This window comes from Mesorhizobium sp. M0292, from assembly GCF_040321695.1.
Lineage (GTDB): Bacteria > Pseudomonadota > Alphaproteobacteria > Rhizobiales > Rhizobiaceae > Mesorhizobium.
Genome location: NZ_JAMYSB010000033.1, coordinates 1 through 54,545, shown reverse-complemented (window position 1 = coordinate 54,545; position 54,545 = coordinate 1). Strand labels below are relative to the sequence as shown.

The 54,545-nt window shown below is 62.9% G+C and carries 54 protein-coding genes and 1 pseudogene; 31 read left to right on the top strand and 24 right to left on the bottom strand.

Going from position 1 to position 54,545, the window contains the following annotated elements; all coding sequences use genetic code 11:
* The first annotated feature begins 225 nt into the window (after positions 1-225).
* The 3 genes from NKI96_RS30160 (at position 226) to NKI96_RS30150 (ending at position 4,155) form a co-directional block, all read left to right on the top strand.
* Positions 226-1,542 carry a sugar ABC transporter permease gene (locus NKI96_RS30160; RefSeq protein ID WP_023730793.1) on the top strand — a complete coding sequence of 439 codons (1,317 nt, stop codon included), beginning with the start codon at positions 226-228 and terminating at the stop codon, positions 1,540-1,542.
* A 12-nt stretch (positions 1,543-1,554) separates the two neighbouring features.
* On the top strand, positions 1,555-2,352 hold the full coding sequence (locus tag NKI96_RS30155) for an ATP-binding cassette domain-containing protein (RefSeq protein WP_023822585.1): 798 nt from the start codon (positions 1,555-1,557) through the stop codon (positions 2,350-2,352).
* Positions 2,353-2,508: 156 nt separating this feature from the next.
* Entirely contained in the window at positions 2,509-4,155 is a 1,647-nt protein-coding gene (locus tag NKI96_RS30150) for a CHASE domain-containing protein (RefSeq protein ID WP_023670103.1), read from the top strand.
* 39 nt (positions 4,156-4,194) lie between these two features.
* Here the strand turns inward: NKI96_RS30150 and NKI96_RS30145 are convergent, their stop codons facing one another.
* The 6 genes from NKI96_RS30145 to NKI96_RS30120 form a co-directional block, all read right to left on the bottom strand.
* Positions 4,195-4,437: a YMGG-like glycine zipper-containing protein gene (locus tag NKI96_RS30145; protein ID WP_023670102.1), complete on the bottom strand. Its 243-nt coding sequence runs from the start codon at positions 4,435-4,437 to the stop codon at positions 4,195-4,197.
* An 83-nt stretch (positions 4,438-4,520) separates the two neighbouring features.
* Positions 4,521-4,847 carry a hypothetical protein gene (locus NKI96_RS30140; RefSeq protein WP_023670101.1) on the bottom strand — a complete coding sequence of 109 codons (327 nt, stop codon included), beginning with the start codon at positions 4,845-4,847 and terminating at the stop codon, positions 4,521-4,523.
* A gap of 142 nt (positions 4,848-4,989) precedes the next feature.
* Complete coding sequence (locus NKI96_RS30135) at positions 4,990-5,166, bottom strand: hypothetical protein (protein WP_023693685.1); 177 nt, start codon at positions 5,164-5,166, stop codon at positions 4,990-4,992.
* A 128-nt stretch (positions 5,167-5,294) separates the two neighbouring features.
* Entirely contained in the window at positions 5,295-6,329 is a 1,035-nt protein-coding gene (locus NKI96_RS30130) for a sensor histidine kinase (protein ID WP_352807563.1), read from the bottom strand.
* 160 nt (positions 6,330-6,489) lie between these two features.
* Positions 6,490-6,657, bottom strand: a complete 168-nt coding sequence (locus NKI96_RS30125) for a DUF1328 domain-containing protein (RefSeq protein ID WP_023670098.1) — start codon at positions 6,655-6,657, stop codon at positions 6,490-6,492.
* Positions 6,658-6,877: 220 nt separating this feature from the next.
* Entirely contained in the window at positions 6,878-7,672 is a 795-nt protein-coding gene (locus NKI96_RS30120; RefSeq protein ID WP_023670097.1) for a response regulator, read from the bottom strand.
* Positions 7,673-7,884: 212 nt separating this feature from the next.
* On the opposite strand from NKI96_RS30120, the gene NKI96_RS30115 reads away from it, so the two are divergent.
* On the top strand, positions 7,885-8,088 hold the full coding sequence (locus NKI96_RS30115) for a NepR family anti-sigma factor (protein WP_023670096.1): 204 nt from the start codon (positions 7,885-7,887) through the stop codon (positions 8,086-8,088).
* Between the two features lie 3 nt (positions 8,089-8,091).
* Positions 8,092-8,643 (top strand): sigma-70 family RNA polymerase sigma factor, encoded by a 552-nt coding sequence (locus tag NKI96_RS30110; RefSeq protein ID WP_023670095.1) that lies wholly within the window; start codon positions 8,092-8,094, stop codon positions 8,641-8,643.
* Between the two features lie 56 nt (positions 8,644-8,699).
* On the opposite strand, the gene NKI96_RS30105 is transcribed toward NKI96_RS30110, so the two are convergent.
* On the bottom strand, positions 8,700-9,077 hold the full coding sequence (locus NKI96_RS30105; RefSeq protein WP_023693686.1) for a response regulator: 378 nt from the start codon (positions 9,075-9,077) through the stop codon (positions 8,700-8,702).
* A 280-nt stretch (positions 9,078-9,357) separates the two neighbouring features.
* Here NKI96_RS30105 and NKI96_RS30100 point away from each other — a divergent pair, with 280 nt between their 5' ends.
* The 3 genes from NKI96_RS30100 to NKI96_RS30090 all read left to right on the top strand — a co-directional run bounded on the left by NKI96_RS30100 (position 9,358) and on the right by NKI96_RS30090 (position 11,043).
* Positions 9,358-10,119: a Crp/Fnr family transcriptional regulator gene (locus tag NKI96_RS30100; protein WP_023670093.1), complete on the top strand. Its 762-nt coding sequence runs from the start codon at positions 9,358-9,360 to the stop codon at positions 10,117-10,119.
* A gap of 124 nt (positions 10,120-10,243) precedes the next feature.
* Positions 10,244-10,570, top strand: coding sequence for an ElaB/YgaM/YqjD family protein (locus NKI96_RS30095; RefSeq protein ID WP_023670092.1), 327 nt, complete (start codon positions 10,244-10,246; stop codon positions 10,568-10,570).
* Positions 10,571-10,581: 11 nt separating this feature from the next.
* Complete coding sequence (locus tag NKI96_RS30090; RefSeq protein WP_023683962.1) at positions 10,582-11,043, top strand: hypothetical protein; 462 nt, start codon at positions 10,582-10,584, stop codon at positions 11,041-11,043.
* A gap of 58 nt (positions 11,044-11,101) precedes the next feature.
* On the opposite strand, the gene NKI96_RS30085 is transcribed toward NKI96_RS30090, so the two are convergent.
* On the bottom strand, positions 11,102-12,676 hold the full coding sequence (locus NKI96_RS30085; RefSeq protein ID WP_081731358.1) for a sensor histidine kinase: 1,575 nt from the start codon (positions 12,674-12,676) through the stop codon (positions 11,102-11,104).
* A 112-nt stretch (positions 12,677-12,788) separates the two neighbouring features.
* On the opposite strand from NKI96_RS30085, the gene NKI96_RS30080 reads away from it, so the two are divergent.
* On the top strand, positions 12,789-13,016 hold the full coding sequence (locus tag NKI96_RS30080; RefSeq protein ID WP_023693688.1) for a hypothetical protein: 228 nt from the start codon (positions 12,789-12,791) through the stop codon (positions 13,014-13,016).
* 26 nt (positions 13,017-13,042) lie between these two features.
* On the opposite strand, the gene NKI96_RS30075 is transcribed toward NKI96_RS30080, so the two are convergent.
* Positions 13,043-13,963, bottom strand: coding sequence for a diacylglycerol/lipid kinase family protein (locus tag NKI96_RS30075; protein WP_023670088.1), 921 nt, complete (start codon positions 13,961-13,963; stop codon positions 13,043-13,045).
* A gap of 258 nt (positions 13,964-14,221) precedes the next feature.
* Between NKI96_RS30075 and NKI96_RS30070 the strand changes: the two genes are divergently transcribed.
* A complete protein-coding gene (locus NKI96_RS30070) occupies positions 14,222-15,526 on the top strand; it encodes a PRC-barrel domain-containing protein (protein WP_023822578.1) in 1,305 nt (434 codons plus the stop codon).
* A gap of 106 nt (positions 15,527-15,632) precedes the next feature.
* Here the strand turns inward: NKI96_RS30070 and NKI96_RS30065 are convergent, their stop codons facing one another.
* The gene (locus NKI96_RS30065) at positions 15,633-17,180 is read right to left on the bottom strand and encodes an alkaline phosphatase family protein (protein WP_031198771.1); all 1,548 of its coding nucleotides are present in this window, start codon (positions 17,178-17,180) and stop codon (positions 15,633-15,635) included.
* Positions 17,181-17,397: 217 nt separating this feature from the next.
* Here NKI96_RS30065 and NKI96_RS30060 point away from each other — a divergent pair, with 217 nt between their 5' ends.
* The 4 genes from NKI96_RS30060 to NKI96_RS30045 all read left to right on the top strand — a co-directional run bounded on the left by NKI96_RS30060 (position 17,398) and on the right by NKI96_RS30045 (position 20,567).
* A complete protein-coding gene (locus tag NKI96_RS30060; RefSeq protein ID WP_023724468.1) occupies positions 17,398-18,330 on the top strand; it encodes a VOC family protein in 933 nt (310 codons plus the stop codon).
* A gap of 4 nt (positions 18,331-18,334) precedes the next feature.
* On the top strand, positions 18,335-18,967 hold the full coding sequence (locus tag NKI96_RS30055) for an alpha/beta hydrolase (protein ID WP_352807560.1): 633 nt from the start codon (positions 18,335-18,337) through the stop codon (positions 18,965-18,967).
* Positions 18,960-19,259, top strand: coding sequence for a GNAT family N-acetyltransferase (locus NKI96_RS30050; RefSeq protein ID WP_023683956.1), 300 nt, complete (start codon positions 18,960-18,962; stop codon positions 19,257-19,259). The genes NKI96_RS30055 and NKI96_RS30050 overlap by 8 nt, the downstream gene beginning before the upstream one ends.
* A gap of 249 nt (positions 19,260-19,508) precedes the next feature.
* Positions 19,509-20,567: a dipeptidase gene (locus tag NKI96_RS30045; RefSeq protein WP_352498123.1), complete on the top strand. Its 1,059-nt coding sequence runs from the start codon at positions 19,509-19,511 to the stop codon at positions 20,565-20,567.
* A gap of 3 nt (positions 20,568-20,570) precedes the next feature.
* Here the strand turns inward: NKI96_RS30045 and NKI96_RS30040 are convergent, their stop codons facing one another.
* The 4 genes from NKI96_RS30040 to NKI96_RS30025 are packed head-to-tail and all read right to left on the bottom strand — an operon-like array spanning position 20,571 to position 25,268.
* Positions 20,571-20,816 (bottom strand): hypothetical protein, encoded by a 246-nt coding sequence (locus NKI96_RS30040; RefSeq protein WP_023670081.1) that lies wholly within the window; start codon positions 20,814-20,816, stop codon positions 20,571-20,573.
* Positions 20,817-20,818: 2 nt separating this feature from the next.
* On the bottom strand, positions 20,819-22,045 hold the full coding sequence (locus NKI96_RS30035; RefSeq protein WP_352807558.1) for an aminomethyl transferase family protein: 1,227 nt from the start codon (positions 22,043-22,045) through the stop codon (positions 20,819-20,821).
* 51 nt (positions 22,046-22,096) lie between these two features.
* Entirely contained in the window at positions 22,097-23,662 is a 1,566-nt protein-coding gene (locus NKI96_RS30030) for a phytoene desaturase family protein (protein ID WP_352807556.1), read from the bottom strand.
* A complete protein-coding gene (locus tag NKI96_RS30025; protein WP_023711679.1) occupies positions 23,649-25,268 on the bottom strand; it encodes a phytoene desaturase family protein in 1,620 nt (539 codons plus the stop codon). Before NKI96_RS30025 ends, NKI96_RS30030 begins: the two co-directional genes overlap by 14 nt.
* A 202-nt stretch (positions 25,269-25,470) precedes the next feature.
* Between NKI96_RS30025 and NKI96_RS30020 the strand changes: the two genes are divergently transcribed.
* The 5 genes from NKI96_RS30020 to NKI96_RS30000 all read left to right on the top strand — a co-directional run bounded on the left by NKI96_RS30020 (position 25,471) and on the right by NKI96_RS30000 (position 30,582).
* Complete coding sequence (locus NKI96_RS30020) at positions 25,471-26,271, top strand: class I SAM-dependent methyltransferase (RefSeq protein ID WP_352638698.1); 801 nt, start codon at positions 25,471-25,473, stop codon at positions 26,269-26,271.
* A 27-nt stretch (positions 26,272-26,298) separates the two neighbouring features.
* Positions 26,299-26,961 carry a transcriptional regulator BetI gene (gene betI / locus NKI96_RS30015; RefSeq protein WP_023711681.1) on the top strand — a complete coding sequence of 221 codons (663 nt, stop codon included), beginning with the start codon at positions 26,299-26,301 and terminating at the stop codon, positions 26,959-26,961.
* A gap of 53 nt (positions 26,962-27,014) precedes the next feature.
* A complete protein-coding gene (locus tag NKI96_RS30010; RefSeq protein WP_352807554.1) occupies positions 27,015-28,097 on the top strand; it encodes an ABC transporter substrate-binding protein in 1,083 nt (360 codons plus the stop codon).
* A 116-nt stretch (positions 28,098-28,213) separates the two neighbouring features.
* Complete coding sequence (locus NKI96_RS30005; RefSeq protein ID WP_352807553.1) at positions 28,214-29,290, top strand: extracellular solute-binding protein; 1,077 nt, start codon at positions 28,214-28,216, stop codon at positions 29,288-29,290.
* Positions 29,287-30,582 carry a flavin monoamine oxidase family protein gene (locus NKI96_RS30000; protein ID WP_352807551.1) on the top strand — a complete coding sequence of 432 codons (1,296 nt, stop codon included), beginning with the start codon at positions 29,287-29,289 and terminating at the stop codon, positions 30,580-30,582. Before NKI96_RS30005 ends, NKI96_RS30000 begins: the two co-directional genes overlap by 4 nt.
* 40 nt (positions 30,583-30,622) lie before the next feature.
* Here the strand turns inward: NKI96_RS30000 and NKI96_RS29995 are convergent, their stop codons facing one another.
* The 3 genes from NKI96_RS29995 to NKI96_RS29985 form a co-directional block, all read right to left on the bottom strand.
* Positions 30,623-31,696 (bottom strand): ABC transporter ATP-binding protein, encoded by a 1,074-nt coding sequence (locus NKI96_RS29995; RefSeq protein WP_023690124.1) that lies wholly within the window; start codon positions 31,694-31,696, stop codon positions 30,623-30,625.
* Between the two features lie 91 nt (positions 31,697-31,787).
* Positions 31,788-32,612: an ABC transporter permease gene (locus tag NKI96_RS29990; RefSeq protein WP_023670071.1), complete on the bottom strand. Its 825-nt coding sequence runs from the start codon at positions 32,610-32,612 to the stop codon at positions 31,788-31,790.
* Positions 32,609-33,526, bottom strand: coding sequence for an ABC transporter permease (locus tag NKI96_RS29985; RefSeq protein ID WP_023816431.1), 918 nt, complete (start codon positions 33,524-33,526; stop codon positions 32,609-32,611). Before NKI96_RS29985 ends, NKI96_RS29990 begins: the two co-directional genes overlap by 4 nt.
* A 292-nt stretch (positions 33,527-33,818) precedes the next feature.
* Here NKI96_RS29985 and NKI96_RS29980 point away from each other — a divergent pair, with 292 nt between their 5' ends.
* Complete coding sequence (locus tag NKI96_RS29980) at positions 33,819-35,231, top strand: aminotransferase (RefSeq protein WP_352807549.1); 1,413 nt, start codon at positions 33,819-33,821, stop codon at positions 35,229-35,231.
* A gap of 15 nt (positions 35,232-35,246) precedes the next feature.
* Here NKI96_RS29980 and NKI96_RS29975 read toward each other — a convergent pair whose 3' ends face one another.
* Positions 35,247-36,449 (bottom strand): aromatic ring-hydroxylating oxygenase subunit alpha, encoded by a 1,203-nt coding sequence (locus tag NKI96_RS29975; RefSeq protein WP_023696407.1) that lies wholly within the window; start codon positions 36,447-36,449, stop codon positions 35,247-35,249.
* Positions 36,450-36,952: 503 nt separating this feature from the next.
* Between NKI96_RS29975 and NKI96_RS29970 the strand changes: the two genes are divergently transcribed.
* A complete protein-coding gene (locus tag NKI96_RS29970; protein WP_023670066.1) occupies positions 36,953-37,333 on the top strand; it encodes a hypothetical protein in 381 nt (126 codons plus the stop codon).
* 235 nt (positions 37,334-37,568) lie between these two features.
* Here NKI96_RS29970 and NKI96_RS29965 read toward each other — a convergent pair whose 3' ends face one another.
* Positions 37,569-39,659: a hybrid sensor histidine kinase/response regulator gene (locus NKI96_RS29965; RefSeq protein WP_023670065.1), complete on the bottom strand. Its 2,091-nt coding sequence runs from the start codon at positions 39,657-39,659 to the stop codon at positions 37,569-37,571.
* Positions 39,660-39,881: 222 nt separating this feature from the next.
* The gene (locus NKI96_RS29960; RefSeq protein ID WP_023690130.1) at positions 39,882-40,610 is read right to left on the bottom strand and encodes a response regulator; all 729 of its coding nucleotides are present in this window, start codon (positions 40,608-40,610) and stop codon (positions 39,882-39,884) included.
* 94 nt (positions 40,611-40,704) lie between these two features.
* Between NKI96_RS29960 and NKI96_RS29955 the strand changes: the two genes are divergently transcribed.
* A complete protein-coding gene (locus NKI96_RS29955) occupies positions 40,705-41,409 on the top strand; it encodes a response regulator transcription factor (protein ID WP_023670063.1) in 705 nt (234 codons plus the stop codon).
* Between the two features lie 71 nt (positions 41,410-41,480).
* Here NKI96_RS29955 and NKI96_RS29950 read toward each other — a convergent pair whose 3' ends face one another.
* Both NKI96_RS29950 and NKI96_RS29945 read right to left on the bottom strand, forming a co-directional pair.
* Positions 41,481-41,651, bottom strand: a complete 171-nt coding sequence (locus NKI96_RS29950; RefSeq protein ID WP_023670062.1) for a hypothetical protein — start codon at positions 41,649-41,651, stop codon at positions 41,481-41,483.
* A gap of 33 nt (positions 41,652-41,684) precedes the next feature.
* Positions 41,685-42,017 (bottom strand): hypothetical protein, encoded by a 333-nt coding sequence (locus NKI96_RS29945; RefSeq protein WP_023713277.1) that lies wholly within the window; start codon positions 42,015-42,017, stop codon positions 41,685-41,687.
* A gap of 333 nt (positions 42,018-42,350) precedes the next feature.
* Here NKI96_RS29945 and NKI96_RS29940 point away from each other — a divergent pair, with 333 nt between their 5' ends.
* On the top strand, positions 42,351-42,812 hold the full coding sequence (locus NKI96_RS29940; protein ID WP_023711689.1) for a L,D-transpeptidase: 462 nt from the start codon (positions 42,351-42,353) through the stop codon (positions 42,810-42,812).
* 165 nt (positions 42,813-42,977) lie between these two features.
* On the opposite strand, the gene NKI96_RS29935 is transcribed toward NKI96_RS29940, so the two are convergent.
* Complete coding sequence (locus NKI96_RS29935; RefSeq protein WP_352666284.1) at positions 42,978-46,061, bottom strand: efflux RND transporter permease subunit; 3,084 nt, start codon at positions 46,059-46,061, stop codon at positions 42,978-42,980.
* Entirely contained in the window at positions 46,058-47,362 is a 1,305-nt protein-coding gene (locus NKI96_RS29930) for an efflux RND transporter periplasmic adaptor subunit (RefSeq protein ID WP_023670058.1), read from the bottom strand. Before NKI96_RS29930 ends, NKI96_RS29935 begins: the two co-directional genes overlap by 4 nt.
* A gap of 149 nt (positions 47,363-47,511) precedes the next feature.
* Between NKI96_RS29930 and NKI96_RS29925 the strand changes: the two genes are divergently transcribed.
* The 8 genes and pseudogenes from NKI96_RS29925 to NKI96_RS29890 form a co-directional block, all read left to right on the top strand.
* Positions 47,512-48,048: a TetR/AcrR family transcriptional regulator gene (locus tag NKI96_RS29925; protein ID WP_023693712.1), complete on the top strand. Its 537-nt coding sequence runs from the start codon at positions 47,512-47,514 to the stop codon at positions 48,046-48,048.
* 347 nt (positions 48,049-48,395) lie between these two features.
* Entirely contained in the window at positions 48,396-49,184 is a 789-nt protein-coding gene (locus tag NKI96_RS29920) for a 3-hydroxybutyrate dehydrogenase (RefSeq protein ID WP_023822562.1), read from the top strand.
* Between the two features lie 140 nt (positions 49,185-49,324).
* A complete protein-coding gene (locus NKI96_RS29915; protein ID WP_023670055.1) occupies positions 49,325-50,143 on the top strand; it encodes a chromate resistance protein ChrB domain-containing protein in 819 nt (272 codons plus the stop codon).
* The gene (gene chrA / locus NKI96_RS29910; RefSeq protein WP_352807547.1) at positions 50,140-51,531 is read left to right on the top strand and encodes a chromate efflux transporter; all 1,392 of its coding nucleotides are present in this window, start codon (positions 50,140-50,142) and stop codon (positions 51,529-51,531) included. Before NKI96_RS29915 ends, chrA begins: the two co-directional genes overlap by 4 nt.
* A 306-nt stretch (positions 51,532-51,837) precedes the next feature.
* Positions 51,838-51,957 (top strand): annotated as a pseudogene (locus NKI96_RS32625) (methyltransferase); the annotation flags it as partial.
* A 96-nt stretch (positions 51,958-52,053) separates the two neighbouring features.
* Entirely contained in the window at positions 52,054-52,755 is a 702-nt protein-coding gene (locus NKI96_RS29900) for a methyltransferase (RefSeq protein WP_352807544.1), read from the top strand.
* 373 nt (positions 52,756-53,128) lie between these two features.
* Positions 53,129-54,334: a pilus assembly protein TadG-related protein gene (locus tag NKI96_RS29895; protein ID WP_460221833.1), complete on the top strand. Its 1,206-nt coding sequence runs from the start codon at positions 53,129-53,131 to the stop codon at positions 54,332-54,334.
* A gap of 4 nt (positions 54,335-54,338) precedes the next feature.
* A partial coding sequence (locus tag NKI96_RS29890; RefSeq protein WP_352807541.1) for a TadE/TadG family type IV pilus assembly protein occupies positions 54,339-54,545 on the top strand: 207 nt, incomplete at its 3' end.

Here is a 54,545-nt window from a genome sequence, read left to right as displayed (position 1 = left end):
CCCCCCCCCCCCCCCCATTTTTTTTACACCCCCCCGCCCCAAACCCCTCTCGCCGGGGGGCTGGTGGGGCGGGTCTTTTTAAAAACCCCCCTCAATAAATCCGGCCCCCGGGGCGGCCCCCCCGGGGCGTTTTCTCTACGAGAATTGTGTGTTTCCGCCATCGGCGGCAAACTTCTAGGCTGTGGTCCGGCATCCGCGCCAGACGGCAAGCCGCTGGAGGACATCATGACCGACACGACCTCAAATCCGCAGGCCGATACGGCACGAGCGTCTGAACTCGGCGCGGCCGCCCGGTTCCTGAAAGCGACCGAGCTCGACACGCGCATGCTCGGCATGGTCGGCGCGCTGCTGGTCATCTGGGTCGGCATACATATCCTGTCGGGTGGGCTTTTCCTGACGCCGCGCAATCTTTGGAACCTGTCGGTGCAGACGTCCTCGGTCGCGATCATGGCGACCGGCATGGTACTGGTCATCGTCATGCGCAACATTGACCTTTCGGTGGGCTCCGTCGAAGGCGTGATCGGCATGATCATGGGCGTGGCACAGGCCGAATTCCTGATTCGCATCATCGGCCTCCAGCTTGGAAACCCCTGGCTCTGGGTCGTCGCGCTTGCCGCCGGCGTGGTGCTTGGTCTGCTGATCGGCGCGTTCCAGGGCTTCATCATCGCCTATATGCAGGTTCCGGCCTTCATCGTGACGCTTGGTGGCCTGCTGGTCTGGCGTGGCATGGCATGGCTCATCACCAGCGGGCGCACGGTCGCGCCACTCGACGCCACCTTCCAGCTGATGGGCGGCGGACCACGCGGCTCGATTGGCGCCGCTGCCAGCTGGATCGTCGGCATCGTCGCCTGCGCGGCGGTCGCCTTCGCGCTGCTCAACGGTCGCTCGCAGCGCAAGCGCTTCAGCTTTCCACTGCGCCCCGTCTGGGCCGAGACCCTGCTTGGCGTGGTCGCTTGCGCGGCCATCCTCGGCGCCGTGTGGATCGCCAATTCCTATCCATGGCCGATCGGCATCGTGCGCCAGTACGCACAGCAGAACGGCATCACCGTTCCCGAAGGCGGGCTGTTCATCGCGCATGGCATCGCCATACCGGTGCTGATGGCGGTGACTGTCGGCATCATCATGACGTTTATCACCAAGCGCACGCGTTTCGGCCGCTATGTCTTCGCCATCGGCGGCAATCCGGAGGCAGCGGAACTCGCCGGCATCAACACGCGCTGGGTGACCATGAAGGTGTTCATGATCATGGGTGTGCTGGCTACAATCAGCGCGGCGATCTCGTCGGCCCGTCTCAATGCGTCGACCAATGCGCTGGGCACGCTGGACGAGCTTTTGGTGATCGCGGCCGCTGTCATCGGCGGCACGTCGCTCGCGGGCGGCGCCGGAACGGTGATGGGCGCCATGCTCGGCGCGCTTCTGATGCAGTCGCTGCAATCCGGCATGGTGCTGCTCGGCATCGACTCGCCGCTGCAGAGCATTGTCGTTGGCGCTGTCCTGGTCATCGCCGTCTGGCTCGACACCGTCTACCGCAAGCGCGTCTAGGGAGGAACGATTATGGAAAAAACTGCTCCCACCGGTACGCCACTGATCGACATGCGCAACATCTCGATCGCGTTCGGTGGCATTCGCGCCGTCGACGATGCGTCCATCGATCTTTTCCCGGGCGAAGTGGTGGCGCTGCTTGGCCACAACGGCGCCGGTAAGTCGACGCTGATCAAGATCCTGTCGGGCGCCTACAAGCGCGATGCCGGCCAGATCTTGGTCAACGGCCAGGAGGCCTCGATCTCCAATCCGCGCGACGCCAAGAAATACGGCATCGAAACGATCTACCAGACGCTTGCGCTGGCCGACAATGTCGACGCTGCCGCCAACCTCTTCCTCGGCCGCGAACTGATGACCGCGTGGGGGACACTCGACGATGTCGCCATGGAGGCCGAGGCGCGCAAGGTGATGGGCCGGCTCAATCCGCGCTTCCAGCGCTTCAAGGAGCCGGTAATCAAGCTGTCGGGCGGCCAGCGCCAGTCGGTGGCGATCGCACGCGCCATCCTGTTCAACGCCCGCATCCTGATCATGGACGAACCGACGGCGGCGCTCGGGCCGCAGGAGACGGCGCAGGTCGGCGAACTGGTCAAGCAGCTCAAGGCCGACGGCATCGGCATTTTCCTGATCAGCCACGACATTCACGACGTGTTCGAGCTGGCCGACCGGGTCTGCGTGATGAAGAACGGCCAGGTCGTCGGCACCGCACTCACCGCCGATGTGACCCAGGACGAAGTGCTCGGCATGATCATCCTGGGAAAGTGCCCGCCCGGCGCCATTCCCGGTCCGGGTGCGCTGAAGATCGCGGCCTGAGACCACGCTATCGTCAGCTGTCATGTTCACTGATGCTCGAGATCGATAAGCCGGCTAAATATGCATGATATGCCAGCTGTCATTATGGCTTGGCCGCGCCATTGTCTTGCCGCGGCGACTTGCCCATAAAGGTCCCGAACCGTCCATGGGCCTGCGTTGAAGAAGTTTTTCCCGATCCTTGCCTTCATTGCCGTTGCACTGATCAGCCTGACGATGGCGGGCTTCGCCTATTTCGCGACCCAGGAAGCGGCGCGCATCAAGTTCGAGGCGACGGCCGACGACGCGCTCAACCGCATCGAAAGCCGTATCGATCTGCATCTGTCACTGCTGCGCTCGACGCAGGCGCTGTTCGACGCCCGCAATGGCGAGATTTCAGGTAGCGAATTCAAGGCCTTCTTCAGCGCCCTCGATGTCGACAACAATTTCGCCGGCCTGCGCGGCATCGGCTATCTCAGGCTGGCCAAGACCGGTGACGAAGCGGCGGTCGAGCGCGACATGTTGCGCGACCGCGGCGCCGCCCACACGGTCTATCCGGACACGACACAGCCATGGCGCACGCCCGTCGTGCTGTTCGAGCCGCTCGACCCTGCCAACGAATCCACCATCGGCTACGACATGTTCACCGAGCCGGTGCGGCGCGAGGCGATCGAAAAAGCGATGGCCGATGACGCACAGCACGCAAGCGGTCTGGTCCAGCTCGGCCAGGACACGGGCGCGGCGCAGACCTTTACCGGTTTCCTGGTCTTCGTCAGGCTCAATGTCGAAACCGCGCCGGATGGTATCAACGCGTCCAGATCATCGACATCAGGCCTTCTCTACGCGGCCTTCCGCGCCCGCGACCTGTTCCAGACCGCGCTCAGCCGCACGCCTTTGCTGCCGGTCAACACCGCGGTCTATGACGGCACGGCCGACGCCGACAATCTTCTGTTCCAGTCGGAGACGCCGCCGGTTGCGAGCTTTGGCGACAGGCTGTTGGTGACGCGCAAGATCATCGTCGCCGGTCGGCCGTGGACGGTGCTGTTTCGGCCGACAAGTGCATTTTCGCAACCGTCCTCGCGCGCCATTCCGGTCATGCTCGGGCTGTTCGGCCTGCTTCTGGCCGGGGCCATCGCGTTGGTGGCGCGCTACCAGGAGCGCGCCTACGACGCCAAGTCGCTGCTGCATGAAACGACGGAAAAAAGCCTGCTCGAAAAGGATTTGATGCTGCAGGAGATGAAGCATCGGATCAAGAATTCGATCACGCGGGTGCTGGCGATTGCGCGCCAGACGGCAGCGCAAGCAACCGACGTGAAGGAGTTCTCAACTTCCTTCTCAGCCCGCCTGCAGGCAATGGCGGCTTCCCAGGATATGCTGACGCGTTCGCGCTGGCAGAAGGCCGATCTTGGCGACCTGCTGCGCATCGAGCTCGGCCAGGTGTTCGGCAAGGAGCTTCCGGAAGGGATATTGTCAGGGCCTCAGGTGCTGCTCGACGAGAGGACGACGCAGGCGCTTGGCCTGACCTTTCACGAACTGGCGACGAATGCGCTGAAATATGGCGAGGCCGGCAATTCCGTGGGTGCGCTCAAGGTCGACTGGTCGTTCGAGGGGCGCGGGTCCGAGCGGATGCTGGTTCTGAACTGGCGCGAGGCCGGGCAGAAGGAACTCGAAGCGCCGGCGAAGACCGGCTTCGGCACCAAGCTGATCGACCTCAATGTCACGCGCGAATTGCGCGGCACGATTGCCCGAGATTTTCGCATCGATGGGCTTACGGTGGAAATCAGGATCCCGCAGCCTGATGCAGTCAAACAAACGGAGACCGGCTGACCGGTCTCCGTCGCGATTGTCTGACGCTTTTGAAGCGGATCAGCAGCGAGCGGTGTAGAGCCGGCCGCGATTGTCGCGATACTGGCAATAGCCGTTGCGCAGGTTGCGCACCAGCAGGCCGGAACCGGCGCCAACGGCTGCGCCGATCAGCGCACCCTTGCCGCCGCCAATCAGTCCGCCGGCCAAAGCACCGACACCGGCGCCGACACCGACATCCTGCTCGGTCGTGCTGCAGCCGCTGACGGCGACCACCGCAACCATGGCAATAATCAATTTCCGCATGGAATCTCTCCTCACTTTTGTCCTCACTTTAGTAAGCTCCAGCCGCTATTTAGCACGAAACAGCAGCCTTTGCCCGCTCGATCTTATTGTTGGCTAAGAGAGTCTTTTTCGCGGCGCGTGGCGTTCGACGCGACCACGACACTGGAAATCTGCAAAGACGCGTCGAGGGTGCCGTCCGGGCGCACGTTCCAGACGATCTGGTCGTAATCATCCTCCAGCGCGGGGTCGACCGTAAGACATTTGGCAACGACGTGCTCGGCCTGACCCTGCACGTCGCCGGCAGCGAATGGACGTTCTGCCGTGCATGCTTCGGCGGTTTCGAAAACACTGACCGGCACCGGCAGTTCACGGCATTCGGTCATGTTGTTCGAACAGCCAATTACCAGAAGCAAAGCGGCGATGTGTTCCACGGCGACACGTCCTCTCGCCATAAGAACGGTCCACAGCCGTCAAAGTTCCTGTGCCGAAAGGGGCGTTAATAATTGGTCGGCTACGAGCTGGACAGTTTCTGAGCCAGGCTGCTTGGGAGCAGCGTGAACCTGAGCATCTGGCTCAGACCAATTGCGACGCCACGATCAGCACAACAGCGGCGACGAGCGCGACAGCGGCGAAGCGAAGCAAGGGGTGCCAGGCGTGCTGCAAAGGCGAGGCTGAAGCATCAGGATCCTGAAAGCCGCTCATCGAGACCCGCGCGGCCTGCTCCAGCCTGTTCATATCGGCCACCGTCATGATCATTCCTCCCATACTTGCGTTGCAGGCCGCGGCCGAACATCGGTTGAATCGGTCAAGATCCAGCAATCTCTGGGAACCACAGCATCGGATTTTATGGTGAACAGCCGGTTAAGGAATCCCGCCGCTCATTCGGTTTCGAAATTGCCGTGCGGAACCACCAGGCGATATTCGAGGCGGTCACTGGTGATCTCCAGCGTCGCCGTGCCGTTCAGCGATGCCGGCACGACACGTTCGAGGGCAACGCTGCCGAAGCGTTTCTCGGTGCGTCTGTTATCATTGGCGACAATGGCCTCGACCCAAGTCAGCGACAAAGCCGGCTTGTCGGCGGCCTCTGCGACGTTCGACAGATCGGCGGTTACCTCGACAAAGCCGTCCGGCCGCGCCAGGGCGCCGTAGCTGAATGAATTGACGGCGAGTTCGTGCATTGCCAGTCCGATATGAATGGCGGCGTTGGGATTGAGGTAGGGGTTGACGCCATTGAAGCGCAGGCTCTGCGCGGGATCGGCGCCGTAGCGAACGACCTGGCCGCGGATAAGCTCGCGAAGTGCTGCACCCCGCCAGTTCGACGACGTTACCAGATCCTGGGAGGAAGCCAGTGACTGCAGGCGGCCGCGAAAGCGCTTCAGGAAATCGTCGGGTGTCTCGGAATAGCGGCCGGTCTGGGTGGCAATACTCTGGATGATGGCCAACAGGTTCTTGGAGCGGTGGCTGACTTCGCGCAACAGCGTCTTCAGCGTCTGTTCGCGGCGTTTCTGCTCGGTGGTTTCCACCATCGTGGTGACGACGCCCTGCACGTCGCCGCGATGGCCCCGATCGGCATCGACCCATACCTGGAACCAGCGCATGCCATCACCGGTGGGAACACTCAGTTCAAGGCGTTCCGGATTGCCGGAAGCGATCACATTGCTTTTGGCGGCGGCGATTTGCTCAGCTTGCGCCGGTGGCAACGCGCCGTTGCTGTCGGCTGTGTCGGAAACCCACGGCGCACGCATGTTGCGGGCCCATACAGTCTTCAATTCACGATCCTGATAGAGGACGGAAATGCCGGCATTGTGCAGAGCGTGAAGCAAGGCCCGGCCAAGCTTCATTCCGCTTTCAGCCGGGTGCAGTGCGATCACCTCGTCGCCCTGTCCGCTCTCGCCTCCGCCAATGGAACGCATCAATCACCTGTCCACCTGATCAGGACCGAACGATTCACTTGGACTCAGTTCCTGAGTAGGTCCCCAGAAAAGGTCCGCCGGACGATGTCCCGTTGGAGGACATCGCCCGGCGGTGGCTGGAAACCGTTTGAGGGGTGCGGCTTCCAGTGTTCGCCCGCTCCTACGATGCCCGTCTGAACAGGCCGGCCAGAAGCGAGATGACGAGGAAGGCGAGAAAGATGAAGAACAATATTTGCGCGATACCGGCCGAGGTACCGGCGATGCCGCCGAAACCAAGCGCGCCGGCGATGATCGCCACGACGAGAAATACGAGCGCCCAGTAGAGCATGATCTGTCTCCTTCCGATACTGAATCAAGAACGTGAGTGATTGCTGTTTGTTCCACCATTTGCCGAAAAAGAAGGTCTTTGGAAGTGGCCCGGATGCGAATTGATTCACGCGCGTGCGCCCCATACGGAGCGACGGGCAGCCGCCGATCGCCGGGCTAGGCGATCGCCAGTGCCGGCAACGCTGCGAGGCGGCGAAAAGTTGGAGATTGAAGGCCCTACTTCACGCGGCGGCCTTGGCCTGCCGGTCGAAGAACAGCGCTTGGCTGATCAGCGCCTTGACCATGTCGGGATTGAACGGCTTGGTGACGAGGAAGGCCGGTTCAGGCCGCTCGCCGGTCAGCAGACGTTCGGGGAAGGCGGTGATGAAGATTACCGGCACCGAAGTCGACGACAGGATTTCGTTGACCGCATCGATACCCGAGCTGCCATCGGCAAGCTGAATGTCGGCCAGCACCATCTTCGGCCTTGTCTTGCCGAACATCGCCACCGCCTCGGTATGGGTGCGCGCGGTTCCGACCACGTGGTGGCCGAGGCTCTCGACCATTTCCTCGATGTCCATGGCGATCAGCGGCTCGTCCTCGATGATCAGCACATCGGTCGCCACCTGGCGAGAGATCTCGTTGCTCGCCTGGGCAAGCAGTTCGGAGAATTCCTTGGCGTCGACATCGAGAATTTCAGCTGCCTCGTCTTCACCGAAGCCTTCGACCGCGACCAGCAGGAAAGCCTGGCGTGGCCGTGGCGCAATGGCGTTCAGATTGGCGGCGGCGCGCTGCTCCCATGCCGATTGTGCCTGCTCCTGCGGAACGCGGATGGCAATGGAGGTGAACAGTTTGGCGAATACCTTGTAGAGCGCGATGCGGTCGCTTGACGCTTGCGGGAAGATGTCGACGTCGGCGATGATGGCTTCGAGCATCGCGGCGACCAGCGCATCGCCACTCTCCTGCGATCCGGATACGGCGCGTGAAAAGCGGCGCAGGAACGGCAGGTGCGGAGCGATGGTTGCGGAAAGGCTCATGGTAGACGTCTCCCTCAGATGACGTGATTGCATAGATTGCAGGTCAAGCTGATTGCAAGCCCCAACACCCAAACGCGGGTTTTGCGAAAAAGTTCCGAGACTTGTGGAACGAAACCGTACGGGCGACGTTTGTGGTGCGATGGGCAACCAGACGAGGGGGCCGCTTTGCGTTGTGTAATGGGGCGGCTCGGGGCGCTGGATTTAAGGGCGAAATGAAGGACATGAATAAAGAAACGCTGGCTGGCGCCGCTGACAGGCGCCGGGCCAATTCCGGCGACCCGCTCGGGGCGAATTCGGAAATCGGCCGCAAACTCAAACAATATTATGACGAGCTGGTCTCGGACAATGTGCCGGATCGCTTTGCCCAGTTGCTCAGCCAATTGGAAAAGGCCGAACCTGCACAGAAGAAGGACTGAGGCATGGCAGCTGTCTCACAAGGGTTCAAGACCGACCTGCTCGGCTCGATCCCGAGCCTGCGGGCTTTTGCCGTGTCGCTGACGCAGAATGCCGACAAGGCCGACGATCTGGTGCAGGAGACGCTGGTCAAGGCTTGGGACAAGCATGAGAGCTTTCAGCCCGGCACCAATCTCAAGGCATGGCTGTTCACCATCCTGCGCAACGAGTTCTATTCCCAGATGCGCAAGCGCGGCCGCGAGGTGCAGGACAGCGACGGCATCATGACGGCCAGGCTTGCCGTTCATCCGGCTCAGCACGGCCAGCTTGACCTCAAGGATTTCCGCGGCGCGCTCGAGCAACTCCCCGAGGACCAGCGCGAAGCCATCATCCTCATCGGCGCTTCAGGCTTTTCCTATGAAGAGGCCGCCGAAATCTGCGGCTGTGCGGTCGGAACGATCAAGAGCCGGGTCAGCCGGGCCCGCACGCGGTTGCAGGAGATCCTCAAAATCTCCGGCGAAGACGAATACGGGCCGGACGCGATCTCGTCCCAGGTGACGGGTTCAAACGCTGCCTGACGGCGGAGGCCCCGTTTGCGGGCCTGGGCTCTCTACACATACGCATCGAAGATATCTCAGACTGGCGCGCGGCCGCAGGCCGCCGCCAGAGCCTCGACGAGATCGGTCCCCGAATAAGGCTTGGTGACCAGGCGGATGCCGGGAAAGGACCCTTTGATCTCATCGGGGTCCGAATAGCCGGAGGCAAAGACAAACGGCAGGCCCGATTGGCGCAGCCGCGCGGCGAAATCGAGTGTGGACGTTCCGCCCAGCATGAGGTCCACGATAGCGGCGTCGAACTCGCCAACGACCTTCTGCTCATCGATCTCGGCCAGAGCGCGGGCAATCACTACGTCGCTCGCGCCATGGTCGCGGCAAAGCTGCTCGACATCCATGGCGATCAGGAATTCATCCTCCAAGACAAGAATTCGCAATCCCTCAAGCAATGGCGGCACTTGGCAATCTCTCCTCAATTCTTGCAGCATCGGGTACAGTGACTCCAGTCAACCGCATCGCGGACCTTGGGGGGATCGGTCAGGCCTTAATCCGAAAAGTTCGCCCACCGGCTCTACTCCACAAGCGAGCTTCGAATTCGCCTCAATGGAGTGTAGCGAGTCATGATCGCTATTTGCCATCCTGTCATTTAAAAAAGACATGCCATCGGCAGCGGAACCGCAGCCTTGCAAAGGCGTAGCACTCAGTCTCTGGCAAGAGACTTTCGAAAGAGGGATCGAAATGTCGGGCCAGAACGGTCGCTCGTTTTCCAGCCGTCAGTACCCATGCGAGATATGCCCGCTTCGGCCATTGCCGGTGTTCCGGGAATTCGAGAAGCAGGAGCTTGCCTATGTCAGCATGTTCAAGAAGGGCGAACTGGCCGTCGACAAGGGCGCCACAGTGCTGGTCGAAGGCAGCCAAAGTGCTCATCTCTACACCGTGCTTTCGGGCTGGGCCTTCCGCTACAAACTATTGTCGGACGGCAGGCGCCAGATCCTGAACTACTCCATGCCCGGCGATCTTATCGGGCTGCAGGGCAGCCTGATGGGCGAAATGCAGCACTCGGTCGAGGCGCTGTCGCCCATGCTGTTGTGCGTCTTCGAGCGTGAAAACCTGCACGAGCTCTACCGCAACCATCCGGGCCTTGCTTACGACATTACCTGGCTGGCGTCGCGCGAGGAGCGCATGCTGGACGAGAACCTGCTCAGCGTCGGTCGGCGCACGGCGGTCGAGCGCACCGCCTATCTCATAGCCTTCATCGCCAGCCGCGCGGCGGCAGTCGGGCTCAACGGCAAGGCGCCGGTGCAAATCCCGATTACCCAGCAGCATGTCGCCGATACGCTCGGCCTGTCGCTGGTCCACACCAACAAGACGATCCGCAAGCTCATCGATCGCAAGCTGATCGCCTGGCGCGACGGCGGTTGCGAAGTGATCGACGGGGAGGGGCTGAAGGATCTCGCGCGCTGGGAGGGCCTAAGCGAAGGCCGTCGGCCGCTGATCTGACAGGCAGGCCTCCATCTGGGGCTGGACTCGCACTTGCAAACACCCTTTCATGGATACGGTTTCCGATTTCGGAACCATGACGTGTGTCGGGCGTTTGAAGCCAAGCAAACGCAAGGAGTTTAGAATGGCAACTGCCGCAGGAAAAACCGCCAACGAAAGTCAGACGAACGCCGACCTGGAAGCCGACATTCGGCAGTTGAAGGCGGATATCGAAAAGTTGACCAAGCAATTGGCCAAGACCGGCGAACATGGTTACGGCACGGCGCGGCGCGCTGCTGCCGAAGGCGTCGACCAGTTGCGCGCGCAGGGCGAAGCCGTCTTCGACAGCCTGCGTGGCAACGCCAAGGATCTTGAGGCCCAGATCACGGCCAATGTGCGCGAGAAGCCGGTCACTTCACTGGCGATCGCGGCCGGCGTCGGCTTCCTGTTTGCGCTTCTTGCCCGGCGCTAGTTTCGACAGAGATGGGCATGCTGGCACCGCTTATCTCGGCCTTGGCCTCGGGTGAAGCCATTGCCGCCATGCGCCGCGCGCGCACGGCGGCAATCGTCTACGGGCTCGCCGCCGTGGCTGCCCTGTGCGGCCTCGGGTTTCTCCTGGGGGCGGCCTACATCTGGGCGGCTGACCGTTATGGCTCGATGGCCGCCTGTCTTGGCTTCGCCGCTGGTTTCCTGGTACTGGCCGGGCTTATCGTGCTCATTCATCAACTTGCGGCTGGAACGCGTGCACGCCGACGTGCGCGAAGGCGCAATGCCGACCTGAAGGCGCTCGGTATCACCGCGGCGCTTGCCGTGCTGCCGGCCTTGCTCAAGGGGAAAGGCGGGAAGGGCGTCATTCTCGGCCCGATGATCGCGCTCGCGGCCTATGCCATCTACCGCGAGAACGTCAAACCGGATCCGGGCGATCCAGACAGCGAAGCCGACTAAAGCGCGTCGCGCTGATACGCTGTTCCCGGGAAAACCGCTTCGCACTTCTGAAATTGCTTTAAGCCGGCAGATCTTCAAGCGGCATCGATATTTCGGCGAACACGCCTTCGGCGCGGAATTCGTGGGTCACTTCGCTCGACAAAACCTTGGCGAGGCTGCGGCGGATCAGGATAGAGCCGAAGCCCTGGCGTTCCGGCGGGTCGACTTTCGGCCCACCGCTTTCGCTCCAGGTCAGCACAAGGCGGCGCGCGCCTTTCTTGCCCGCCGCCTTCCAGTCGACATCGACCTTCCCCGAGCCAACCGACAGCGATCCGTATTGCAGCGCGTTGCTGGCCAGTTCGTGCATGATCAAACCGAGCCCCACCGCCTGGTCGGGCGAAAGCAGCAGATCCGGACCGGAGATCACGATGCGCGGCCGTTCTGCCGAATCGAACGGCTTGACCTCGATCTGCATCAGTTCGCGAATACCGATGCCGCGCCATTCGCGATCCGACAGCAGGTTATGGGCAGCGCCCAGCGCCTGCAGCCTGGCGCCGAAGGCTTCCAGGAATTCGCTTGGGCGGCGAGCGTGGCGAACGGTCTGCGTCGCCAGCGCCTGCACCGTCGCCAGCGTGTTCTTGACCCGATGGTTGAGCTCGCGCAGCAGCAGCCTTTGCCGGTCCTCGCCGAGCTTGCGTTCCGAGATGTCGTAGTTGACGCCAAAGATCAGCGTCGGCTTGCCTTCGCCGTCGCGCTCGATGACGCGGCCGCGGGTGACTATCCAGCGCGGCGGATCGAAGCCTTTGACCCGGTATTCGCCGAAATAGTCGTCGCTGCCGGTCAGGGCATCGCGAAAGCGCGTCTCGGTCTGGTAGACGTCGCGCGGGTCGATGGCGGCCAGAATGTCGCGCGCCCGCAGCCGGTTCGAACGCGGCAGGTTGAACAGCTCCGACAAACGCACATCGCATTCGATCATGTCGGTGCGGATATCCCAGGCCCAACTGGCGAGCGAGGCGGCATCGAGCGCTATGGCTCGGCGCTTTTCCTCCTGCGCCAAAGCAGCCGTGGCAATGGCGCCGCTGCGGGTGGCGTCCTTGAGGGTAAACAGGCTGGCGGCGAGGCTGGCCAGCGATTTCAAATGATCGAGCGCGGCAGCGGACGGAAATTCATGCGGCTCCCGGTCGAGTACGCACACCGTACCGACGCGCGCGCCGGCGACCACCATCGGCGCGCCGACATAAAAGCGGACATGGTGTTCGCCGGTGACCAGCGGGTTGCGGGAGAAGCGAGGGTCGATGCTGGCATCCGGCACCACCATGGGCTCGTCGCCGGCGGCAATGGTATGGGCGCAGAACGATATGTCGGTCGCGGTTTCGGTCTCGTTGAAGCCGACACAGGATTTGAACCACTGTCGTTCGGTGTCGAGCAGCGTGACGAGCGCGATCGGCGCCTGCATCACGGCTGCGGCAAGGCCGGTGATGCGATCGAAGTCGGGATCGGAGTCGGTGTCGATCGCGTCAAGCCTATGCAGTACGGCAACCCGCTCCGGCGCCGCCACGGCGCGGCGGACCTCAACCGGCAAACCAGCCTGCTTCGCCACCTTGCTATCCACCAAGCCCCCTCGCTTGCAGGCCCCACCTGCGGTGGCGCGCATCTCGCGCGGCCGTCGCGCGCCGGAACTTTTGTAGCAAGCAATCGTTACCCCACCATGTTTCGCCGGCGATGGTTTTATCCACCATCCCGGTTGCGCGATAGGAACGCCGCCGATGACCAAGATCGCCCCTGAAAACAAAGCCCGTCAGGGGCGCTGGGGTTGGCACGGCCTGCGCATATTGGTCGCCGCGTTGCTCCTGGCTTTCATTGCTTGGGGAGCGGCCGAGATTTATGGCCAAAAGATCGATCCAGATACCCCTGAAAGCCAGGGGCAGCCCACCGGCCAGACCGCGCCGGCCGACCAGAGCGCGCCAGCCGGCGAGGGGCAGTCGGGCGGCTAGGGTTTTCCGCGTCATTCGTAATCGCATCAGGCGGCCTTCGCCTGGGCGGCTTGCGCCGGAACCAGGACGTTCAGTGCGCCAGGGTGGATCTGGATTGTCGTTTCACGCTCCAGCTTGACCAGTTCGCCGTCGATGACGGCACCGAATTTCTTGCTCCCTGTATGGATTTTCACGATTGCCTTGTCGGCCTGATGGGTTTCGACATGATCGCTGTCGCGCCACCTGCCGCGAGCCATGTCGAAGAGCGCCCTGACCAGCTCGCCACGCTGCCGCGCCACGGTGACATAGATGCCGAGCACGCCGCCGGCAGGATTGTCGGCATAAGGCAGATGGCCTTCGCCAAACAGATTGTTGGAAATGCCGATGCCGCTGATGCGGGTCACGATCTCGGCTTCGCCGACCGTCAATGTCACCTTCATGGCGGGAGGATTGTTGATCGTCGTCCAAGCGGCCTTGGCCGAAGCGCGAATCTTTCCCAGGCGCGAGGCGAATTCCATATTGTCGCGCAGCTTCACCATCCTGGCGTGCAGTCCGATCGAAAACTGATGCACGAACGGCCGGCCATTCGCGCTCGCGATATCGACCGCCATGATCTCGCCGTCGGCAAAGGACTTCAGCGCGCCATCGATGGTCTGCGGAATTCCAAGGCCGCGGGCGAACAGGTTCATTGTTCCTGCAGGCAGGACGGCCAGCGCCTTCTTGCCATTCATCAGCCGCCCCGCGGCGGCCGAAATGGTGCCGTCGCCGCCACCGGCCAGCACGACGTCGATGTCGCGCCGCGCGGCGACCTTGTCGAGCGCCGCGACAATCTCCTTGCCGGCGACGATGTCGATCTCGATGGAGTGACCAGCCGCCTCGAGCGTCTGGCGCATCCGGTCGGTTAGCGCTGAAAGATCGGTGGTCCGCAAGGTGCCGCCGTCCCGGTTCAGCACCGCTGCAAATCGCATGCCCCACTCCGTATTCTTTTTAGCGGCCGGAATGCCAGCCGCAGGCTGAAACGGGCAAGCTTGGCAAAGGTTCCATCGGCCGGGCGGGAATGTCGGGCGATTCCGCGGACTTGCCCAGGGTATTTCGATGCTCCCGTTTTTTCGGAACAAGCGCCTTGTCACAACGTTGTGATCCCATTGGAGGCGCCGCCTTCGGTCTCCCGGCAAGTGGTTTGCCGATTGCGGCGCGCATGAGATCACGCAAGAGGAGACTTAATCATGATCCGCACACTGTTCGCGACGACTGCACTCGCAACGCTGATCGCTACCGGTGCGTTTGCGCAGTCAACGACGGCCCCGGCGACGACCCCAGCGCCGGCTGAAGCCCCTGCTACCATCGCGCCGGCGCCGCAACAGGCCGACGGCGCGCTGATGACCAATATCATCGGCGAGTCCGTGTACAATGGCACTGGCGACGATGCGCAGAAGATCGGTGACGTCAGCGACGTCGTCCTCGATGAAAACGGCCAGGCGAAATCCGCCATTATCGGCGTTGGCGGCTTCCTCGGCATAGGCAGCAAGAACGTCGCCTTCGACTACGGCAAGTTGCAATGGGTCGAGAGGAATGGTGACCGCTGGCTCGTCGCCGAGACGACGAAAAAAGCGTTGACGGCGCTGCCCGACTTCGACCGTAAGCCCTACGATCCGGCCCCGGCGCCTGCTTCCACGGCGCAGAACGACCCGCAGAAGCCGGTTGATCTCAACGCCGCGCCGTCAGAACCGGCGGTGAAACGCGCTGACGGCAATCTCGCAACCAACATCATCGGCGAGAATGTCTACAATGGCACTGGCGACGATGCCCAGAATATCGGTGACGTCAACGACATCGTGCTGACCAAGGATGGCAAGGCGCAGTCGCTGGTGATCGGCGTCGGCGGCTTCCTCGGCATGGGTGAAAAGAATGTCACCTATGATTTCGCCAAGGCGCAGTGGGCCGAAAAGAACGGCGATCGCTGGCTGGTGGCGCAGACGACCAAGGAGGAACTGCAGGCGCAGCCTGATTTCGACCGCAAGCCGTATGATCCGGCGCCGGTGACGACAACCTCCGACGCAACGCAGCCGACTGCTCCCGCTGCCCCGACGGCCGTTGCACCGGCTGACAATGCTCAGCCAGCGGACAAGACCGCGGAAGCTCCGGCCGGCACAAAGGCTACCGATCCGACGCAAACGGCAGCGATCGACAAGTCCACACTGACCGAAATGCCGGTCGGTAACATTAGAGGCGACGACCTGAAGGGCACCACCGTCTATGGCGCCAACGACGCCAAGGTCGGCGAGATCGGCGACGTCGTGCTCACGCCCGACAGCAAGCCGGATGCCGTCATCATCGATGTCGGCGGCTTTCTAGGCATCGGCGCCAAGGAGGTCGCGGTCGGCATGGACAAGCTCAAGTTCATGACCGACAAGGACGGCAACAAATATCTCTACACCAACTTCACCAAGGAGCAGCTGCAGGCGCAGGCCGCGTATGACAAGGGCAGCTATGCCGAGAAGCGCGACCAGCAGCGGATGATGGTACAGTAAGGGAATAGGCAGTAGGGATTAGGCAGTAGGCGAAAAACCAAGCGACTAGGCATCAGGCCGCCGGAAACATTCTGCTGCCTGCTGCCTGCTGCTTGCTGCCTGCTGCCTACTGCCTGCCCACATACCCCACCACCCCCTGGCCCGTCAGCTCTGCAAGCGCCAGCGACTGGTCGAGATGCTCGGCGCGCCAGGCAAGCAGCCGCTCGGCAAATTCAAGCCGCACGCTGAGATAGGCCGGGTCGGCGGCAACGTTGGCCAGTTCGCCCGGATCCTTCTGCATGTCGAAGAGCAGCGGCGGCAGGCCGCCGCCGAAATGCACGTATTTGAATTTTTCCGTACGGATGACGGCGAGGTTGCACTGGCGCGAGCCGATGCCGAAATGCCGTTCGGCCTCACCGCTGGCAATCGAGCGGAAGTCGAACTCCCAATGCGCCGCGTCGCGCCAATCCTTAGGCGGTTCATCTTGCAGGAACGGTTTTAGCGAGCGGCCGTCGAGATGCAGCTGGGCGTCGGCGTCCAGCAGATCGAGCAAGGTCGGGAAGATGTCGACGGCCTCGGTGAAGTGGTTGACGGTCGAGCCGGCTGCATTGCCGTGACGCGGGTCGCGCACGATCAATGGGATGTGATAGCTGCCGTCGAAGAAGCCGCCTTTGCCCAGCATGAAATGGTCGCCCATCATCTCGGCGTGGTCCGAAGTCAGCACGATGATGGTGTCATCCCATGCATTCGCCGTCTTGATCGCTTGCCAGATGCGGCCAAGCTGCGCGTCGACCTCCGAGATCATACCGTAATAGATCGCGCGGATGGCCCGGATGTTGTCGTCGCCCCAGTCGCGCACGTGGCCGTTGGTGCCGGGGCGGAAGCTTCTCCGCTTCTGGCGACCAAGGTCGTAAGCCAGATAGGGATGCCTTTGCGCCTCTGCCTGCCAAGTCTCGACATGGCGGAAGGGCGGTCCGTCCGCCGGATCATACAGCGTGTTGTAGGGCTGCGGTACGACAAAGGGCGGATGCGGGCTGATGAAGGAGACATGCGCGAACCATGGCGAATCCTGTTCGTCCAGCCAGCGAATGAATTCGCCGGCAAGAAAAGCGGTCGGCGTCTCGTCCCTGGAATAGACAGGCGGCGCGCTGGTCACGGCGTCGCCCGCTTCCCCGCCCACGGGGCGGTGAATGCCGGGAGAGCCCGCGCTGGTGTCGACGCTACGTGCCTTCAGCCATGACAGCCATGGTTTCTGATGCTCAGGCAGGAACTGGCGAACGCTGAAGCCGGGCAGCACGCCCTCATAGCTTTTCAGCCGGGGATCGCCCGGCGCCATCGTGCGCGGATCGGGCGAGACGTCGGTGTAGCCGAACAAAGTCGGATCATAGCCGAGGGCGCGGGCCGAAAGCGCCATGTTGCCGTGGCGGGCGTCGAGCGGCGTGCCGTTGCGGCAGACGCGATTGTTCATCTGGTAGAGGCCGGTGTAGAGGCACGCGCGGGCCGGCGAGCAGGGCGCCGCGCCGCCGTAATGCCGCATGAAAAGGACGCCTTCGGCGGCGAGCGCATCGGCATTCGGCGTCTTCACCACGGCATGGCCGGCAGCCGACAGGCAATCGCCCCGCCATTGGTCGCAGGAGATCAATAGGATGTTCGGGCGTCTGCTTTTCGCGGCCAATGCTCTATCCTGTCACGTCGGGAAGACGTTCAATGAACCGGAATTTGGCGGCAGCGCAAGCCTGTCAGTCTTGCTTAAATGGTGAACGAAAATTTCTTGCTGTTCACTATTGGGATACAGTCCATTCTGAGTTTGCCGCCTTTGCCATTGCCAGGCGGCCACTCATATAGACGTGGACAGCGGCAAGAGCCGCAAACCGAAGGGAAGGAGCAAGACAATGCTCGACCAGATCAAGGGCCTGCATCACGTGACGTCGATGGCCGGCGATGCGCGCCAGAACAATAATTTCTTCACGCACAAGCTCGGCCTGCGCCGGGTCAAGAAGACCGTCAACTTCGACGCGCCAGATGTCTATCACCTCTATTATGGTGACGAGCACGGTACGCCCGGCTCGGTGATGACCTATTTTCCGTTCCCGGACATTGCCAGGGGCCGCCACGGCGTCGGCGAGGTCGGTACCACGGCCTATTCGGTGCCGGCCGGCACGCTCGGCTATTGGGAAAAGCGCTTCGCCGATGAAGGCGTTGCGGGTGTCTCCCGCGAAGAGACGTTCGGCGAGAAGCGGCTGGCCTTCGCCGGTCCCGACGGCGACGGTTTCGCGCTGGTCGAAGACAAGGCGGACAGCCGCGCGCCATGGTTGAAAGGCGGCATTCCCGCTGATGAGGCGATACGCGGCTTCCACTCGGTCTCGCTCAGATTGAAGGATGGTGGCGCCACGGAAGAGCTGTTGAAGTTCATGGGCTATGAGCAAGTGGACAAGTCCGGCAGTGTCAGCCGGCTCGCCATCAAGAACGGCAACGGCGCTGATGTCGTAGATATCGAATCGCTGCCTACCGCGGGCTTTGCCAATCTCGGCGCCGGCTCGGTCCACCATGTCGCCTTCGCGGTGGAGAACCGCGCCCAGCAACTCGAAGTGCGCAAGGCGCTGATCGATACGGGTTATGGCGTAACGCCGGTGATCGACCGCGACTATTTCTGGGCGATCTACTTCCGAACGCCGGGCGGCGTGCTGTTCGAAGTCGCTACCAATGAGCCGGGCTTCGACCGCGACGAGGACACCGCCCATCTCGGCGAAGCCCTGAAACTGCCGACGCAGCACCAGCATCTGCGGCCATATCTTGAAGAGCATCTGCAGAAGCTGGAAGGCTGAGACGATGAGCAAGGAAGCTTACATCCATAAGGCGCTGCCGGGTTCGCCCGGCGGCCCGCTGCTCTTCGTCTTTCACGGCACCGGCGCGGACGAGAGCCAGCTGCTGTCGCTCGGGCGCGACCTCGCGCCACAGGCGACGATCGTATCGCCGCGCGGCGATGTTTCCGAGCATGGTGCGTCGCGTTTCTTCCGCCGCACCGGCGAGGGCGTCTACGATATGGACGACCTCGCGCGGGCGACCGCCAAGATGGCCGGTTTCATCAAGGCGCAGGTGATAGCGGCAAGGCCATCTTCGGTCTTGGGTCTCGGCTATTCCAACGGCGCCAACATCCTGGCGTCCGTAATGTTCGCCGCGCCCGAGCTGTTCGATGCGGCGGTGCTGATGCACCCGCTGATCCCGTTCGAACCGCAGGTGCAGGGCAGCCTTGCCGGACGCCGCATCCTGGTCACCGCCGGCAAGCGCGACCCGATCTGCCCGCCCAACCTGACATCCCGGCTGGAGGCCTATTTGCGCGCCGATGGCGCCGATGTCACAGTGGAGTGGCACGATGGCGGCCACCAAATTCGACCAAACGAGATCGAAGCGGCGAGGCGGCTTTTTGCCGATGCGCCGGTTGAAGGAGCAAGCGATGCCTGACGAATTGCCTGAGATCGAACTCGAGGACCGCGGCTCGAAGGGACGTTATGTCCTGCGCGGGCCCGGTGGCGCCGAGGCGGAAATGACCTTCACCAAGGTCGGCGAGCACCAGATCATCATCGATCACACCGAAGTGCCGGACGTGTTTCGCGGCCAGGGCGCCGGCCTTCGGCTTGTCACACGCGCCGTCGAGGATGCGCGGGCAGTGGGCAAGAAGATCATCCCGCTCTGCCCCTTCGCCAACGCCCAGTTCCGCCGCCATCCGGAATGGGCGGATGTGCTGAAGCAATAGACCTTTTTCCCTTCTCCCCTTGTGGGGTGAGCAGCCGGTTTGCCGAAGGCGAATTCATCGTGCCGGTGGCATGATGAAAGGCCGGCGAACGCCGGGACGCTGCGAAGCAGCGGGGACCGGCAGGTGGTCGGAGTCGCTCAGCCACAAGAGCGAACGCCTCTCTGGCATTTGCGCAGTTCGGCCTTCTTGCCTAAGTACACAGTTCGCTGCGGTTCGTCCGCTCCTGCCAACTGACCGAATGGCTTCCTGATGACCGAATCCGATCTCGTCCCCGTCTTCGACGGCCACAACGACACGCTGCTGCGACTGTACCAGTCGAAAGACACCGACGTCGAAAAGCTGTTCATCGAGGGGACGCAGGGCGGTCATATAGATCTGCCGCGCGCCAAGAAGGGCGGCTTTGCCGGCGGCATGTTCGCGATCTTTCCACCGCCGGTCGAGAAGAGCAAACGCTCTGCGGTGCCGCCGGCGCCGAGCGACAATGAGCCGTTGCCGCCGGAACTGCCGCGCGCTGATGCGCTCAATTCCACCATCGGCATGGCCTCGATCCTGTTTCGGCTGGAGCGAGCGGGGGCGCTGACCGTCTGCCGCAGTGCCGGTGACATTCGCGAGGCGATGGCGAAAGGTTCGATCGCGGCGGTGTTTCATATTGAAGGCGTCGAGGCGATCGATCCCGAACTTACCTTGCTCGACGTGCTCTACGAAGCCGGCCTGCGCTCGCTCGGCATTGTCTGGAGCCGCCCCAACGCCTTCGGCCACGGCGTCCCGTTCCGCTTTCCGTCGTCGCCCGATACCGGACCGGGGCTGACCGATGCCGGCAAGGCGCTGATCAAGGCCTGCAATCAGCTCAAGATCATGGTCGACCTGTCGCATCTCAACGAAAAGGGCTTTCGCGATGTCGCCGCACTCAGCGATGCGCCGCTGGTCGCCACCCATTCGAACGTGCATGCGCTGTGCACCCATTCGCGCAACCTGACGGACTGGCAGCTCGGCGCTATCCGCGAGACCGGCGGCATGGTCGGGCTCAACTTCGCCACCGGCTTCCTGCGCGAAGACGGACGGATGAACTCGGACACCAGCCTCGACATCATGGTGCGCCATGTCGACTCGCTGCTGCAGGCGCTGGGCGAGGACGGCGTCGGTCTCGGCTCCGATTTCGACGGCGCCATGATCCCGGCGGTCATCGGCGACGTTGCCGGTCTGCCGAAGCTGATAGATGCGCTGGCCGCGCGCGGTTTCGGACGCGCGTTGATCGAGAAGATCGCCTATCGCAACTGGCTGAGCGTTCTCGAAAGAACCATAGGCTGAGGCTTAAGCGCCCATGCGCTTCAGCCAATCCTGGCCGCCGCGATCCCTGATCATCGGCAGCGGGTTCTCCCAGTCCAGCCGCGCGCAGATGCGGTAGACTTCGAGCGTCTCGGCGCTCATTTCGCCGCGCTTGTAGAAGTACATGGCGGCGGCATAGCGGGCGCGACCCGACCATTTTTCGCCGAGCGGCGTGTTGACCAGTTGCCACTGTTCGGCGGCTTCCGCCTCATCATCCGGTTCGTTGGCCATGATCAGAAATCCGCCGGCGGATTGGCGGTGCGGCGGTCGAGCTTGATGAAGGGACGGGCCACCACCTTGGCCCGCTTCATCAGCTTCTGGTACTGCAACTCGCGCATTGCGTAGATCTCGACCCAGAGGTCTTCGACCATCCTATCACCATAGGGACGCGTCAGCGAGGCGATGGCGATATTGCGCTTGGCCATCGGCGACCACATGGCGGCGCTGACCAGCCCGACCTCCTGATGCTTCTTGTGATAGACGATGGCGTGTTCGGCCGGGATGTTGCCTTCGATCTCCAGCCCGACCAGCACATGGCGCAGCTTGCGTTTGGCGCGCGCTTCGAGCATGGCGCGGCTTCCATTGAAATGGCCTTTTCCCAAATCGACCATAAAGCCGAGACCGATCTCGTCCGGCATGCGCAGACGGTCGGCGCGAATGGCATGCTCGGCGGTGGTGAAGTCGGCATTGGCGACGATGAGGCCGGCTTCCAGCCGGGCGCGGTTGAGGGCGGCGTAGCCGATGGCGCGGATGCCGCGCAGTTCGCCTGCCGTCATCAGGCGGTCCCAGAGGCTGAGCGCTTTTTCGGCCGGCACGAACAGTTCGTAGCCGAGATCGCCGGTGAAGCCGGTGCGTGAGATGGTGACGGTGCTACCGTCATGCGGGAACTCGGCGAGATCGAACACTTTGAGTTTTTCAACGCCGGCAAAGCCGGCCTCGCGCAGCACGGCGAAGGAGGTTGGGCCTTGCAGAGCGAGACCAGCGACGCTTTCAGTCTCTTCTTCGACGGTCACTTCGAAACCGATGGCGCTGTCGAGCAGCCAAGGCAGGTGCCGCTCCTGCGAACACAGGCGGAAGCGGGTCGGCGACAGCCGGAACAGCGTGCCGTCATCGAGGACAAAACCTTCGTCGTCGCACCATGCGGTGTAGTGGACGCGGCCCGGTTTCAGCTTGGTGACATCGCGCAGCGTGACGCGATCGAGGAAGGCTTCGGCATCCGGCCCCTCGATGCGGTATTTGGTCATCGGCGAGATGTCGAACAAAGCCGCCTGGCTGCGGATGGCGAAATATTCGAGTTCCTCGTCCCACAGCGAATGCGGCGCGCGATAGCCGGCCCAATTGTACCAGTCCTGAGTTTTGGCCAGCGCATCGATGCGCGGCTGGAACGGCGTGCCGAGACGCAGTGTGCGGAAATGCGACTGCGCTGTGGTGCGGGCGGCGTTGTTGATCGGACTCGTCATGACGGCATTCCTTCGCCGTAAAGTGCGGCGTTGACTGGCTGAAACATCCGATCATCCCTTCATCGCGATGATGCGCCGCGCCGCATTCAAACCGGGAGCACCCGAAACGCCGCCGCCCGGATGCGAACCGGCGCCGGCCAGGAACAGCCCCTCGATCGGCGTGTCGTAGCCCGACCAGCCGGAGACGGGCCGCGACATCAACATCTGGTCGGCCTGCAATTCGCCGTGGTGCCAATGGCCGCCCGGCATGCGGCAATTGGCTTCGATATCGGCTGGCGTCAAAAGCTCGGCATGCAGCACGGACTTGCCGATACCGGGGGCGTACGCTTCGAGCTGCGCCATAACAGCCTTGAGGAATTTCGGCTTGCCGGCATCCCAACCCTCTTTCAGCGCATAAGGCGCGTATTGCACGATCGCCGACAGCACGTAGGCGCCGCTTGGCGCGAGCGACGGGTCGGAGAGCGACGGCAGTGTGATCTCCATCACCGGTTCGGCTGAGAACTCGCCATATTTTGACGGGTTGAAGGCGCGCTCGACATGGTTGGCCGAGGGCGCGATGACCAGACGGCCCTTGTGGCTGGCGGCGTCGACGCCGGCGAAGTGCGGCGGCCGGTCGAGCGCCAGATGGAGCTTGGCCGCATCGCCCTTCATGCGAATGTTCTTCACCTTGCGCACGAAGCCGGTGCCGATCTCGCGTGACCCGACCAGGCCGAGCATGGTGGTCGCCGGGTTGATGGCGGAGATGATGGTTCTGGCTTGCAGCACCTCGCCGCTGTCGAGGGTCACGCCGACGGCGCGGCCTTTCTCGACGACTATCCTGGCCACGGGCGCTGCCGTGCGGATGGTGACGCCGGCTTGCTCCGCGGCCGCGCGGATCGCGGCGACGACCGCACCCATGCCACCTTTCGGCAGCATCTGTGCCCCTGCCGCACCGCCGGTCTCGCCGGCCAGCCGATAGTAGAGGCCGAGCAGGGAGGTCGGCGAACGCGGGCCGAGATGGCTACCAAGCGTGGCGTCGAAGGCAAGCAGGCCCTTCAGCCTGATATCGGCAAGCTGCTCGTCGAGCAGGTCGGCGACGTTCATCAGGAGAACGCGCAGGAAGTCGCGCATGTCTTCCTTGCCGAGCTTTTTCAGCGCCACGACCGTCTGGCCGAGCGCTGCGGTTTCAAGCAGCGACATGCCACCGAGATCGGGCGGGCGCCGCGACAGGAACGGTTTCAGGATGCCGGCATAGCGCATGAGTTGGGCGCGCAATTCCTTCCAGGCGGACTGCTCGGACGGAGTGGAGCCGGTCAGCACTTCGCCATAGGCGCCATGCAGGACAAGCGGCGGGCCGTCCTTCGCCAAGGCGACCGACGGCATGAAGTCTGTACGGGTGACCTGCACCCCGTGTTTCTCCAGCTCCAATGTCTTCACCACGTCGGGGTGCAGGCGGTTCAGCACATGCGCGATCGAGGAGACCCGAAAACCCGGCGCAAACTCTTCGGTGCGAGCCGCGCCGCCGACATCGCCAGCGGCTTCCAGCACCAGCACCTTGCGGCCGGCCTTGGCCAGCGTGGCGGCAGCGACAAGGCCGTTGTGGCCACCGCCAATGATAATGGCATCAAATGACGTCATGGGCCGGGCTCATATGGGAGGTCGATTTGGCGAGGTCGCGCAGGATCTCGGCTGCCGCATTGCGGCCGGGTGCGCCCATGACGCCGCCGCCGGGATGTGTCGAGGAGCCGCACATATAGAGCCCGCCGACCGGCGAGCGGTATTGTGCGTAGCCCGGCACCGGCCGGTTGAACAGCAGCTGGTCGAAGGTCAGCTCGCCCTGGAAAATATTGCCTTCGGTCAGCCCAACCTCGGCCTCGATCTCGCGTGGCGTGCGCACCTCCATATGGACGATGCGGTCGCGGAAGCCTGGCGAGTATTCCGCGATCTGCGCAACCACGCTTTCAGCGAAACCGTCGCGGTCGGCATCGGTCCAGTCCTGGCCATTCACCTTGGGCGGCGCGTACTGCACGAAGCAGCTCATAAAATGCTTGCCCGGCGGCGCCATGGTCGGGTCGAGCGTCGTTGGGATGACCATGTCGAGGAATGGGTCGGCCGACCAGCGACCGGCCTTCCAGTCGTCATAGGCGCGCTCCATGCGCTCCATGGAATCGGTGAAATGCATGTCGCCGCGATAAACGGGTGAATCCTTCGGCAGTGCCGGGAATTCCGGCAGAGAATCCAACGCGATGTTGACCTTGCCGGAGGAGCCGCGGATCTTGAAGTTCCTGACCCGCCGCAGGAAAATGTCGGGCAGTTCCTTCTCCTCGACCAGTTTCAGGAATGTGCGTTTGACGTCGGCGTTGGAGACGACGAGCTTGCCGTAAATCTCCTCGCCGCCAGCCAGCACCACGCCCTTGGCCTTGCCTCGGCTCACCAGCACATGGTCGACCTCGGCGCCGGTACGGATGGTGCCGCCGGACGCCTTGAAGGAAGCGGCGAGCGCCTTGGTGACGGCGCCCATGCCGCCGCGCGCATAGCCCCAGGCGCCGACCGAGCCGTCGACCTCACCCATATAATGGTGCAGCAGCACGTAGGCTGTGCCGGGCGACATCGGCCCGAGCGCGGTACCGATGATGCCGGACAAAGCGAAGTTCGCCTTGATGACATCGGTCTCAAAATATTCGTCGAGGAATTCCGAGATCGACATGGTCCAGAAGCGCAGCGTCAGCGCCATTTCTTCTGATGACAGGCCGGCGAATTTCTTGCCGAGATAGAGAAGCTCTCCGAGGTCACGCGGCTTGAGACTGGTCGGGTCCGGTGCGGTGCGCATCAGCAGCGGCTGGATGAAGCGGCACTGCCGCGTCACGTCGCGCGAATAACGGTCATAGGCCTCGGCGTCGCGCCTGGAGAAGCGGGCAAATTCGCGCCGGTGCGCATCGTGATCGCGGTAGTTGGCGAGGTAGTCGCCATCGCGCGTGAACACGGCGCCGCCCTCATAGGAAATCACCTGCAAGCCGAAGCGCGGCAGTTCGAGGTCGCGCATGATTTCGGGGCGAAACAGCGAGCAGACATAGGAGCAGTTGGAGTAGAGGAAGCCCGGCGTCAGCTCGCGGCTGGTAGCGGCGCCGCCGACCCAGTCGTTCTTTTCCACCACCAGCACGTCGAGCCCGGCGCGTTGCAAATAGCTGGCGTTGACCAGGCCGTTGTGTCCGCCGCCGATGACGATCGCATCCCAAGCTTTCATTCGCGCCCAGCCTTCATGGTGCTCGACCCTTCATTTTTCGCGTGATTTGTCGCCGAATGCGCGGAATTTGGCACGGCAGCGGCTATTCTGTCCAGCCGTTCTGAATGAATGTTCAACAAATGATATTGCGTTTTCCTGTTAATACGCTACGCTTTGCCGGCATTCGAACCTGCGCAATTCGGCTGATGGGACTTAAGGTCTGATGATCGAAACGGCAGATGGCGAGCCGGAATATGACGACGCCGCGATCCGCTTCCTCGAGGCGCTGTGGGGCGAGGGTTATCTGTCGCCGGGCGGACCAGACGAGGTCGACCGGGTGGTCGAAGGGCTGTCGCTCAGGGGCAAGACGATCCTCGACATCGGCTGCGGCTCCGGCGGCATCGCGCTGCATCTGGTCGAGCGCCACGGTGCCGCTCATGCCACCGGCTTCGACATCGAGCGGCCGGTGATCGAGGCGGCCAGAAAGCGGGCTGCTGTACGAGGGCTTTCAGACCGCGCCAGCTTCGTCCAGGCGCCGCCCGGAGCGCTGCCTTTCACCGATGGCGCCTTCGATGTTGTGTTCTCCAAGGACGCGCTTTTGCATGTGCCCGACAAGGACGCGCTGTTTGCCGAAATCTTCCGCGTGCTGAAACCGGGCGGCGTCTTTGCCGCCTCCGACTGGCTGATCGGCCATGACGGCGAGCCGTCATCTGAGATGAAGGCCTATGTCGCGGCCGAAGGCCTGTCCTTCGCCATGGCCTCGCCGGCACGCTATGCGCAAGCGATGCGCAGCGCCGGCTTTGCCGATGTCGCCGTCAGAGACCGCAATTCTTGGTATCGCAAGGTCGCGCGCGGCGAGCTGGAAAGGCTGAAAGGCCCGCTCTACGAGACGGCGGCAGCCGCGGTCGGAGCGGCCTATATCGACAAGAACATCAAGACCTGGGAGGCCATGAAGAAGGTGCTTGACAGTGGCGAGCACCGTCCCACTCATCTTCGCGGGTGGAAGCCGGCTGTCGTGGGATAGCCGGCAATGTGGAGCATGACGGCACCGATGAAAGCTGCGCGCGAAGAGCGATCCTCCGACACGTCTGGAGAAACCGAACCGGAAAAACGCGGCCGCAAGGCGTCGAAGGAGGTCAGGCAACAGCAGCTGATCGAAGCGACCATCGATTCGCTGGCCAAGCGCGGCTACGCGGAGACGACGATGGCCGATGTCGCCGATGGCGCCGGCCTGTCGCGCGGCATCGTCAACTTTCATTTCGAGAGCAAAGAGAAGCTGCTGATCGCCACCCTGCAGTATATGTATGACGAGTATTCGGCACATTGGCGTGCTGCCCTGCGGAAAGCCGGTGATGACCCAGCCCGCCAATTGCAGATTCTGGTTTGGGCCGACTTCGACCGCTCGATCTGCAACAAGCGCAAGCTCGCCGCTTGGCTCGCTTTCTGGGGCGAGGCCAAGTCGCGGCCGGTCTATCAGGCGCTGAGCAGTTCCCGCGACGCATATTACCAGCAGGTCTTCATCGACCTCTGCGCGACGCTCAAGCAGAGCGGCGGCTATGCCTATGAGCCGCAGGTGATGGCGCTGGCGCTGTCAGCCATGTTGGAAGGCCTGTGGCTGCGGTTGATGATGGGAACCGAAGACACCACGCGCGAAACCGCGCTGCAAGCGGCCAACGCGTTCCTCGCAGCCGCCTTTCCCAAGCACTACGGATAACCAGAAGCCGGCCAGTCGAGTCGGCAATGCAATGACAAAGAGGATGGAACAGCATGAAAAGAATAACCCGACGCCTGACACTGACATTGGCGCTGACGGCGACGCTGGCTGGTTCGGCCGCGGCGATTGCGGTCGCCGCCGACAAGGACCTGATCGTGTTCGACTGGTCCGGCTATGAGGACCCGAGCTTCCACCCCAAATATGTCGAGAAGAACGGCGACTCGCCGACCTTCGCCTTCTTCGGCGACGAGGACGAAGCCTTCGAGAAAGTGCGCTCCGGTTTCAAGGCCGATCTTGGCCATCCCTGCTCGCAGAGCGTGACAAAGTGGCGTGAGGCGGGGCTGCTGCAGCCGCTCGACACCTCGAAGATCACCGGCTGGAAGGATCTCAATCCCGGCATCATGGCGATGAAGGATCTGGCCACCACTTCGGACGGCAAGGCCTGGTTCATGCCGTGGGACTGGGGCAACACCCAGCTCACCTACAACTCCGACAAGATCGACGCGAAGGATGTGCAGTCGCTGAAGGCCTTCGCCGATCCCAAGTTCAAGGGGCGGGTCTCAATCGGCGACAATGTCGACGACGCCTATGCGCTGGCCAGCCTTGCCATCGGGCTTAAGGACTGGACCAAGATGACGGACAACCAGTTCAAGCAGGCTTCCGACTTCCTGCGTCAGGTGCACAAAAATGTCCGCTCCTACTGGACCGATACCACCGACGTCGTGCAGTTGCTGAGCGGCGGCGAGGTCGATCTCGCCTGGGCATGGAACGATGCCACGGTACAATCCGTCGCTGCCGGTGTGCCGATCAAGTCCAAGAAGGATACGGACGAAGGCATCTCGACCTGGGTCTGCGGCTACGTGCTGTTCAAGGACGCACCCGGCAATGTCGACAAGGCCTATGACTACCTCAACGCGATCAACGATCCCGAGACCGCCAAGGTGCTGGTCAAGGACTGGGGTTATGGCCAGGCCAACGCCAAGGGCATGGCCGGCGTCGACCCGGCGATCCTGAAAGAAAAGGGCTATGACGATGTGCAGAGATTCGTCGACAAGACCCTGTTCCAATCGCCCGTGCCGTCTTCGCTCAAGCTCAAGATGATCGCCGAATTCGAGAAGATCAAGGCGGGGTACTAAAGCTCTGTCCGGCTTCCTCCGTCTGCCTGTCAGTGCGCCGGGCAGACGGTCTCGCCAAGGCCGCTGAAATTCCGTAACGTCGCCCGGCCGCTTTTTGCGATGAGGAGTTTCGCGCCATGAATTCCATGCTTCGCCGCCTTGCTCTTGCTGCCGCCCTTACGGTCGGCGCAGGCGCCGTGCTTGCTTATGCCGAAGGCGGCGGAGACCTCGTCGTGTTCGACTGGTCGGGTTATGAAGATCCGTTGCTGCACCCCGACTACACCGCCAAATACGGCGCCGAGCCGACCTTTGCTTTCTTCGGCGACGAGGAGGAAGCGTTCCAGAAGATGCGCGCCGGCTTCAAGGCCGACATCGCCCACCCCTGCTCGCAAAGCGTGACCAAGTGGCGCGCGGCCGGCATTCTGCAGCCGCTCGACACCTCCCGGATCGCCGGCTGGAAGGATCTCAATCCCGGCATCATGGCGATGAAGGATCTCGCCGTCACCGCCGACGGCAAGGCCTGGTTCATGCCGTTCGACTGGGGCAACACTTCGCTGCTCTACCGCACCGACAAGGTCACGGCGGAGGAAGCGCAGTCGCTGAAGATTTTCGCCGATCCCAAATTCAAGGGCCGCGTCACCATCGGCGACAATGTCGATGACGCCTATGCGCTGGCCAGCCTGGTCATCGGCCTCAAGGACTGGACCAAGATGACCGACGCGCAGTTCCAGGAGGCGTCCGCCTTCCTGCGTGACGTCCACAAGAACGTCCGCTTTTACTGGACCGACGACACCGACCTCAACCAGGCCTTTACCGGCAATGAGGTCGACCTCGTCTGGGGCTGGAATGAGACCTTCGTGACGCTCAAGGGCCAAGGCATGCCGATCGCCATGAACCGCGACACCAGGGAAGGCATATCCACCTGGGTGTGCGGCTATGTGCTGATGAAGGATGCGCCGGGCAAGCTCGATCAGGCCTATGATTTCCTCAGTGCGGTCAACGCGCATGCCGTTTCCGATTACTTGGTCAAGACCTTCGGCTACGGCCACGGCAGCAGCGCCGGGATGGCCGCGGTCGACCATCAGGTGCTGAGCGACCGTGGCTTCGACAATCTCGACAAGTTCTTGGACAAGACGCTGTTCCAGCAGCCGGTGCCGCCTGAGCTCAAGCAGCGCATGGTCACGGAATTCGAGAAGATCAAGGCCGGCTATTGAGCGACAGGACTGAAAGAACCGATGTCGTCATCGTCGGCGCCGGTTTCACGGGCCTGTCGGCTGCGCTTGAGCTGAGAAAGGCCGGCATCGATGTCGTGCTGCTCGAAGCACGCGACCGCGTCGGCGGCAGGGTCGAGGCTATTCGCAACGGGCTTGGCGAGCGCATCGACAGCGGCGGCCAGTTTTTCTGCGAAGACATGCCGGAGGTGACGGCGCTGGCCGCGTCCCGTGGCAAGGCCTTCGTCGAAACCTATGTGAATGGCGATTTCATCACCCATCCATCGCTGTCGGTCGAAGAGGCCGAACGGACCTATCGTGGCGCGATGGCAATCCGCGAGCGGATGAATGCGATCGAGCCGGACGATCCCTCGATCGCCGGCATGAGCGCTGCCGCCTGGCTCGAATGCCAGCGTGATCCCACTGACGCCAAGACGGCTTTCCGCTCGATGATCGAAGGCCTGTGGTGCCTGGCGATGGACAAGGTGCCGCTGTGGTACCTCATCGACAATGACCGCCGCATCACCAACGAGGTGCCCGAGCTGCAATATTCGCTGCTCGAAAGCATGCAGTCGCTGGCCGAGGACATGGCGGGAGATCTCGGCGATAGCGTTCGGCTGAACGAGCCGGTTACGCGCATCGAGCACGGGCCGCAAGGGGTTCGTGCCGTCTCGGCAGGCAGCGCCATCGAAGCGCGAAGAGTGCTGGTCGCGCTGCCGCCGGCGAGGGCCGCGAAGCTGGATTTCGCGCCCGCTCTGCCGCCCGCTCTCGCAAAGGCGCTTGGCGTCTGGGAAAGCGGCGCGGTGATCAAGATCCTGGTGCGCTATCCCACGCCGTTCTGGCGCAAGCGCGACCTGTGCGGCATGGTGATGTGGCGCGACCTGCCGGGCCTGTTCGCCTGTGACGCCAGCAAGGATGCGCAACATGCTGCGCTGGTCGTCTTCGTCGGCGGACCGCTGGCCTTGCATTGGCGTCCGCTCGCGGACGCGGCGTTGCGTGCGGAGGTCACGGCAAGGCTCGTTGATGCCCTTGGCCCGGAGGCGGCCGACATTGTCGATTTCAGCCAGCGCGACTGGATCGATGACCGCTGGAGCGGCGGCGCCTACAGCGACCTTATTGTCGATGTGACGGCACGGGATGCCGAGCGCACGATCCGTGCCGGCGCAGATCCTGTTCATTTCGCATCGTCGGAACTGTCGCCGTCATTCCCGGGCTATGTCGAAGGCGCCATCGTGATGGGGCGGATCGCAGCCAGACAGATCGCGACGGAACTTAAAATTCTTAGTGGAGCATGATCTTATTCCGAAAATCGGTTCCCACTTTTCGGGATCATGCTCAGTCCGCCATCGCCACCAGGGCCTCGGGATCGTAGCCGAGGCGGACCGACGTGCCGACGGGGATATCGTCGGCGCCGAAGTCGTTGGTCTCGGTGACCGACAGTGGCTTTTCCAATCCGGGTATCTCGACGATCAGGTGGGTGATCTCGCCAAAATAGTGGCGTTCGACCACCTTGCCGGCCACTTCGAATTTCGCCGTCGCATTGTCCCACAGCACGCGCAATCGCTCCGGCCTGATGCCCAGAGTGGCGCCGCCGCCATTGCGCATGAAGGCCTTCGGCTTGTCGGTCCTGACGCGGCCGAAGCCCAGCGTGTCGACGACCAGCGAGGCGGCATTCTCCTCTATGATCTGCGCTTTTACGAAATTCATGCCGCCGAGGAAATCGGCGACTTGGCGGTTGACCGGCCGCTGGTAGATTTCCTTGGGCGAGGCGACCTGGGCGATCTTGCCGCCGAACATTACGGCGATGCGGTCGGACATAGCGAGCGCCTCATACTGGTCATGGGTGACCAGCACGAAGGTGATGCCGACCGCCTGCTGCAGGCGGCGCAGTTCGACCTGCATCTGCTCGCGCAATTTCTTGTCGAGAGCCGACAGCGGCTCGTCGAGCAGCAGCACCTTGGGCCGCATCACCAAGGCGCGGGCGAGCGCCACGCGCTGGCGCTGGCCGCCGGAAAGCTCGGTGGCGAGGCGTTTGCCGAGGCCGGTGAGCGACACCTGCGCCAGCGCTTCCTCGACGCGGCGCTTTTCTTCCGTTCCTCCCAGCCTGAGCCGTTTCAGCCCATAGGCGACATTCTGCTCGACATTGAGATGCGGGAAGATGGCATAACTCTGGAATACCATGTTGGTCGGCCGGCGGTTGGCGGGGATGCCTTCCATCGACTGGCCGCCGACCGAGATCGAGCCGCTGGTCGGGTTGTCGAAACCGGCAATCATGCGCAGCAGCGTGGTCTTGCCGCAGCCGGAAGGGCCGAGCAGCGAAAAGAATTCGCCCTCCTTGATGGTCAGCGAGGCGTCGTCGAGCGCCTTGAACGCCCCATAGCTGCGGGTAACGCTGCGGATTTCGATCATTGCTCGGTCGGTTTGGGGTCGATCAGATTGGGCCCGCTCGGACTTATCTTGCTTGGATGGCTCATCCTGAGGCCGTTCGGCCCCGGGCTGCTCAGGCATAGAGGCCTCCCTCGCTCTGGGTGCGTCTGGCCGCATGGCGGCGCAGGATCTCGGCAACGGTCATCAAAACGAAAGAGGCAACCAGCAGCAGCGTGCCCAGCGCCAACACACCCGGCAGCTTGGCGGCAAAGCGCAACTGGCCCCAGATATAGATCGGCAGCGTCGTCTCGGTGCCGGTCAGGAAGAAAGCGATGACGAACTCGTCGAGCGAGATGGTGAAGCAGACCAGGAGGCTGGAAATGATCGCCGGCGCCACCATCGGCAGCGTCACCCGCCGGAAGGTGCCGAAGGCACTCTCGCCGAGATCGGCGGAGGCTTCTTCGAGGCTGCGGTCGAAGCCCTCGAAACCGGCGGTCAGCACCGTCATCGAATAGGGAATGCAGATCAGGACATGGCCGAGCACGACGGTGAACAGCGACAGGCTCAGGCCTAACTGCAGCATGACCAGCAGCATGGAGATGGCGAGGATGATTTCCGGCAGCACCAGCGGCGCCATGATCAGGCCATTGATTGTGCGGCGGCCGGGATAGCGGTAGCGGGTGATCGAGCGGGCGGCGAGGATGCCGAGCAGCGTCGCCAGCACCGATGCCGAGATACCGACGATCAGGCTGTTCCAGGCGGCGTCAAGCAGCGCCGGCGTCTTCGGCAGGTCTTGGTACCATTTCAGCGTATACCCGGTGAGAGGAAATTTTGGCGTCGGCGCGGTGTTGATCGAGAAGATCGGCAGGAAGATCACCGGCAGATAGAGAAAGACGACGTAGAGGAAGGCGTAGGCGGACAGCCAGCCGCCGGGAAAAAGGCGCCGCCTCGCCGTCATCGCGCCAGCCTCTGCAGCGCGCGGATGATGAGCACGGTGGCGCCCGCCATCAGCGTCACGACCAGCATGGTGGTCACGGACAATGCCGCGCCGAGTGGCCAGTTGGAGGCCTTATGGAACTGCGACTCGATGGCATTGGCGATCATCACGCCATCCTTGCCGCCGACCAGCTTTGGGGTGACGTAGTCGCCGACGGTGGGGATCATGACGATGAGAGCGGCCGAGATGACGCCCGGCGCCGACAGCGGCAGCGTCACGCGCAGGAAGGAGCGCAGCGGGCCGTCGCCAAGATCGGTGGCAGCCTCGACCAAGGTGCGGTCGACCTTCTCGAGCGAAACGAAGATCGGCAGGATGGCGAAGGCCGCCCAGGCGTGTGTGAGCGTGATGATGACGGCGCTGGAATTGTAGAGTAGCGCGGTCGATGGTTCGTCGATGATGCCGAGGCCCATCAGGCCGGAATTCAGCACGCCATTATAGCCGAGGATGACTTTCCATGACATCACGCGCAGGAGATAGCTGGTCCAGAACGGGATGGTAATCAGGAACAGCCACAGGCTCTTGTGGCGACCGCCATGGAACGAGATGAAATAGGCGATCGGATAGGCGAGGATGACGGTGAAAAAGCTCACCGTCAGGGAAATGTAGAGCGAGCGCCACAGAAGATCGCGGTAGATCGGCTCGGTCAGCGCGATGCGATAGTTCTCCAGCGTGAATGTGTGGTCGATGGTGAGGTAGTTCTGCGTCCAGAAGGAGTGGGCGAAGACCACCAGGATCGGCACCAGCAGCAGGATCAAAGCGTAGACCAAGGTCGGGCTGATCAGGGCAAGGCCCTGGACGGATTCGGACTGCAGAAGGGCGTTTCGCCTTGCTCGCGTCATGCGTCGCGTGGGCACCCCTTCGGCAGCTACCGTCATTGCAGCGACCCGGGCGTGATCTCGGTTGCTGGCTCGAACTGTTCCGCCATGATGCTCCCATTGACCGGGCCGGCTGCCTGTTCCCAATTTTTGCGGAGCGCGCTTTGCTGGTTGCGCTCCAAGCTTGCCGGCTTTCTTTCATCATGAGCGCATCCGTGCATTGAAATCAAGCGCTATTTCTGCAATATTGATTGAACGGACATTCAAAATGAAGTGAAGAAAGCCGGCTTTCCTGCCCTTGGCGCTTCGCTTTCTGTCCGGTGAAATTACGCTCAGACGATGCGAGGCAATGATGGCGGCTGCAAGAGACCTAAGAGCGATGGAAATGGCTGACGGTGGCGATGCGGTCGAGCTGGCCAAGCGCCATCTCATCCAGCCCTGGCCTTATGCCGGCTCGGTCGGCAATGAAGCGCGTGCGCTGATTGGCGAGGGCGATGGCATCTACATCACCGATGTAACAGGCAAGCGACTGATCGACGGGCCGGCCGGCATGTGGTGCATCAATGTCGGCCACCGCCGCGAGGAGCTGGCCAGGGTGATGTACGACCAGGCGATGATGCTGTCCTACAACACGCCCTGGTATACGATGAATGCGCCGTCGGCCGAGCTCGCCAAGCGCCTCGCCGATCATGCGCCGGGCGATCTCAGCCATACCTTCTTCACCACCGGCGGATCGTCGGCTGTCGAGACGGCGCTGCGCTTCATGCAGTTCTACAACAATGTGCGCGGGCGGCCGGAAAAGAAGCTGATCCTCAGCCGCGGCGGCGCCTATCACGGCTCGACCTATCTGTCGGCCTCGCTCAACGGCCGGCCGCGCGACCGCGACTGGATGGACGGCGCCGACGATCTGGTCGTCAAACTGTCCTCGCCAGACCCGTTCCGGCGGCCGAAAGGCATTGACATCGCCGCCTTCTGCGATTTCCTGGTCGATCAGTTTCGCGATGCGGTCGCCCGCGTCGGCGCAGAGAAGATCGGTGCTTTCGTCGGCGAACCGGTGCAGGCATCCGGCGGCGTCGTCGTGCCGCCGGATGGCTATCTCAAGCGCATTCGCGAAATCTGCAGGGACAACGATATCCTCTATATCTCCGATGAGGTGGTGACCGGCTTCGGGCGGCTCGGCCATGTCTTTGCCTCCGGCGATGGCTTCGGCATCGACCCCGACATGATCACCTTCGCCAAGGGCGTTACATCAGGCTATTTCCCGCTTGGCGGCGTCATCATCTCGGAGCGGCTGCTTCAGGAAATGCGCCGTTCCAACCATCCCGATGCGATGTTCGGCCATGGCCTGACCTATACCAGTCATCCCATCGGCTGCGCGGTGGCGCTGAAGAACCTCGATATCCTGGAAGACAGCGTGCTGGCCCACACGCGCGATGTCGCGCCCTATTTCCAGGCGCAGTTGAAGACGCTGGAGGAACTGCCGCTGGTTGGCGAAGTCCGCGGCATGGGCCTGATGGGCTGCGTCGAGTGCGTAGCCGACCGCGAAAGCAAGGATCCGCTGCAGCTCGACAAGGATGTCGGCAAGCGCATCGACGCGCATTGCCACGAACTCGGCCTCCTGGTCCGGCCGCTGATCAACATGTGCGTGATGTCGCCGCCGCTGATCATCACGCGAGAGCAGATCGACGACATAGTGGCGATCCTGCGCGAAGGCATTTCGCGGACCATGGATGATCTGCGCAAAGAGGGCGTGTGGCAGGGGTGACTGGCAGTTCCGCCCCTACACCTGCGAGCGCATAGCCTCATTGAGGTTCCACATGTCCTTCTCCTCCGGCGCCGTCTCCAGGCCCAGCACCGGGATCTGCTTGCGCAGATGGTCGTGGTGGGTGCGCACACCGTATTCGAGGTCGGAGAGATAAAAACCCTCGAAGGCCTCCGAGATCATGGACTCGTTTGACCAGACGGAAAGCTGCACGTCCTCGTTCATGGTATCGCGGTCGATGCGGTAGGCGAGATAGCGGGCGGCCGCCTGTTCCCGGGTCTCGTCGGGGTAGCGGTAGATGGCGCCGCGCAGCAGCGTCTCGCCGGTCGACAGCGGGAACTCCTGATAGAACTGCACCGATTCCGGCATGATCGACAGCGCGTTGTTGGGGAAGATGCCGTAATAGATCCAGGCCCTGCGCAGATGCTCCGGCAGGTGTGAGGCATCGGGCGTGAGCTTGATGTATTCGCGCACGCTCCAGCGCCGGCCGGCATGCGGATTGTAGGTGGCAAACGAGCGCGACACGCCGTTGATGAACGGCTCGTCGAAATAGGTCGAGCCGTAGAGATCCTGCAGCGCCGGATGCGCCATGGCGACGTGGTAGCCTTCATTGTCGACGTCGCGCACCGACTTCCAGTTGACCGGCGTTTTCTGTGTCCAGATGCCCCAGGACGGCACCATCTCGGCCACGTTGTAGTGTGCCATCTCGGCCTCGATCGGCTTCAACAGTTCGGCCACCGAAGGCTGCGGGCCGCCCTTGCGAAAGCGGACAAAGATGAAGCCCATCCATATCTCAAGGTCGAGCGGCATCAGGCCGAATTCGGTCTTGTCGAGCTCGGGGAAGGAGCGCGGCCGGGCGGCGCCGCGCAGCGTGCCGTCGAGATTGTAGACCCAGCCATGGAACGGGCAGACCAGCGCGTTCTTGCAGGTGCCCTGGCTGTCGGCGACGACGCGGCTGCCGCGATGCCGGCACATGTTGTTGAAGGCGCGCACGACGCCGTCCTTGCCGCGCACGATGAGCGCCCGCTCGCCGACCACGTCCATAGTCAGATAGTCGCCGGCATTCGGCACGTCGCAGACATGGCCGGCGATCTGCCAATGGTTGCGGAAGACGTATTCCTTCTCAAGTTCGAGAAGCGCGTCGGAGTGATAACTCCAGCCCGGCAGACCCCGCCGGTCCCAATCATTGGGGATCGCCACGTCACGGAGATGCGGGTTCATAAAAAAGCTCTTCTTTTATTGAATACTCATTCAATAAAACCATATTTTACATTGAAATGCAATGGCTTGTAGAAATCTCAACTTTTCAAGTCGGCACAACAGGACCAGCTGAAAGCCAGAAAATCCCGGAATATCCGGGCGTTAACCGGGGGCGTGAAATAGCTGTCCGGCATGCGGATTTGGCCGTGCCGAGCTTGCAAACACGGCCCGCTCCGAGACGAAAATACCTGGCGTCCGCAAATTCGATCCGCAGTGTGAGCTTGTTCATAGTGCGGCCGACAGGAAGCGGGCTTGGTGCGTTCGCGGCCCGCCTGTCGTCAACATTTGATTGCCCGCATGAAACAGCTTCGCAAACGCATCTTGCCGTCGGCACATGACCGGATCTGTCCGGATATGCCCGAATTTCTTGTTTCAAACCTGTTACGCGGGCAAGCCAAGCGCATCATTCGCCCGTTACCAGGCGCGCTTAGGTTCGTTTCATAAGAAAACGAAGGGGAGCAGCAATGCATACGAAAGTCGAGATCACTAGCAACGAACGACGCGCCAAACTGGCACTGCGTCAGCGCGCCAGCGACCATCCGGTTGCGATGTTCTCCATGCTGGGCGCCTGCGCTCTGGCCGTCATGTTCCTGACACCGGCTTCCGGTCCGGCTTTTGCTTCGCTCAACCCGCCGGCCAATGTTGTCCAGGGCGCGCCGACCACCATCAAGACCGCCCGGCTGCCGGAGCCGGAAATCGATTTTGCCTGCCAGGGTCAGGCCTGGGGCGCCGAGAGCGCGGAGTGCCTGCGCGTCATCGCCGCCCAGTCCGGCGTGCACAAGGCGCGTTCCGTCCGCATGATCGCCAACGCAGCGCCGCTGACCACGACACCCAACGTTTTCTGAACCTCCCGAGCGCTTCCTCCCGCGCTCGTTCTTGGCTCCCGCCGCTTCCCTCGGTCGGGAGCCTCTTTTTTAGGGCCTATCGATATTCGGGTGAGGCCGGCCTGCGCATGGAGGTTCCCTGCGCTTCCGGTGCTCGCGTACTTCAAGTACGCTCCGCTCCGGTTCTCGGGAACCACCATTCTCGACTCGGCCTGACCCGAATCTCGATAGACCCTACATGGGTGCTTCCGAAAACTTAGCCGGCGGCGGCGACCTGGTCGGCTATTGCCGAGAGTACGCCGCGGACGTCCAGCGTCGAGAACGGCTTTTCCAGGATTTGCGGGCGCTGCGGCGCCGGCAAGGCTTCGATCTCGGCCTTGGCGCCGATCAGGTCGCCGGTGACCAGCACGAAGCGTTTGGCCAGCGCCAGGTTGTCGGCGAGCAATTCGCGGTAGATGGCAATGCCGCTGGTGCCGGGCATGCGCAAGTCGGAAAAGACGATGTCTGGCGGCATGTGGCCGGTCAAGGTCGCCGCCGCCGACGTCCAGGCCGGCACGACCCGCGACTTGATACCCATCAGTTCCAGGATGTCGGAGAGGGAGCCGGCGACGTCGGGTTCGTCGTCGATGATCAGCGCATGGCGCAAGCCGCTGGAACGAGCCGGGCTGTCGCCGGCTGCTGCCGCGCCGCCGGTGATTACCGGCAGCTGGACGACGAAGCGCGCGCCACGCGGCAGCACCTCCTCGAACCAGATATTGCCGTTGTGGCGCTCGACGATCGATTTCGAGATCGACAGGCCGATGCCGGTGCCGACGCCGACCGGCTTGGTGGTGAAATAGGATTCGAAGATGCGGCTGCGGATCGCCTCGGGAATGCCCGGTCCGTTGTCCTCGACCGAAAACCCGGGGTTGCCGCGATCGCTGCGGAATGTCCGCACCTTGATCAGGCGGTCGCCGCCGATACCGGCCAGAGCGTGTTGGCTGTTGATCAGGAAATTGGCGGCCACCTGCGTGACGTGGTCGGCATCGGCCATCGCCAGCAGCGGGCCGGGCGCGAAATCGGTGTCGATGATGATGCCGCTCGAGCGTGCGCCATAGGCGGTCACTTCGAGTGCGGCGCGGATCACCTGGTTGAGATCGGTCTCGGCCTGCGCCGCCGGATGCAGGCGCACCATCGACAGGAAGCTTTTGACGATGCGGCCGCAGCGCTCGGCAGCGGCGCGCACTTTCTCGGCGCGAACCTTGGTCTGCGGGTCGGTGGCGAATTCATGCAGCAGCGTCGACTGCGCAACGACCACGGCGAGCGGGTTGTTGAGCTCGTGCGAAACACCGGCCAGCAGTGAACCCATCGCCGCCATCTTCTCGTTCTGGTGCAGTTTTTCGCGCTGGCGGTTGATCTCTTCTTCGGCGCGCAGCTTATCGCGCAGATCGCGGATCGAACCGAAGATGAGCTGACGGTCAGCCACCCGCATCTCGGTCGCCGTCAATTCGATGGGAAACACCTCGCCGGCCGCATTCTGTGTCACGGTCTCAAGCCGTTGGCCAACCATCGGCGCGCCGCGGCCAGACATGTATTCGGCGCCCGAGACATAGCCCTTGCGGTAATATTCCGGCACCACGGTATCGAGCAGGTCCTTGCCGAGGATGTCGCTGCGCTGATAGCCGAACATCTTTTCGGCGGCCGGATTGAATTCGATGATCGAGCCGGTCTCGTCGATGACGATGATGGCGTCGAGCGACGCCTGCAGCATGGTGCGGCGGATGACTTCGCTGGCATGGGCGTCGGACGGCGAGTGCTCGATGGCGTCGCCGATGGCGAGCGCGATGATGTGCATCGTCGCCTCTTCCTCTTCGGTCCATTCGCGCTCGTTTAGGCAGTCATTGACCGCGAACGTGCCCCACAGATGACCGTGCGCGAACACCGATACCGACAGGAACGACTTGATGTGCTGCTTTTCGAAATCGGCCCTGAGGAACCCGTCGAGATCGCGCGTATGGCCGGCGAAGATCTTGCCTTGCCGCTCGTCCTCTCCAATCCGCTCCAGCAGCGGATCGGTATCGACGATCGACTGCATGATCACCGTCGGCGAAGCCAGTTCGCCGCCGAAGCGAGGATCGATCCAGTAGGCGGCGACCGATTGGGCGAAGCCCTGGCCGGGCAATTCGCGCAGCCTGAACAGGATGCCGCGCTGGCAATTCATGGCGCTGCAGAGCGTTTCGAGGATGGTTTCCATCTCGCGCTGCCAGTCGCCGGCATCGCGCAACCGGCGGACGACGCGCACAGCCGCCATCGCGGCGCTCTGGCGAGCGCCTTGCGGGTCCATACGTGGTGCTGGTTCAGCGGTCATGTCAGCCATCAGTAAAGGGCCGTCGAATTAGGCAGCTATGGAGCATTTCACGAAAAAGGTGAAACGCTCCATGTTTCAATGCAATCCCGAACGGAAAATCGCTACGCACTGTTCCTGGAATTGCTAGAGCGTTTCACCGTTTCACGGAAACGGAGAAGCCTCTATCTCTTTGTTTTTACGCAATTCCGGGCGGAAGCCGCGTACACTTTTCCTGTAATTGCTCTAGTGCCCGTCACCGGTCGGCAGCGAGAAGATATAGCCTTCGCCGCGCACTGTGCGCAAAAATTTCGGATTGGCCGGATCGGTTTCGATCTTCTTGCGCAGCCGCATGATGCGAATGTCGACGGCGCGCGACGATTCAGGATCCTCGACAAAACCAATCGCCTCGGAGATCGCCGATCGCGTCAACAGCCGGTTGGCGCGGGTCAGGAAAACCTCCAGCACATCGAACTCGCTCTTGGCCATGTCGATGACGGCGCCGTTGGCGCCGGTGACAAGCCTGCCGTCGAGGTCGGCCTGGAACGGGCCGAAGGTCAGGCGGCGGCCGCCATCGGCTTGTGTCTTCGCCGCCTGGGGCGGGCTCGGCTGCGGAACGCGGCGCAGCACGCTGCGCACACGAGCCAGCACCTCACGCAACTCGTAGGGCTTGACGATGTAGTCGTCGGCGCCAAGCTCCAGCCCGACAATGCGGTCGAGTGCGGTGCCGGCGGCCGTGGCATAGATGATGCCGACCGGTATTTGCGAGCGCAGCCAGCGGCCGAGCGACAGTCCGTCCTCGCCCGGCATGGCGATGTCGAGAATGGCCAAATGAAACGATTCCGTCTCCAGCAAGGCGCGCGCCTCGGCCGCGCTTCCGGCCTGGGTCACATCGTAGCCGTTGGCGCCGAGATACTCGGCGACCGCGTCCCGGAGATCGGGCTCGTCCTCGACGATGACAATCCGTGCCCGCACTATGGCCTCGCTCCCGCTTTCAGCGGAAAGTAGATTGGGTATAAACATGATGTCCAGCACTCATATCCGGTTGCGGGGGAACGGGAAGAAAAACATGGCTGCACGATCCGTCATCGCGCTGGTTTCCGTCGCCGATGTGGTGGCCGGCGATCTTGCCGATCATCTCGACCGGCGCGGCCATGACGTGCGCGAGGCGCGGCAGCCCTGGGAAGCTGAATCCCTGCTTTCGGCCGGAGGCATCGATATCGTCATCGTCGGCGACAGCCTCAGCCAGGCGGAGGGGCGGGACCTGCTCAGGCGTTATGGCGGCGGCCAGAGCGCGGACGGGAAGGCGGGGCCGGATTTCATCCTGATCTGCCGGCCGGCCGATCTGGTCGACAAGGTGCTGGCGCTCGAGCTTGGCGCCGCAGATGTCGTCGAAAGTCCGCTCAATGTCAGGGAGCTTGCCGCGCGCATAGGCGGCCTGCTGACGCGGCGCGGCAGGTCCGCCCAGGAACTGATCGTGCTGGAAAATGCCACCGTCGATTTGCGGTCGGCCATCGTCATGCACCGTTCGGGTACGGAAGAACAGCTGTCGCCGGGCCAGGTGGCGCTGCTCAGGCTGTTTCTGGCCAGCCCGCGCAAGGTGCTGACGCGCGACGACATCATTGCGGCGGCGCCCGCCGAAAATGCCGATGCCTTCGACCGCTCGATCGATTCGCGCATCGTGCGGCTGCGCCGCAAGCTCGACACCGAAACCATCACAACTATACGCGGCGCAGGCTACCGGTTCGACCCGCCGACGCAGCGCGCCGACTGAGGGTCGGGAGGCTGGATTGTTCCTCGGCTCGCCCAAAAAAGCTGCGCAATCTCGGGCGCCATGCATAGGCGTCAGCGCACCACCAGAAGCGATGGTCCCGACGGCAATTCGCTGGCGACTACGATTTCGCTGGCGGCATGCGCGCGGTCCTTCAGAAGAACCGTGGCGAGACCGGCAAAGCCGAGCAGGCCTTGTGCATAGAGCAGTACCGAAAGCACGGAGGCTGCAGATTTCGTCTTCATCGGTTGTCCCCAAAAATCAGAACCGCGGGTGCTTCAGGATAAACCCGAAGTGCCCGCGTCGCCCACGGAGCCCCCCGTTGCGACGCGGGCCTTCGGTCCTCTCGGCAGCAAGTTGCCGGAGGGGCCGCGCATCCACTTCAACCCGAGGCCGACCCGCCAGAGGGCCCTGAGACGGTTGATGCGCAGACTGGAGACAATCCAGACCAAGGCTATGAACAGCGCGGCATGCAGCGTCGAAATCTCACCCGAATTCATCACCGCCAGTTTCGTCATCGGGGTGCCGGCTACTGTGCCGATGCCGCCGACGACAAATGCGGCGATGCTTATCCTGAAGTACCAGGACAGGGTGGTCGATTTGATGCTCATTTTCGTTGGCGCCGGCTGTTCTCGTTGGGATGACTGTGCCGCGAGCCTGTAACCAGATCATGCCGCCCAGGCCGCGCTTTGTTGCAAGTCGGTTTCGAGCGAAGCCAATCTTCTTTCATATAAGGACATCAGCACTTTCGTTTGTGGGCGCGGTGGGTGATCGGGAGTGCGCAGCGAAGACGGGAGCACGCTCCTTGTTGTCCACCTTGCTTGTTAATCCGAGGAAACAGATTCGAAACACAAACGAGCGTCAACCGAAATCAGCTTGAAACATGACGCAGGGATAAACGGCCATCGAATTGACGCCGGCCGGGCCGGCAAAGGGGAGCCATCATGTACAAAGCCATTTCCGCCAAACTCATCAGCGTCACCGCCGCCGCTGCCGGCGCCGCGCTTCTGCTTGGCGCCGCCAACAGCACCGCCCATGCCGCGGCAAACCAGATCGTCGCGCGTGTTTCGCTGTCGCAGCAGACCATGGAAGTGCTGGTCGATGGCCGGCCGACTTTCGCCTGGAAGGTCTCGACCGGCGACAGTGCGCATGTCACGCCGACCGGCTCGTTCAAGCCGACCCGCATGCACGAGATGTGGCATTCGAAGAAATACGACAACGCGCCGATGCCGCATTCGGTCTTCTTCAGCGGCGGCTACGCCGTGCATGCGACCAACGCCATCAAGCGGCTGGGACGGCCGGCGTCGCATGGCTGCGTGCGGCTGCATCCCGACAATGCCGCCGACTTCTACCAGTTGGTCGAAACCTTCGGCCCGACCAACACCAGCATCGTCATCGTCAAGTAGCAGACTGCGTTTGGAGCGATGGTGCAGCGCAGCCGGACAGGTCATGCCGCACCGCAAGTTCCCGCCTTGGAGCTCCATCGGGGCTTCGCGGTAAATCAATCCAGTCAAAAAAAGAGGCCGGAAATTTCCGGCCTCTTTTCGTTTGTTCGCTGACGCCGTTCGCGCTCAGTCCGCGTGCACCGGCATCAGCTTCGGGTCTGGCTTTTCGGCGTGGTGCGGCAGGTCCTTGCTGGCGATGAAGGTGTAGAACATCGGCACCACGAACAGGGTGAACATGGTTCCGACCAGGATGCCGGTGAAGATCACGAGGCCCATCGAATAGCGCGCCGCCGCACCAGCACCACTGGACACGATCAGCGGCACGACGCCGAGCGCCATCGCCGCTGTCGTCATCAGGATCGGCCGCAAGCGCACCTTGGCCGAGGCGACGATCGCATCGCGCCGCCTCATGCCATGCAACTCGCGCTGCTGGTTGGCGAACTCGACCAGAAGAATGCCGTGCTTGGTGATCAGACCTATCAGTGTGATCAGGCCGACCTGCGTGTAGATATTGAGCGTTCCAAGCCCCAGATTGAGCGGCACGATGGCGCCAAAGATCGACAGTGGCACCGCCATCATGATGATCAGCGGGTCGCGGAAGCTTTCGAACTGCGCCGCCAGCACCAGATAGATGACGATTACGGCGGCTGCGAACGCGATAAGGATCGTGTTGCCCTGCTCCTTCTCCTGCCGGGACTGGCCGGAATAATCGATGAAGAAGGTATCGGGCAGGCTCTCCTTGGCAAGGTTCTCCAGGGTCTGCAGCCCGTCGCCCGTGGTGACGCCGGGAAGCGGCAGCGCTGATATCGTCGCCGAGTTCAGCTGGTTGAACTGCTCGATCGCGGCCGGCGCGGCGTTGGTCGAAATCTTCACCACCGCTGAAAGCGGCACCATTTCGCCGGTCACGCTACGCACGAAATATTCGCCGAGCTTCTCGGGATTGTCGCGGAATTCCTTCGGCACCTGCGGGATGATGTCGTAGCTGTTGGAGTCGCGGTCGAACTGAGCCACTTCGGCGCCGCCGACCAGCAGCGTCAGCGTCTGGCCGATGTCGGCGATCGGCAGGTTGAGAGCCGCCGCGCGGTCGCGGTCGATGGTCACCGTCACCTGCGGAGCGTCAAAGGACATCGAGTTTTGCACGACGATGAAGCGGCCGGAGGCCTGCGCCTTGTTCTTAATCTGCTCGGCCGCCTCGTAGACCTCGGCGGAACCACCGGTCGAGCGCACCACCATGGAGATCGGCAGTCCGCCGCCGGAGCCCGGCAGCGTCGGCGGCGCAAAGACGAAGGCCTCGACGCCGGCCACCTTGCCGAGGCGTCCCTGGATATCGGCTTGAAGCTCCTTTGAGTTGCGCTGGCGCTCGGCCCAATCCCTAAAGGCGAAGCCGACAAAGGCGCCGTTGGTGGCGCCGCCAAAGGCAACGGCGGAGAATTGCGCCCTGGTTTCGGGAATGTCCTTCACCAGGCCGAGGATCTGGTTGACGTAGGTCTCGGTGTAGTCCGAGGTCGCGTAGCGCGGTGCCGTCACGATAGACAACAGGAAGCCCTGGTCCTCTTCCGGCGCCAGTTCGCTCGAGGTCTTGGTGAACATGAAGCCGGTGAGCGCAACCAGCGCCACGACCATCAGCAGCGTCACCGGTCGATTTCTCAAGGAGGCGGTGACCGCCCGCTCATAGACATGCTCGACACGGCTGAAGGTTCCGTCGACGACGCGCTGGAAGCGACTGTGCGATCCCGCCTTGAGCAGACGCGCCGCCATCATCGGCGTGATGGTGACGGCTATGAGGCCGGACAGCACCACCGAACCGGCGAGCGTCACCGCGAACTCGCGGAACAGCGCGCCGGTCAGGCCGCCGGTGAAGGCCAGCGGCGCGAACACGGCGGCGAGCGTGATGGTCATGGCCACGATGGCGGAGAAAATCTCGCGCATGCCGTTGAAGGCCGCCTGCATCGGCGACATGTGGTCCTCCTCCATGTGGCGATGGATGTTCTCCACCACCACGATAGCGTCGTCGACGACAAGGCCGATGGCCAGCACCATGGCCAGCAGCGACAGAAGGTTGATCGAATAGCCGACCGCAAACAAAAGGAAGCAGACGCCGACCAGCGACAGCGGGATGGTCACGATCGGCATCATCACCGAGCGGAATGAGCCGAGGAACAACAGGATGACCACGACGACGATGGCGACGGCTTCGGCGATGGTCTTGAACACTTCATCGATCGAGGCGCTGATCTGTTCGGTGGAATCGTAGACGATTTCGATGGTCATGCCTTTCGGCAGCGTCTCTTGAATCAAAGGCACGATCTTGTGGATCGCCTCCGCCGTTGTCAGGGGGTTGGCGGCCGGCGTCGGGAAGATGGCGAGGAAGGTGCCGGGCTTGCCATTGAAGCTCACCCTCGTGTCGGTGCTCTCGGCGGCAAGCTCGACTCGCGCCACGTCGCGCAAGCGCACCACCTGGCCGTCCGTCGAGCGCAGCGGAAGCTCGGCAAAGGCCTCAGGCGTCTGCAGCGTCGAGCGAACCGTGATCGAGGAGACGACATATTCGTTCTCGGTGTTGCCGGGCGCCGACAGGAAGTTGGAGTTGTTGATCGCCGCCAGCACTTCGGCGGCGGTGACGCCACGCGCAGCAAGCTTGACCGGGTCGATCCAGACCCGCATCGAATATTCCTCGGCGCCGAAGATCTGCACGTCGGCGACACCTTCGACCGTCGACATGCGGGGCCGCACGACGCGCTCGATATATTCGGTGAGCTGCTCCTTGCTCATGTTCGGATTCTGCATCGAGATGTACATCATCGCGAACTCTTGGCCGGTGCCCTTGACGATGACCGGATCCTTGGATGCATCCGGCAAGGTGCCGCGTACGCCCTGCACCTTCGACAGGACCTCGGTGAGCGCGACATCCGGATTGGAGCCGAGCTTCATCTGGACGACCACAGTGCTCGAAGACGGCCGGCTGGACGAGGTGACGTAGTCGATGTTCTCGGTCGAGGCGACGGCCCGCGCGATCGGGGCGGAGATAAAGCCCTGGATCAGGTCGGCGCTGGCGCCGGGATAGGCGGTGGTGATGGTGATCGCCGTCTCGTCAACCTTGGGATACTGCCGGATCGACAGGTTGAAGATGCCCTGGAAACCCAGGAGCAGGATCATGCAGGCGAGGACGGTGGAGAGGACCGGCCGGCGAATGAAGATGTCGGAAAAGTTCATTGCTGAGCCTGCTGGTTAGCCGACTTGCTGGGGTCAATGGTGTTGTCGACAGCGACGGACATGCCGTTGAAGAGACGATTCTGACCGGCGGTGACGACCTCGTCACCGGCCTTGATGCCCTCGATGATCTCGACCATGCCGTCGTTGCGGCGGCCGGGCTTCACGAACACCTGCGACAGCACGAGCGCCGGCTTTTCCGGTTCTGCCGCGGGCTTCGCGGGGTCGACAGCCGGCTTGTCCGCGGGCTTCGCCGCGGCGTCTTCGGCAGCCGGTTTCGCGTCTGCCGGCTTTGCATCTGCCGCCGGCTTTGCTGCGTCGGCCCCTGCAGCAGGCTTTTCCTCGGGTTTCGCGGCTGGGGCGCCTTCCGCCGGCTTCGCCGGAACGACGACGAAGACGAAGTCGCCATAGAGGCTCGACGTCAATGCCGTCTGCGGCAAGGACAGAATGTTTTTCTCCTGCGGCAGCTCGACGCGAACCTGGACGAACTGGCCGGGCGTCAGCTTGCCGTCAGGGTTGGCGACCTCGCCGCGGACGGACACCAGGCGGCTTGAAGCGTCGATCTTGGGATCGATGCCGCGAATGGAGCCGGCAAACGGCATGTCGGCGCCGCCGCCGGTGCCGCCGAGGCCGAGCCGCACCGCCTGGCCTATCTTGAGCAGCGGCAGCTGCTGTTCGGGTACCGAGAAATCGACCCGCATGGTGTCCAGATCCTGCAAGGTCACCACTGCGTTGCCGGGCGAGAGATATTGGCCGAGGTCGATCTTGGGGATGCCCACGGTGCCGGCGAACGGCGCCGTCAGCTGCTTCTGATCGAGCACGGCCTGCAGCTTGTTGACCTGCGCGGCGGAGGCCGATGCAGCGGCTTGAGCGGTGTCGAGCGTGGCATCCGTTCCGACGCCGCGCCGCTGCAGCTCCAGCGCGCGTTCGAGCGCCGTCTTGTCGGACACGGACTGCGCCTTGGCCGCGACCAGATCCGCGCGTTCGACGGCATCGTCGAGCTGCAGCAGGACCGAATCGACCGGCACCTTCTGGTTGGCATGGAAAAGGATGTCCTTGACGATGCCGCTGGTCTCGACGGTAAGGTCGACACCGCGCACGGCGCGTACCGTGCCGATCGCCTCGACCCCCGGCGTCCAGTCGGAAGGCTTGACGACAACCGTCGATACGGTCGTCGCCGGCGGCTTCATGGTGGCGAAATACTGTTTGATAGCGTTGTCGCGGAACAGGTTGAAGCCGACAACGCCGACGCACACCAGAGCGAGCAGAAGCAGAATTGCGGTGATAGAGATGAAGCGCTTCACGAACTGTCCCCTCGGCCGATGTCCGGCAAAATAGCCGAATAGCGGGACACTTATCGACGCCAGGTCCCGATTACAAATGACGGCGAACTTACTGTACCGTCTGGACGGTCTTGTCAATTCCGCCTAGGCTGGTGCGGGGGAAGGGATCGATGAAGACCCAAAGGGCAAATTCGCGCGACAAGATACTCGCCGCCGCCGCCGATGTCGCACGCGAGACCGGTCCCGGCAGCCTGTCGCTTGACGCCGTCGCCAGCCGCGCCGGCGTGTCGAAAGGCGGCCTGTTATATAACTTTCCGACCAAGGCCAAACTGATGCAGGGCCTGGTGGAGAATTACCTGCGCGCGTTCGAGCTGGCGCTGGAATCGGGCCGTGTCGCCGGCGCCAGCGGCGAGAGCCTGCTCGCCACCTATATCCGGCTCTCGGCGGATGATTGCGAGGAGCCGAAGCCGACGGCTTCGTGGATATTCTCGGCGATCGCCGAGGATCCGGATTTCCTGACGCCGATAAAAGCCTTCAAGTCGCAGCTGCTGCAGCGGCTGAAGAGCGAGACGCCGGACCTGAAGACGCTGCTGGTCTGCTTTCTGGCCATCGAAGGGCTGCGCAGCATGAACCTCTTCGATTCCGACGTGCTTTCCGCCGACGAACGCCGCTTGCTGGTATCGGCCCTGCTGGAGATTGCGGGATAGCTCAGGGCGTCGGATCTAAGAAGCGATACGGGCCGGGCGGAAAGGACGGTTGGTGAGCGGCATGGCATAGGCACGCATCACGACATCGGCGATTTCAAGCTACAGCCCCCTTATTCGTTGGATCGATGGTTCAGGAATGACTGCGCGAATGCGCGGCCGACTATGTTGCGCCGCACCATAACACTGCCGTGTCAGCCTTGACGTGTCAGCCTTGAGACGGCGCTCGGCGAGGCCGGCAAAGCGCGTTTTAGGGCTGTAACAGCGCCGACATATGGTTATGGCGTTGTCATGTTGCGGCGCACAAACTATGTGTCTTTGTAGTCCCTCCCAACAGTCGCGAGATCTCCATGGGTTCCCTTTCTTCGAAGAATGCGCTCGTCACCGGATCGACCAGCGGCATTGGCCTGGCCATTGCCCGCGCCCTTGCCGCCGAGGGCGCCAACGTCACGATCAACGGCCTTGGCGAAGCCGCGGCGATCGAACAGGAGCGCGCCGGCATCGAGAAGGATTTCGGCGTCCAGTGCCGCTACTCCGGCGCCAACATGATGGACGGCGCAGCGGTGACCGCCATGGTGCACGAAGCCGAGCAGGCCTTGGGCAGCCTTGACATTCTGGTCAACAATGCCGGGATACAGCATGTCGCGCCAATCGAGGAGTTTCCCGACGACAAGTGGGAAGCCATCATCCGCATCAATCTGCTGGCCGCCTTTTACGCGATCAAGGCCGTGGTGCCCGGCATGAAGGCGCGCAAATGGGGCCGCATCATCAATACCGCGTCGGCGCATGCACTGGTCGCCTCGCCGTTCAAGTCGGCTTACGTCTCGGCCAAGCACGGCATAGCGGGTCTGACCAAGACGGTAGCGCTGGAAGTCGCGCAGGACGGCATCACCGTCAACGCCATCGCGCCCGGCTATGTCTGGACGCCACTGGTCGAAAAACAGATCCCCGACACGATGAAGGCGCGCGGCATGACCGAGGAACAGGTCAAGCACGACGTGCTGCTGGCAGCGCAGCCGACGAAGCAATTCGTCACCGTCGAGGAGCTCGCCGCGCTGACTCTGTTCCTGTGCTCTGACGCAGCCAGACAGATCACCGGCACCACCTTGCCGATGGATGGCGGCTGGACGGCGCAGTAGGCGCGCTCCCCCGGCGCCGCTCTTTCCTTGACAAAGGCGAAGGATCAATCCAGCATTGTGGCAAGGGGTTCCTTCGCGACGACCCCGTGAGGCGTCAGCCCAATGATCGCGTCCAAACTCTCACTCTGGAGGTGGACGCCATGCCGTCAACAACCGCAATCACCGTAGCGCAGCTTTCCCGCCTTGTCGGTCTGTCCGACGCGCCTGTTCTTGTCGATGTCCGCATCGACGAAGACTACGACGCCGATCCGCGCCTGCTTCCGGCCTCGTGCCGGCGCGACTTCAAGTCTGTTTCGAGCTGGGCGGCCGAGTTCACGGGGGCTCATGCTGTCGTCATCTGCCAGAAGGGGCTGAAGCTCTCGCAAGGCGTTGCCGCATGGCTGCGCCATGAGGGCATTGCTGCCGAATCCCTTGAAGGCGGCTTCGAGGCGTGGCAGGCGGCCAAGGGACTTCTGGTCAAGGCCGACAAGATACCGCCCCGCGACGACAAGGGCCGCACGGTCTGGGTGACGCGTGCCCGCCCCAAGGTCGACCGCATCGCCTGTCCCTGGCTGATCCGCCGCTTCGTCGATCCCTCGGCGGTGTTCCTGTTTGTCGAGCCGTCTGAAGTGCTGGCGGCCGCCGATCGGTTTGGGGCAGTTGCCTTCGACATCGACGACGTGTTCTGGAGCCATCGCGGCGAGCGCTGCACCTTCGACACGATGATCGAAGAGTTCGGGTTGCGGTCCGAAGCGCTCGATCGCCTTGCGCTGATCGTGCGTGCAGCCGATACGGCGCGCCTCGATCTCGTACCGCAGGCGGCCGGGTTCCTCGCTGCATCGCTCGGGCTGTCGCGCATGTTCCGCGACGATCTCGAACAGCTTGATGCCGGCATGCTGCTCTACGATGCGTTCTTCAGATGGTGCCGCGATGCCACTGACGAAACCCACAATTGGCCCAGCGCGGGCAAAGCGCCATGAGCGCCCTCGCCGCGGACGACGATGCACAGGCTACCGAGGCTCCGATCGTCCCGACCTTCCGCCAAGCCGCGAAACTGTGGGCAAGGATCGGCCTGCTCTCCTTCGGCGGGCCGGCCGGACAGATCGCGCTGATGCACAAGGAATTGGTCGAGGATCGCCGCTGGATCGGCGAGCAGCGGTTCCTGCATGCGCTCAACTACTGCATGCTTCTGCCAGGCCCCGAGGCACAGCAGCTCGCCATCTATATCGGCTGGCTGCTGCACCGGACCGCCGGCGGCCTCGTTGCCGGCATCCTGTTCGTGCTGCCCGGTGCGTTTGTCATGCTGGGCCTCAGCATCTTCTACGTGCTTTACAATGATGCGCCCGTCATCGAGGCGCTGTTTTTCGGCATCAAGGCGGCGGTGCTGGCCGTCGTCGTCGAGGCGGTCCTCCGCATCGGCAAACGGGCGCTCAAGAACCGGGTGATGGTGGCGATCGCGGTGGCCGCGTTCCTTGCCATCTATGTCATCCGGCTGCCGTTTCCGCTGATCATCCTGGTTGCAGGGCTGACCGGCTGGATCGGCAACCGCCTGGCACCGGCGCGTTTTTCCGGAGCCGCACGCGGCAAGGACAATTTGCCCGATGTCAGGGGTGCCGTCGACGTCATGTTCGAACGCGGCGAACTCGCTCACACCAAGCCGACGAAATGGCACGCGCCGCGCACCATCGCGATCTGGCTGCCGATCTGGCTCGGGCCGGTCGTACTGATCCTGGCGCTGACCGGCCCTGCCAGTGTTTGGGCACAGCTTGGCGGCTTCTTCAGCCTGATGGCGGTGGTCACATTCGGCGGCGCCTACGCCGCGCTCTCCTATGTCGCGCAGGCAGCCGTGACGTCGTTCGGCTGGCTGGCGCCGGGTGAAATGGTCGATGGGCTTGGCCTGGCCGAGACGACGCCGGGACCATTGATCCTGGTGCTGCAATTCGTCGGCTTCGTCGCCGCCTACCGGCACGCCGGTGCGATGGGACCGCTTGTCGCCGGATCGCTCGGCGCATTGCTGACGCTCTGGGTGACGTTCGTGCCGTGCTTCTTCTGGATCTTTCTCGGTGCCCCCTACATCGAGGCGCTGCGCGGCAACAAGGCACTGTCGGCGGCGCTGAGTGCGATCACGGCGGCTGTCGTCGGCGTGGTGATGAACCTTGCGCTGTGGTTCGCACTTCATGTCGTCTTCGGCGCGGTGCACCGCGTTGGCCTGGGCATGGAGGTGCCGGTGCTGTCGTCGCTGGATTGGCGTGCCGCGCTGCTGGCGGCAGCCGCTATGGTCGCCATGCTGAAACTGAGGATCGGCATGCTGCCGACATTGGCCGGCTCGGCGCTGGCCGGACTGGCGCTGCTGGCCTTGCCTGCGTAGCGTTCGAAGGCGCGGCCAGCCATCATCACAGCCGGATTTTTGAGGTATGCCGGGGCGGCGCACAACGGTCGCGGGCGCTGGTAGGATCAGCGCCGGCCCCGGAGATACCCTTTACGTCGAACCCGATGCCGCCAAGCTGAACCTGTTCGACGCGGAGAGCGGCGCGCTGGTGAACTGATTTGACGAGGTTGGCCGAGCTGTTCAAAGTCGATCCTGGATCGCACAACGGGATATGACATGGTGGATTCCGATCGGATCGACAAGCTGATCGCAGGGGTGCCCCCCGCCTAGGCGCTTCGTGCCGGGCTGGACCTTGGCATCTTCACCCGGCTCGGCGGCGGTGCTGCGACTGCCGACAGCCTTGGGGCAGCGCTCAAAGTCGAGCCCGCTCGTCTGTCTCGGCTCCTCTACGCGCTCGCCAGGATCGGTCTCCTCGACGTCAAGGATGGTCAGTTTCGCAACGGAGCCGAAGCGTCGGAGTTTCTCGACGAGTCCAAGCCGACCTATCGCGGCGGCGATCATGTGCTGCTGCGCGAACTCTGGGGAGCCGACCTTTTGACCGCAGAGTCGCTGCGGCAGAACCGGCCGGCCGCGCTGCACGACTTTTCCGAAGCGGGGCCAGAATCCGCAGCGGCCTTCAGCCGCATGCTCGCACCGGGAGGGGTGATTTTCGGCCGGAATCTGGCCCGTGAGCTGGACCTCTCGGCGGTCCGTTCGGTGATCGACATCGGCGGCGGCGCCGGGACCATTCTGGTCGGACTTCGCGAGCGATGGCCGCATATTGCGGCGACTTTGATGGAACTCCCGACGGTCGCAGCGGTCGCACCAGCGATCCTGTCGGAATACGGTGCCGGCGATGTGGTTGTCGAAGAAGGCGACATAACGGTCGCGCCATCGACCGGCCTGCATGACTTGGCGATCCTGAAGGCCGTCGTCCAGGTCCTGCCGCCGGACCATGCACGAAGTTCGATCCTGAACGCGGCGCGTTGCCTCACACAGGGAGGCGAGATCGCAATTGCGGGGTGGGGTGTCGTCGACGACGACCGCCTCGGCCCGCCTGAGGGTGTCTTTCTCAATCTCACCTTCCTGAACCTTTACCGCGCAGGCGAGTCGTACACGGAAGGTCAGTATCGCGGGTGGATGACCGAGGCTGGATTCCGGGATATCTCCAGGTCGCAGCTGACCGACGGCACCACGTTGTTTCGTGGGCGCCTCACGGACTGAACGTGGCTGGAGTGGTTGGTTTCGGGCGTGTGGCCCTCAAAGCCTGCCCCGGACGGATTGCACAAAGTTCCTGAGGCGGCGTGAGCCGATCTTTCCCCTTACCGGGCAGCGGTGTCCCCTGTCTTCTCGATAGCTTCTTCGCAGAGGGGGCATTTAAATGTCACTTGGTCGACAACAAAGTTCGCGATAGCGGCATATTTCGCATTCATCGATTCTGGGGCGGTACCTCCGACAGGATGATCCGTGGTCGCTGCAATTGCGCCTAGCACGTTCGACTACGTCGAATCGGAATGGAGTTTTTAGACATTCGTTTATCTATTCGTGGTTTCTAATACATATGGCATCCAACGCGTTCACCCGGATTTGGTTTGCTTTGGGCCGCCCAACGCGCGCCACGAATGGTAACGTTGCCGTCATCTTTGCCTTCACCTTGCCGGTCGTGGTCGGCGGCGCCGGCCTCGGTGTCGAGACATCCCTCTGGTACTACAGCAGCCTCAAGCTGCAGGCCGTTGCCGATGCCGCGGCCTATGCCGGTGCGCTCGAGAAAGTCGCGGGTTCCGATAACCCGACCATCATTGCCGCTGCCACGCAGTCCGCGACCTCGAACAATTTTGCCACGCCGGGCACGATCCAGGTCAACACGCCGCCATTGTCCGGCCCGAACACCGCGAAGAAGGCGGTAGAGGTCATCGTCAAGCAGAATCTCGATCGCTACTTCACGGCGATTTTCAACCAGGCGCCCGTTGCCGAACAGGCAAGGGCGGTGGCGCTGATCAATGACGCCTCCAAGGCTTGTGTGCTGGCGCTCAGTCCCTCGGCCTCCCAGGCTGCGCTCTTTTCCGGCAACACCACCGTCAACCTCACCGGCTGTTCGGTCATGTCGGACTCGATTGCCTCGGACGCCATAAAGACGCAGGGCTCGGCGGTGCTCAAGGCCGACTGCCTGATCACGGTCGGCGGCATGGTGCTGAACAATCCAGCGACCACGGTCTGCAAGTCCAACATCACCCGAGCCTTGCCGGCAGCCGATCCTTTCTCCGGCTTGGCGACGCCGACAGCAGGCAACCCTTGCAAGAATGTCAACGGCAACAAGACGTCGCAAACACTCCAGCCTGGCACCTACTGTAGCGGCATGAGCCTCAGCGGCAACGTCACCCTGCAGCCCGGCGTCTACGTCGTGCAGGGCGGTATGAAGGTCAACGCCAACGCGGTCGTCGCCGGCAGCGGGGTAACCATCTTCATGGCAGGCAGCAACACCGTCAGCATGAACGGCAACGCCAAGGTGACGCTGAGCGCGCCTACCTCCGGAGCCTATTCCGGCGTGCTGTTCTACGGCGACAGGACCGGGACCGCGGCGCAGAGCACCTTCAACGGCACCGCGGCCTCGCTTTTGACCGGCGCCATCTATTTCCCCAGGCAGCAGGTCAACTACCTTGGCAACTTCTCCGGGAACGGCGGCTGCACTCAGGTCGTCGCCGACACCATCCAGTGGTCCGGCAGTACGACCATCAAGCAGGACTGCACCAGCCTCGGGATGAAGAACATTCCGGCGACGCAATCCGTTCAGCTCGTCGAGTAGCGGGATGGGTGGGCGGACCTTGCGCATTGTCCTGGACAAATCCGGGATAGCTGCCGTCGAGTTTTCCATGTTGCTGCCCATCCTGTGCCTCGTCTGCCTCGGCATCGCCGACGGCTGGTCCTACGTAACGAGTTACCTGCAGATGCGCGCGGGCGTTAAAACCGCGGCCAATCTCGTAATGGCCGGCGCGTCCAATGACACCGGAACGCAG

Bases quoted from the DNA above. Each gene is read 5' to 3' on its own strand.
- NKI96_RS30045 (WP_352498123.1), top strand. From the start codon at position 19,509: ATGACCGAATCCGATCTCGTCCCCGTCTTCGACGGCCACAACGACACG.
- NKI96_RS30100 (WP_023670093.1), top strand. From the start codon at position 9,358: ATGTCGGGCCAGAACGGTCGCTCGTTTTCCAGCCGTCAGTACCCATGC.
- NKI96_RS30080 (WP_023693688.1), top strand. From the start codon at position 12,789: ATGACCAAGATCGCCCCTGAAAACAAAGCCCGTCAGGGGCGCTGGGGT.
- NKI96_RS30160 (WP_023730793.1), top strand. From the start codon at position 226: ATGACCGACACGACCTCAAATCCGCAGGCCGATACGGCACGAGCGTCT.
- NKI96_RS30135 (WP_023693685.1), bottom strand. From the start codon at position 5,166: ATGACGGTGGCCGATATGAACAGGCTGGAGCAGGCCGCGCGGGTCTCG.
- NKI96_RS29950 (WP_023670062.1), bottom strand. From the start codon at position 41,651: ATGAAGACGAAATCTGCAGCCTCCGTGCTTTCGGTACTGCTCTATGCA.
- NKI96_RS29940 (WP_023711689.1), top strand. From the start codon at position 42,351: ATGTACAAAGCCATTTCCGCCAAACTCATCAGCGTCACCGCCGCCGCT.
- NKI96_RS30145 (WP_023670102.1), bottom strand. From the start codon at position 4,437: ATGCGGAAATTGATTATTGCCATGGTTGCGGTGGTCGCCGTCAGCGGC.
- NKI96_RS29925 (WP_023693712.1), top strand. From the start codon at position 47,512: ATGAAGACCCAAAGGGCAAATTCGCGCGACAAGATACTCGCCGCCGCC.
- NKI96_RS29915 (WP_023670055.1), top strand. From the start codon at position 49,325: ATGCCGTCAACAACCGCAATCACCGTAGCGCAGCTTTCCCGCCTTGTC.
- NKI96_RS30070 (WP_023822578.1), top strand. From the start codon at position 14,222: ATGATCCGCACACTGTTCGCGACGACTGCACTCGCAACGCTGATCGCT.
- NKI96_RS29985 (WP_023816431.1), bottom strand. From the start codon at position 33,526: ATGACGGTAGCTGCCGAAGGGGTGCCCACGCGACGCATGACGCGAGCA.
- NKI96_RS29970 (WP_023670066.1), top strand. From the start codon at position 36,953: ATGCATACGAAAGTCGAGATCACTAGCAACGAACGACGCGCCAAACTG.
- NKI96_RS30030 (WP_352807556.1), bottom strand. From the start codon at position 23,662: ATGACGTCATTTGATGCCATTATCATTGGCGGTGGCCACAACGGCCTT.
- NKI96_RS30055 (WP_352807560.1), top strand. From the start codon at position 18,335: ATGAGCAAGGAAGCTTACATCCATAAGGCGCTGCCGGGTTCGCCCGGC.
- NKI96_RS29965 (WP_023670065.1), bottom strand. From the start codon at position 39,659: ATGACCGCTGAACCAGCACCACGTATGGACCCGCAAGGCGCTCGCCAG.
- NKI96_RS30130 (WP_352807563.1), bottom strand. From the start codon at position 6,329: ATGCGTTCCATTGGCGGAGGCGAGAGCGGACAGGGCGACGAGGTGATC.
- NKI96_RS30090 (WP_023683962.1), top strand. From the start codon at position 10,582: ATGGGCATGCTGGCACCGCTTATCTCGGCCTTGGCCTCGGGTGAAGCC.
- NKI96_RS29955 (WP_023670063.1), top strand. From the start codon at position 40,705: ATGGCTGCACGATCCGTCATCGCGCTGGTTTCCGTCGCCGATGTGGTG.
- betI (WP_023711681.1), top strand. From the start codon at position 26,299: ATGAAAGCTGCGCGCGAAGAGCGATCCTCCGACACGTCTGGAGAAACC.
- NKI96_RS30035 (WP_352807558.1), bottom strand. From the start codon at position 22,045: ATGACGAGTCCGATCAACAACGCCGCCCGCACCACAGCGCAGTCGCAT.
- NKI96_RS29990 (WP_023670071.1), bottom strand. From the start codon at position 32,612: ATGACGGCGAGGCGGCGCCTTTTTCCCGGCGGCTGGCTGTCCGCCTAC.
- NKI96_RS29980 (WP_352807549.1), top strand. From the start codon at position 33,819: ATGGCGGCTGCAAGAGACCTAAGAGCGATGGAAATGGCTGACGGTGGC.
- NKI96_RS30075 (WP_023670088.1), bottom strand. From the start codon at position 13,963: ATGCGATTTGCAGCGGTGCTGAACCGGGACGGCGGCACCTTGCGGACC.
- NKI96_RS30060 (WP_023724468.1), top strand. From the start codon at position 17,398: ATGCTCGACCAGATCAAGGGCCTGCATCACGTGACGTCGATGGCCGGC.
- NKI96_RS29995 (WP_023690124.1), bottom strand. From the start codon at position 31,696: ATGATCGAAATCCGCAGCGTTACCCGCAGCTATGGGGCGTTCAAGGCG.
- NKI96_RS30010 (WP_352807554.1), top strand. From the start codon at position 27,015: ATGAAAAGAATAACCCGACGCCTGACACTGACATTGGCGCTGACGGCG.
- NKI96_RS30040 (WP_023670081.1), bottom strand. From the start codon at position 20,816: ATGGCCAACGAACCGGATGATGAGGCGGAAGCCGCCGAACAGTGGCAA.
- NKI96_RS30110 (WP_023670095.1), top strand. From the start codon at position 8,092: ATGGCAGCTGTCTCACAAGGGTTCAAGACCGACCTGCTCGGCTCGATC.
- NKI96_RS30050 (WP_023683956.1), top strand. From the start codon at position 18,960: ATGCCTGACGAATTGCCTGAGATCGAACTCGAGGACCGCGGCTCGAAG.
- NKI96_RS30120 (WP_023670097.1), bottom strand. From the start codon at position 7,672: ATGAGCCTTTCCGCAACCATCGCTCCGCACCTGCCGTTCCTGCGCCGC.
- chrA (WP_352807547.1), top strand. From the start codon at position 50,140: ATGAGCGCCCTCGCCGCGGACGACGATGCACAGGCTACCGAGGCTCCG.
- NKI96_RS30095 (WP_023670092.1), top strand. From the start codon at position 10,244: ATGGCAACTGCCGCAGGAAAAACCGCCAACGAAAGTCAGACGAACGCC.
- NKI96_RS29935 (WP_352666284.1), bottom strand. From the start codon at position 46,061: ATGAACTTTTCCGACATCTTCATTCGCCGGCCGGTCCTCTCCACCGTC.
- NKI96_RS30005 (WP_352807553.1), top strand. From the start codon at position 28,214: ATGAATTCCATGCTTCGCCGCCTTGCTCTTGCTGCCGCCCTTACGGTC.
- NKI96_RS30115 (WP_023670096.1), top strand. From the start codon at position 7,885: ATGAAGGACATGAATAAAGAAACGCTGGCTGGCGCCGCTGACAGGCGC.
- NKI96_RS30020 (WP_352638698.1), top strand. From the start codon at position 25,471: ATGATCGAAACGGCAGATGGCGAGCCGGAATATGACGACGCCGCGATC.
- NKI96_RS29945 (WP_023713277.1), bottom strand. From the start codon at position 42,017: ATGAGCATCAAATCGACCACCCTGTCCTGGTACTTCAGGATAAGCATC.
- NKI96_RS29975 (WP_023696407.1), bottom strand. From the start codon at position 36,449: ATGAACCCGCATCTCCGTGACGTGGCGATCCCCAATGATTGGGACCGG.
- NKI96_RS30085 (WP_081731358.1), bottom strand. From the start codon at position 12,676: ATGCGCGCCACCGCAGGTGGGGCCTGCAAGCGAGGGGGCTTGGTGGAT.
- NKI96_RS30125 (WP_023670098.1), bottom strand. From the start codon at position 6,657: ATGCTCTACTGGGCGCTCGTATTTCTCGTCGTGGCGATCATCGCCGGC.
- NKI96_RS30155 (WP_023822585.1), top strand. From the start codon at position 1,555: ATGGAAAAAACTGCTCCCACCGGTACGCCACTGATCGACATGCGCAAC.
- NKI96_RS30025 (WP_023711679.1), bottom strand. From the start codon at position 25,268: ATGAAAGCTTGGGATGCGATCGTCATCGGCGGCGGACACAACGGCCTG.
- NKI96_RS29920 (WP_023822562.1), top strand. From the start codon at position 48,396: ATGGGTTCCCTTTCTTCGAAGAATGCGCTCGTCACCGGATCGACCAGC.